Annotated in this window: 49 protein-coding genes and 4 pseudogenes (2 of these 53 only partly in view); 37 read left to right on the forward strand and 16 right to left on the reverse strand. The window is 69.6% G+C overall.

Annotation, left to right across the window (positions count from 1 at the left end; translation table 11 throughout):
* Positions 1-99: the 3' portion of a hypothetical protein gene (locus tag AB0G20_RS20630; protein WP_361304421.1), read on the forward strand. The gene continues 573 nt to the left of window position 1, outside the view; the window shows 99 of its 672 coding nt (coding positions 574-672); its start codon lies beyond the left edge, outside the window; its stop codon occupies positions 97-99.
* 49 nt (positions 100-148) lie between these two features.
* On the forward strand, positions 149-442 hold the full coding sequence (locus AB0G20_RS20635) for a hypothetical protein (protein WP_361304424.1): 294 nt from the start codon (positions 149-151) through the stop codon (positions 440-442).
* A gap of 79 nt (positions 443-521) precedes the next feature.
* Here the strand turns inward: AB0G20_RS20635 and AB0G20_RS20640 are convergent, their stop codons facing one another.
* A complete protein-coding gene (locus AB0G20_RS20640; protein WP_361304427.1) occupies positions 522-752 on the reverse strand; it encodes a hypothetical protein in 231 nt (76 codons plus the stop codon).
* A gap of 421 nt (positions 753-1,173) precedes the next feature.
* Between AB0G20_RS20640 and AB0G20_RS20645 the strand changes: the two genes are divergently transcribed.
* Positions 1,174-1,800, forward strand: a complete 627-nt coding sequence (locus tag AB0G20_RS20645; RefSeq protein WP_361304430.1) for a hypothetical protein — start codon at positions 1,174-1,176, stop codon at positions 1,798-1,800.
* A gap of 35 nt (positions 1,801-1,835) precedes the next feature.
* Here AB0G20_RS20645 and AB0G20_RS20650 read toward each other — a convergent pair whose 3' ends face one another.
* From AB0G20_RS20650 to AB0G20_RS20660, 3 genes are all read right to left on the reverse strand, one after another.
* Positions 1,836-2,411: a dihydrofolate reductase family protein gene (locus AB0G20_RS20650; protein ID WP_361304433.1), complete on the reverse strand. Its 576-nt coding sequence runs from the start codon at positions 2,409-2,411 to the stop codon at positions 1,836-1,838.
* A 209-nt stretch (positions 2,412-2,620) separates the two neighbouring features.
* Entirely contained in the window at positions 2,621-4,654 is a 2,034-nt protein-coding gene (locus tag AB0G20_RS20655; protein ID WP_361304436.1) for a non-reducing end alpha-L-arabinofuranosidase family hydrolase, read from the reverse strand.
* Positions 4,655-4,706: 52 nt separating this feature from the next.
* The gene (locus AB0G20_RS20660) at positions 4,707-6,332 is read right to left on the reverse strand and encodes a glycoside hydrolase 43 family protein (protein ID WP_361304439.1); all 1,626 of its coding nucleotides are present in this window, start codon (positions 6,330-6,332) and stop codon (positions 4,707-4,709) included.
* Between the two features lie 623 nt (positions 6,333-6,955).
* Here AB0G20_RS20660 and AB0G20_RS20665 point away from each other — a divergent pair.
* The 5 genes and pseudogenes from AB0G20_RS20665 to AB0G20_RS20685 all read left to right on the forward strand — a co-directional run.
* A pseudogene (locus AB0G20_RS20665) lies at positions 6,956-7,400 on the forward strand (TetR family transcriptional regulator).
* A gap of 252 nt (positions 7,401-7,652) precedes the next feature.
* The gene (locus tag AB0G20_RS20670) at positions 7,653-8,375 is read left to right on the forward strand and encodes a FadR/GntR family transcriptional regulator (protein ID WP_361304442.1); all 723 of its coding nucleotides are present in this window, start codon (positions 7,653-7,655) and stop codon (positions 8,373-8,375) included.
* A 191-nt stretch (positions 8,376-8,566) separates the two neighbouring features.
* A pseudogene (locus AB0G20_RS20675) lies at positions 8,567-8,997 on the forward strand (NAD(P)-binding domain-containing protein); the annotation flags it as partial.
* 278 nt (positions 8,998-9,275) lie between these two features.
* Entirely contained in the window at positions 9,276-11,324 is a 2,049-nt protein-coding gene (locus AB0G20_RS20680) for an alpha-L-fucosidase (RefSeq protein ID WP_361304445.1), read from the forward strand.
* 190 nt (positions 11,325-11,514) lie between these two features.
* Positions 11,515-11,691 (forward strand): annotated as a pseudogene (locus AB0G20_RS20685) (membrane transporter); the annotation flags it as partial.
* Between the two features lie 94 nt (positions 11,692-11,785).
* Here the strand turns inward: AB0G20_RS20685 and AB0G20_RS20690 are convergent.
* The 4 genes from AB0G20_RS20690 to AB0G20_RS20705 form a co-directional block, all read right to left on the reverse strand.
* Positions 11,786-12,487 (reverse strand): FCD domain-containing protein, encoded by a 702-nt coding sequence (locus AB0G20_RS20690; RefSeq protein ID WP_361304448.1) that lies wholly within the window; start codon positions 12,485-12,487, stop codon positions 11,786-11,788.
* 86 nt (positions 12,488-12,573) lie between these two features.
* The gene (locus tag AB0G20_RS20695; RefSeq protein WP_361304451.1) at positions 12,574-13,617 is read right to left on the reverse strand and encodes an ABC transporter permease; all 1,044 of its coding nucleotides are present in this window, start codon (positions 13,615-13,617) and stop codon (positions 12,574-12,576) included.
* Positions 13,618-13,619: 2 nt separating this feature from the next.
* Positions 13,620-15,233, reverse strand: coding sequence for a sugar ABC transporter ATP-binding protein (locus AB0G20_RS20700; protein WP_361304454.1), 1,614 nt, complete (start codon positions 15,231-15,233; stop codon positions 13,620-13,622).
* 112 nt (positions 15,234-15,345) lie between these two features.
* Positions 15,346-16,395, reverse strand: a complete 1,050-nt coding sequence (locus tag AB0G20_RS20705) for a sugar ABC transporter substrate-binding protein (RefSeq protein ID WP_361304457.1) — start codon at positions 16,393-16,395, stop codon at positions 15,346-15,348.
* 869 nt (positions 16,396-17,264) lie between these two features.
* Between AB0G20_RS20705 and AB0G20_RS20710 the strand changes: the two genes are divergently transcribed.
* From AB0G20_RS20710 to AB0G20_RS20745, 8 genes are all read left to right on the forward strand, one after another.
* Positions 17,265-18,116, forward strand: a complete 852-nt coding sequence (locus AB0G20_RS20710; protein WP_361304460.1) for a fumarylacetoacetate hydrolase family protein — start codon at positions 17,265-17,267, stop codon at positions 18,114-18,116.
* 14 nt (positions 18,117-18,130) lie between these two features.
* A complete protein-coding gene (locus AB0G20_RS20715) occupies positions 18,131-19,468 on the forward strand; it encodes an L-fuconate dehydratase (RefSeq protein ID WP_361304463.1) in 1,338 nt (445 codons plus the stop codon).
* Positions 19,465-20,223 (forward strand): SDR family oxidoreductase, encoded by a 759-nt coding sequence (locus tag AB0G20_RS20720; RefSeq protein WP_361304466.1) that lies wholly within the window; start codon positions 19,465-19,467, stop codon positions 20,221-20,223. Before AB0G20_RS20715 ends, AB0G20_RS20720 begins: the two co-directional genes overlap by 4 nt.
* Complete coding sequence (locus AB0G20_RS20725) at positions 20,220-21,248, forward strand: aldo/keto reductase (RefSeq protein WP_361304469.1); 1,029 nt, start codon at positions 20,220-20,222, stop codon at positions 21,246-21,248. The genes AB0G20_RS20720 and AB0G20_RS20725 overlap by 4 nt, the downstream gene beginning before the upstream one ends.
* Entirely contained in the window at positions 21,245-21,556 is a 312-nt protein-coding gene (locus AB0G20_RS20730; RefSeq protein WP_361304472.1) for an L-rhamnose mutarotase, read from the forward strand. Before AB0G20_RS20725 ends, AB0G20_RS20730 begins: the two co-directional genes overlap by 4 nt.
* Positions 21,553-22,479, forward strand: a complete 927-nt coding sequence (locus AB0G20_RS20735) for an amidohydrolase family protein (protein ID WP_361304475.1) — start codon at positions 21,553-21,555, stop codon at positions 22,477-22,479. The genes AB0G20_RS20730 and AB0G20_RS20735 overlap by 4 nt, the downstream gene beginning before the upstream one ends.
* A complete protein-coding gene (locus tag AB0G20_RS20740) occupies positions 22,449-22,754 on the forward strand; it encodes an RICIN domain-containing protein (RefSeq protein WP_361304478.1) in 306 nt (101 codons plus the stop codon). Before AB0G20_RS20735 ends, AB0G20_RS20740 begins: the two co-directional genes overlap by 31 nt.
* Positions 22,755-22,952: 198 nt before the next feature.
* Entirely contained in the window at positions 22,953-23,915 is a 963-nt protein-coding gene (locus tag AB0G20_RS20745; RefSeq protein ID WP_361304481.1) for an expansin EXLX1 family cellulose-binding protein, read from the forward strand.
* An 86-nt stretch (positions 23,916-24,001) separates the two neighbouring features.
* On the opposite strand, the gene AB0G20_RS20750 is transcribed toward AB0G20_RS20745, so the two are convergent.
* Together AB0G20_RS20750 and AB0G20_RS20755 are read right to left on the reverse strand one after the other, a co-directional pair.
* Positions 24,002-25,141 carry a cellulose binding domain-containing protein gene (locus tag AB0G20_RS20750; RefSeq protein ID WP_361304484.1) on the reverse strand — a complete coding sequence of 380 codons (1,140 nt, stop codon included), beginning with the start codon at positions 25,139-25,141 and terminating at the stop codon, positions 24,002-24,004.
* Positions 25,142-25,373: 232 nt separating this feature from the next.
* A complete protein-coding gene (locus tag AB0G20_RS20755; RefSeq protein ID WP_361304487.1) occupies positions 25,374-26,396 on the reverse strand; it encodes a LacI family DNA-binding transcriptional regulator in 1,023 nt (340 codons plus the stop codon).
* Between the two features lie 1,200 nt (positions 26,397-27,596).
* Here AB0G20_RS20755 and AB0G20_RS20760 point away from each other — a divergent pair.
* Positions 27,597-27,821, forward strand: a pseudogene (locus AB0G20_RS20760) (hypothetical protein); the annotation flags it as partial.
* 74 nt (positions 27,822-27,895) lie between these two features.
* Here AB0G20_RS20760 and AB0G20_RS20765 read toward each other — a convergent pair.
* From AB0G20_RS20765 to AB0G20_RS20780, 4 genes are all read right to left on the reverse strand, one after another.
* On the reverse strand, positions 27,896-29,848 hold the full coding sequence (locus AB0G20_RS20765) for an RICIN domain-containing protein (RefSeq protein WP_361304490.1): 1,953 nt from the start codon (positions 29,846-29,848) through the stop codon (positions 27,896-27,898).
* Between the two features lie 283 nt (positions 29,849-30,131).
* Entirely contained in the window at positions 30,132-30,467 is a 336-nt protein-coding gene (locus tag AB0G20_RS20770) for a hypothetical protein (protein ID WP_361304493.1), read from the reverse strand.
* A 24-nt stretch (positions 30,468-30,491) separates the two neighbouring features.
* Positions 30,492-30,794 (reverse strand): hypothetical protein, encoded by a 303-nt coding sequence (locus AB0G20_RS20775; protein WP_361304496.1) that lies wholly within the window; start codon positions 30,792-30,794, stop codon positions 30,492-30,494.
* Positions 30,791-31,606 (reverse strand): phytanoyl-CoA dioxygenase family protein, encoded by an 816-nt coding sequence (locus AB0G20_RS20780; RefSeq protein WP_361304499.1) that lies wholly within the window; start codon positions 31,604-31,606, stop codon positions 30,791-30,793. The genes AB0G20_RS20775 and AB0G20_RS20780 overlap by 4 nt, the downstream gene beginning before the upstream one ends.
* Positions 31,607-31,748: 142 nt before the next feature.
* On the opposite strand from AB0G20_RS20780, the gene AB0G20_RS20785 reads away from it, so the two are divergent.
* Positions 31,749-32,603 carry a helix-turn-helix transcriptional regulator gene (locus tag AB0G20_RS20785; RefSeq protein ID WP_361304502.1) on the forward strand — a complete coding sequence of 285 codons (855 nt, stop codon included), beginning with the start codon at positions 31,749-31,751 and terminating at the stop codon, positions 32,601-32,603.
* Between the two features lie 251 nt (positions 32,604-32,854).
* On the opposite strand, the gene AB0G20_RS20790 is transcribed toward AB0G20_RS20785, so the two are convergent.
* Positions 32,855-33,298, reverse strand: coding sequence for an ATP-binding protein (locus AB0G20_RS20790; protein ID WP_361304505.1), 444 nt, complete (start codon positions 33,296-33,298; stop codon positions 32,855-32,857).
* 453 nt (positions 33,299-33,751) lie between these two features.
* Here AB0G20_RS20790 and AB0G20_RS20795 point away from each other — a divergent pair, with 453 nt between their 5' ends.
* From AB0G20_RS20795 to AB0G20_RS20835, 9 genes are all read left to right on the forward strand, one after another.
* Positions 33,752-34,447 carry a GAF and ANTAR domain-containing protein gene (locus tag AB0G20_RS20795; RefSeq protein ID WP_361305038.1) on the forward strand — a complete coding sequence of 232 codons (696 nt, stop codon included), beginning with the start codon at positions 33,752-33,754 and terminating at the stop codon, positions 34,445-34,447.
* Positions 34,448-34,709: 262 nt separating this feature from the next.
* On the forward strand, positions 34,710-35,246 hold the full coding sequence (locus AB0G20_RS20800; RefSeq protein ID WP_361304508.1) for a BCCT family transporter: 537 nt from the start codon (positions 34,710-34,712) through the stop codon (positions 35,244-35,246).
* A gap of 266 nt (positions 35,247-35,512) precedes the next feature.
* Positions 35,513-36,598 carry an S-(hydroxymethyl)mycothiol dehydrogenase gene (locus AB0G20_RS20805; RefSeq protein WP_361304511.1) on the forward strand — a complete coding sequence of 362 codons (1,086 nt, stop codon included), beginning with the start codon at positions 35,513-35,515 and terminating at the stop codon, positions 36,596-36,598.
* Positions 36,598-37,233: an MBL fold metallo-hydrolase gene (locus AB0G20_RS20810; RefSeq protein ID WP_361304514.1), complete on the forward strand. Its 636-nt coding sequence runs from the start codon at positions 36,598-36,600 to the stop codon at positions 37,231-37,233. Before AB0G20_RS20805 ends, AB0G20_RS20810 begins: the two co-directional genes overlap by 1 nt.
* Before the next feature lie 378 nt (positions 37,234-37,611).
* Entirely contained in the window at positions 37,612-38,673 is a 1,062-nt protein-coding gene (locus AB0G20_RS20815) for a chorismate-binding protein (protein WP_361304517.1), read from the forward strand.
* A gap of 202 nt (positions 38,674-38,875) precedes the next feature.
* Entirely contained in the window at positions 38,876-39,706 is an 831-nt protein-coding gene (gene folP / locus AB0G20_RS20820) for a dihydropteroate synthase (protein WP_361304520.1), read from the forward strand.
* A gap of 169 nt (positions 39,707-39,875) precedes the next feature.
* The gene (locus AB0G20_RS20825) at positions 39,876-40,238 is read left to right on the forward strand and encodes a bifunctional 3-phenylpropionate/cinnamic acid dioxygenase ferredoxin subunit (RefSeq protein WP_037673830.1); all 363 of its coding nucleotides are present in this window, start codon (positions 39,876-39,878) and stop codon (positions 40,236-40,238) included.
* Positions 40,235-41,398, forward strand: coding sequence for an FAD-dependent oxidoreductase (locus AB0G20_RS20830; RefSeq protein ID WP_361304523.1), 1,164 nt, complete (start codon positions 40,235-40,237; stop codon positions 41,396-41,398). The genes AB0G20_RS20825 and AB0G20_RS20830 overlap by 4 nt, the downstream gene beginning before the upstream one ends.
* 134 nt (positions 41,399-41,532) lie before the next feature.
* Complete coding sequence (locus AB0G20_RS20835; RefSeq protein WP_361304526.1) at positions 41,533-42,663, forward strand: aromatic ring-hydroxylating dioxygenase subunit alpha; 1,131 nt, start codon at positions 41,533-41,535, stop codon at positions 42,661-42,663.
* A gap of 64 nt (positions 42,664-42,727) precedes the next feature.
* Here the strand turns inward: AB0G20_RS20835 and AB0G20_RS20840 are convergent, their stop codons facing one another.
* On the reverse strand, positions 42,728-43,474 hold the full coding sequence (locus AB0G20_RS20840) for an IclR family transcriptional regulator (protein WP_361305040.1): 747 nt from the start codon (positions 43,472-43,474) through the stop codon (positions 42,728-42,730).
* 209 nt (positions 43,475-43,683) lie between these two features.
* Here AB0G20_RS20840 and betA point away from each other — a divergent pair, with 209 nt between their 5' ends.
* The 10 genes from betA to AB0G20_RS20890 all read left to right on the forward strand — a co-directional run.
* Positions 43,684-45,342, forward strand: coding sequence for a choline dehydrogenase (gene betA / locus AB0G20_RS20845; RefSeq protein WP_361304529.1), 1,659 nt, complete (start codon positions 43,684-43,686; stop codon positions 45,340-45,342).
* A gap of 197 nt (positions 45,343-45,539) precedes the next feature.
* Positions 45,540-47,009 (forward strand): aldehyde dehydrogenase family protein, encoded by a 1,470-nt coding sequence (locus AB0G20_RS20850; RefSeq protein ID WP_361304532.1) that lies wholly within the window; start codon positions 45,540-45,542, stop codon positions 47,007-47,009.
* Positions 47,010-47,029: 20 nt separating this feature from the next.
* A complete protein-coding gene (locus tag AB0G20_RS20855) occupies positions 47,030-48,118 on the forward strand; it encodes a glycine betaine/L-proline ABC transporter ATP-binding protein (RefSeq protein ID WP_361304535.1) in 1,089 nt (362 codons plus the stop codon).
* Entirely contained in the window at positions 48,118-50,118 is a 2,001-nt protein-coding gene (locus AB0G20_RS20860; protein ID WP_361304538.1) for an ABC transporter permease subunit, read from the forward strand. The genes AB0G20_RS20855 and AB0G20_RS20860 overlap by 1 nt, the downstream gene beginning before the upstream one ends.
* A gap of 14 nt (positions 50,119-50,132) precedes the next feature.
* Positions 50,133-51,095, forward strand: a complete 963-nt coding sequence (locus AB0G20_RS20865) for an ABC transporter substrate-binding protein (protein WP_361304541.1) — start codon at positions 50,133-50,135, stop codon at positions 51,093-51,095.
* Positions 51,096-51,323: 228 nt separating this feature from the next.
* Positions 51,324-53,762 (forward strand): FAD-dependent oxidoreductase, encoded by a 2,439-nt coding sequence (locus AB0G20_RS20870; RefSeq protein WP_361304544.1) that lies wholly within the window; start codon positions 51,324-51,326, stop codon positions 53,760-53,762.
* A gap of 92 nt (positions 53,763-53,854) precedes the next feature.
* A complete protein-coding gene (locus AB0G20_RS20875) occupies positions 53,855-54,715 on the forward strand; it encodes a bifunctional methylenetetrahydrofolate dehydrogenase/methenyltetrahydrofolate cyclohydrolase (protein ID WP_361304547.1) in 861 nt (286 codons plus the stop codon).
* Positions 54,712-55,995 carry a serine hydroxymethyltransferase gene (gene glyA, locus AB0G20_RS20880; protein WP_361304550.1) on the forward strand — a complete coding sequence of 428 codons (1,284 nt, stop codon included), beginning with the start codon at positions 54,712-54,714 and terminating at the stop codon, positions 55,993-55,995. The genes AB0G20_RS20875 and glyA overlap by 4 nt, the downstream gene beginning before the upstream one ends.
* Complete coding sequence (locus tag AB0G20_RS20885; RefSeq protein WP_361304553.1) at positions 55,992-57,224, forward strand: sarcosine oxidase subunit beta family protein; 1,233 nt, start codon at positions 55,992-55,994, stop codon at positions 57,222-57,224. Before glyA ends, AB0G20_RS20885 begins: the two co-directional genes overlap by 4 nt.
* Positions 57,225-57,252: 28 nt before the next feature.
* Positions 57,253-57,671: the start of a sarcosine oxidase subunit alpha family protein gene (locus AB0G20_RS20890; protein ID WP_361304556.1), read on the forward strand. It continues 2,866 nt past the right edge of the window; the window shows 419 of its 3,285 coding nt (coding positions 1-419); its start codon is at positions 57,253-57,255; its stop codon lies off the right edge, out of view.

Raw genomic sequence — 57,671 nt, forward strand, 5'->3', positions numbered from 1 at the left:
GAGTACGACGCCTCCGCGGAGCTGCTGAGCTGGCTCCTGACGGATGTCCACGACCGCGCCGACGACGCCCGTCTCGATGACCCGTACCTCCTCGAATGATCTGGAGCCTCTCCTGATAGAGGACGCGGATCGGGGTACCTGCGTCGGCATGGCTTCCGAAACCGATCACGCTGAATCCGTACGAGCCCTGCGGCAGCTGCGCCGGATGCGCACCTTCTACGCCGGGGGTGTCGTCTTGTGGGCCGCTTCGGCCACATCGGCGGGCTGGGACGACCCTGGAAGCCGGCAGATGTGGGTATCGGGGGTGCTCCTGGTGGTCTTCGCCGCTCTGCTGGCCATGACGTCCCTGTGGCTGAGGCGCCACCGGGCCGACCATGCGGACGAGCCCGTGCACCATGCCGCTCCGCGCAGGACGGCCTTGCGCCGCCACGCCAACGCCTGAGTGCGGGAACTCGGCCTTCGGCCCGTTCCGACGGGAGCAACCGCCTACTGGAGCGGAACGATCGGGACGAGGATCTCGCCTAGGGCGTGTGATCGTCGCCCGTCGGCCGGGTCGACTGCGACCGGTCGTGCTCTTCCGGCCTCGGCTGGAAGTCGCCCGGCCGGTCGCGGCGGAGTTCCTCGTACCGCTGCGCGTAGGCGTCGACTGCCTGGTGAACCGTGCAGCCCCATGTCTCGCGGATCGTGGCGATCGCGGCGATGCTCCTGTGCGCCAGGATGTCGTGGTCCACACTCGCGGGCAGTCGGTCCATGCGGGTGAGGCTATAGGGCGGACGTGAACACTCCGCCGTTCGAGGACGGTTCGGCCCGTTGCGCGTGTGAACCCCTGGCGTCGGGAGAGGCGGGATTACGTCCGTGTCCCAGGAGGTGGGACATGCGTAGACGAACGAGGCGCCTACTCGCCCACCACTGGACACACCGGTACGACGGCGGATCCCGGCAGATCGTCCATCCCTCCGCCCCCGCCTCCGCCGACCCGTACGCGCAGGGCCACCCCAGGGCCTTCGCTGGCCCCCTCCGACCCACCGGCAGGTCCGGACTCGCCGCCGGTTCCTGAGGTCACATGACGGAGCCGCAGGGCAAGCCCGGCGCCGGCACCGTGCCTCCTCGGCTTCGGCTTCGCCCAGCTGGTGCTGCAGAGTCTCCATCTGCTGCGGTTACGAGGTCCTGGTCGTGGTGGTCGTAGCGCTGCTCGCCGTCGAGGCGTCAACGAACCCCGGGCGCCTGCGCCTACCCCGCTCGCTGAGGCGTGGCCTGCGTGCGGGATGGCAACTGCTGGCGCAGTGGCACCTTGCAGTCGTCGCCGCCGGACTGGTGCTGCTGGTGATGTGGCCGTACATCCAGCCCTATGCGTGGACGGCTCCCCTCACGATCGCCATGGGGCTTCTCCTCGGGCAGAGCCGCGCTGCTCAAGGCGGCCACCCGCGGCAGCGTGGCGGCAGATCCGTGATGATCCTCGCGGCCGCGGCCTTCCTGTTCTGGACGCTCACCCAGGCCGCCTGGCAATGGGGCGATCCTGACGCGCGGACACATGCACGCGAGGTCGTGAGCTGGACAGGCGTCGTCGTCTACAGCACCGAGCGCCTCACCTTTCCCACCCAGTCGGTAGCGGAGGAAGACTTCAATACTGGATGGCGCCACCGCTACCGATACACCGGCCTGCGACTGCTCCTGGAACGCGGCGGCCGCTACCTCGTCGTGCCGATGAACTGGGACGCGGGCAAGGACCCCATCTACGTCGTGCTGGAAGACGCGAACACGTGGATCGGCCTCACTCCTGGCGAGCAGGCCCCTGTGTGAGTCGCGGATCTCCCTCCCCGACGGTCACGTAGAGGTCAGTGGAGGGTGGGCCGGTAGATGAGCTCTTGGATGTGACCGTCGAGCGTCCGGCTCTCGACGAGCTCCAGGTCGAAGTCGGCCGCGTCCTGGAAAATCGGGTCCAGTCCGGTCTGACCGGTGATGACAGGGAAGAGTGTCACCTGCAGGCGGTCGACCAGACCGGCGGCCATCAGCGCCCTGTTCATCGACAGGCTGCCGTGCGAGCGCAACGGCACATCGGACTCCTCCTTGAGCCGGGCGACGACGTCGACGGCGTCACCGCTCACGACGGTTGCGTTCGGCCAGTCGAGGGGGTCTTCCAGCGTCGTCGACACCACCGTCGTGGGCAGGCTCCTCATCCGCGTCACCCATGGGTCGCGCACGTCGGATTCCTCAGTGCTCGAGGCCAGCATCCGTGCGAAGGCCCGATACGTGTTGGCCCCGAAGACCATCCGCTGCTCCCCGCCGTGCTGGGCGAGGCGGTGGTCGAGCAACTCGGGTCCTTGCTTGCCCCAGTAGCCGGTCCAGTCGGCGCCGGCGGCGCCGTAGCCGTCGAGGCTGGAAAAGACGTCGAAGGTGTAGGTGGCGGTCATGTCGTTCTCCTCGCGTGGCGCCCAGATCGTCGCACCTATATAGACCCAGCACGATTCCGAATCTCATCGCCGGGCCCGCCAGACGCGGCCTTCAACCGCCCGATCGGCGGAGGAAGCCAAGCCGGAGGAGGACAGCCTGCTGACGTCTGGATGCTCAGCCACGCGAGAAGTGGGGCAGGCCCCCGGTGTGCGCCGGGGGCCTGTGTCGGTCAGCAGGTCGAGTTGGTCTGGGTGAGGAGGCCGAGCCGCCAGGGGAGGAGGTTGTAGTCGCCGCCCGAGTTGGGGTTCATGCCCTGGTAGAGGTACTGGAGTCGGCAGGCGGGGATGGTCAGTGTCTGGTCGTAACCGGCACGGATCATCTCGCCGTGGCTGATGTCCCTGGTCCAGGCTCCCGACGGGAAGGTCACGTTGTTCGACCTGGCGAAGGGGTTGCTCTCGGATGCGGCCAGCGGGGTCCAGGAACCGGCCAGGCTGCTCGTCGTCCAGGAGCGGAAGTAGCGTCGGCCGTCCGATCCGATGGCCTCGACGAGGAGCAGATACTGGTTGGAGCCCTGCACCTTGTACACGTTGCTCGCCTCGAACAGGGCGTATTTGGAGTCCCGGGCCGCGATGACGGTGTTGGTGAAGCCGTTCGGGAACTGGCCGACGGTCGTCTGGGAGCGGTACAGGTGCCCGTTGTCGTCGGAGGAGAACAGGTAACAGTTGGCGCTGTCGCAGATCACCCACATGTCGACCCAATGGCCGTTGCCGATGTTCTGCCTGATGATGTCGGGCATCGACGAGTAGAAGTTGCGCGGTGCGCTCCACCCGTTCGGATTGCTGATGTCGGGGTTGGTGGAGTAGGAGGCGTTGCCCGTCTGGTACACGAGGTACCACAGGCGTTGCGGTGCGTAGTAGAAGACCTGCGGCGCTGCCCGGTAGCCGCTTCCGATGGCACTGCGGTCCAGGTAGTGGTGTGTGGCCGAGCCGGCCTGCGACCAGTCACTGAAGTTCAGATACACCAGGTTGTATCCGGAGGAGCTCGCCGTACTGGCGAACACGTGGTACTTGCCGTTGTACTGGACCACCGTCGGATCCTTGATGCCGGCGATGTTGTGAGTGGCGTCCGACTTCGGTGAGATCAGCGTTCCGCTGGAGCTCCATGAGAACCGGGAGGGCAGCGCGGCGGCGGACCCGGGCGAACGGGATCCGCCCGGCTGGGCGTCGGCCCGCTTGGTCGCCGCTGTGCCGCCCATCGTGGTGAGCACCGACTGGTAGGCCGGCTTCTTGTTGCCGTTGCGGTCGAACAGCAGGGGGTTCTCCCCGCTGCGCCAGGAGTCGCTGTCGCGGATGCCCCAGACGGTGATGCCGGTGCAGCGCGCCACGTTCATGCAGGCGCGGACCGTGTTCGCGTACGCGGTCGTCGGTGCCTGCGCGATGTCCAGCTCGGTGATCTGTACGTCCACGCCGAGGGCGGCGAAGCTCGACAGCGTCGTCTGGAAACTGGCGGGTGGACCGCCGGCGCCGAAGTGGGCCTGGAGGCCGACGCAGTCGATGGGCACGCCGCGCGCCTTGAAGTCGCGCACCATGCGGTAGACGCCCTGGGTCTTCGCGGCGTTCCAGTCCTCGATGTTGTAGTCGTTGTAGCAGAGCTTGGCCGCCGGGTCGGCCGACCGCGCGGTGCGGAAGGCCTGCTCGATGAACCCGTTGCCCAGCAGGTTCTGGAACACCGAGGGGCGGTGCTGTCCGCTGCCGCCGTCGGCGAAGGCCTCGTTCACCACGTCCCAGGAGTGGATCCGGCCTTTGTAACGGCTCGCCACCGTGGTGATGTGGTTGTTCATCACGCTGCGCAGCGTGTTGGCGTCCGTGATGGAGCTGACCCAGCTGGGCAGTTGGGAGTGCCACACCAGGGTGTGGCCGCGCACGCGCTGACCGCGGGCGGTCGCCCGGTTCACGATCTGGTCGGCGGAGCCGAAGGTGAACGAACCGCGGGACCGCTCGGTGGCGTCCCACTTCATCTCGTTCTCGGGTGTCACCGAGTTGAACTCGCGGTCCAGGATGCCGGTGTACGTACCGTCACCGAGCTTTCCGGCGGCCACAGCGGCACCGAAATACCGTCCGGACTGGGCGGCTTGGGCGCCGAGGGTGGAGGCCTTGACCGCGTCGGGCGCGGCGGTCGCGGCCGTCGGCACCACCAGGCCGGCCACGGCCAGCAGGGCCAACACCGAGGCTCGGCGACGGCCGAGCCGTTTCAGTGGGTTCATGGTTCTCCTCGTGATGGGTGGGGGGTTGGGTTGGTGCGCTCGGTGGGTTCGGTCAGGGCGTGGAGAGCTCGAACCGCTGGACGCGTACCGCGCCGCCGAGTGCCCGGGTGGCGTGGTTGAAGAGGGCGAACCTGTAGCCCATGAAGAACCGCCAGTCGTTGCCCATGGAGAAGGAGGGCCCGAGGCGGACGAAGTTGATGCCGTCGGTGCTGTACGAGAAGGTTCCGGGGCGTGCCGCGCCGGGGCGGATGTCCGCGGCCGCACGAAGCCGGATGCGGCTGCCCGTCACGGTCACGCCGGCGACCTCGGTGCCGGTGCCGGTGGTGTTCCAGTTGCCGTCCATGGTCAGCCCGTTGACCATCACCACTCGCGTCACGCCACCGTCGCGTTTTACACCGATCCAGGCGGAGGAGTCACGCAGCAGCGCGAGTCCGGCCCGGTCACCGTCCTGCATCGCCGAGAAGTCGAGGTCGATCGTGGCGGTGGAGGTGGGACCCTGGATGCGGTGGGTGAGCGTGTTGCGGGCCCAGTAGAGGTCGTTGGTGACGGTCGCGGTCCGCAGGGTCAGTCCGTTGCCGACCGACCACTTGGTGTTGTCCGGGTTGTGGTTCCACTCCCATCGTGGCTTGAGGGTCGTGCCGTCGAAGGTGTCGACGCCGATCATGGGGGTGACCTGGCGGGGTGGAGTGGGCACGGCCGGGCTGGGATACGAGGCGCCCCATGCGCCGTTCACGAGTTGCACGACGGGCCAGCCGTCCGAGGTCCAGGTGATCGGCGCCAGGGCAGGCACCCGGCCGCCGGGGTACGCGTCCACGAAGGCCAGGTAGTACCAGGCGCCGTTCTGCGTCTGCACCAGCCCGCCCTGGTGCGGGACTCCGCCGCCGGGGATCGGGCCGCGCAGGTCGAGCAGGACCTGCCGCATGGTGTACGGACCGAAGGGGCCGCTCGACGACTTCAGGATGTACTGGCCGTTGGCCGGGCGGGTCAGGAAGATGTAGTACTGCCCGTTGATCTTGTAGAAGCGGGCCCCCTCCAGCGTGCCGACACTCGAGGGGGTGCTGAACACCTGCTGTGTGCGGACCTGGGTGCGGCCGTCGCGCGAGAGCTGGGCCACGTTGATGGTGGTGTTTCCGTACGCCACGTACAGGGTGTCGTCACTGTCGACGAGCAGCCCGGCGTCGTAGTACGGCGTGCTGATCGTGGTGAGTCTGCTCCAGGGCCCCTCGACCGCGGTGGCGGTGTAGATGTACGTCCTGGCGAAGTCGATCTGGCCGAGCCAGTAGAAGGTCCCGTTGCTCGGGCGGTGCGCCAGCGACGAGGCCCAGATGCCCCGGACGTAGCCACGGCCACCGTTCAGGTCGTACTTGGCGCCGAAGTCGAGGGTCGGCACCGAGTGGCCGGCTGTCTCCCAGTTCACCAGGTCGTACGAGCGCAGGACGGGCGCGCCCGGCGAGTAGTGCATCGTGGAGGCCGAGGCGTAGTAGGTGCCGCCGACGCGGATCACGTCGATGTCCGCGAAGTCCTGCCAGATGACCGGGTTGGTGTACGCTGCGGCGGCCGCGTGCCCCGGTTCCCGGGCGAAGGGGGAGGCTGCGGCGCTCCCCGACGCTCCCACCAGAGGGAGAGAAGCACTCGTCACCAGTCCGGCGGCTGCGGCCAGCGCTCTACGGCGCCCCATGCCTTGATGAGGGCATGACATATCCATGTCGGTCTCCTTGTGTGGCCGAGCCGTTGTCGGGGGGCGCTGTGACTCGGCGGGTCTCACGGCTGAGGAGGGGGCGCGTGCTGACGTGCTGTGCGTGGGGGCGTGCTTCACCTCGCGATGGCGCAGCGGCCGGGCGCGCCCACCCTGTTCGGGATGTCGGACATCTGTCGACGCATCGAGCAATCTGAAGAATAGAAGGCTGGAGAGGCCCGTCAATACCTCTCGCATGATTCGCTATTCACGTCGAAATGTTTCGCTCCGCCGGGGCGCTCCGAGTGGTCGGGCGCCGATCGCGTGTCAGGGATGTCAGGTGCTTGTTCCATACCTTCCGCGGTGATGGAGCACTGCGGTCCGGTCCTCGGTGACCCTCCCGAGGGTCGTGTCGATGCAGGGTGCGGCGCGTTTCCCGGATCGCGCCACCTCGTCCGCGGCTCAAATGTGGCAGGCGTGCACGGGATCCGTCGACAGGTCCGTGGCGCCGTCCTGTGGTGTCGTGGTCCCGCAGCCGAAGAGTCGAAAGATGCTGCCAGTTACCCTTTGCGTCGCGCTTTGGTCGCCCAACTTGATCGGTGGACTGAGTCGATGAACTCGGGTTCATGGCTCACGTTTCCGCGGCTGAGCGCCGCCCCCAGCTCATCAAAGCGGCCATCGACCTCATGGCCCGGGAGGGTGTCGCGGCCGGAAGTACCCGGGCCATCGCGGCCGAGCTCGGCGTGGCACAGGCCACCGTTCACTACACCTTCGGCACGAAGGAGGGGCTGTACCGCGCCGTCATGGAAAGGCTCACCGCAGACCTGATCTACCAAGCTGGCGGCGAGGATCGTGGCCGAGGCGGCCGAGCGAACGGGACAGGCGCTCGCCCAGCCCGCGGAGACCATCGCTCGCTACTTCCTCGCCGGATTCGACGGCCTCGTGATGCAGCACCTGTCCCTGCCCGACGAAGAGGCCGAGCAGATCTGCCTGGGAGCCCTCGTCTCCGCGGTGCTGGCGCTCGCCGACGGCCGGCTGAAGCCCACCACGGTTCCCGCCGTGGCGAGCTGACCGCGAGACGGCCCCCGCACAACGCAGGCCCGCCCGGCACCCAGGTGGCGGCCGGGCGGCTCCACCGCAACTGCGATCTGGCCATCCGACTATCATCGACATCACCCCTGGGTAGGCGGTATCCCGAGCAGGTGACAAGGAACGTAGAACTCCATCGCGGCACGTCCCCGAAGGTCTCTGGGATGATCTTCGCACCCAGGACCCGGTCAGGTCGGACGTGCCCGCGAGAACGGTCACGGAAGGGAGTTCGCGTTGTCTCTGACGGACAAGGCCATCGAGCAGATCCGTGAGCTGATCCGCACCGGCGCCCTTCCTCCCGGCTCGAAGCTCCCTCCGGAGGCGGACCTGGCCGCACAACTGGGCCTCTCCCGGAACCTGGCCCGTGAAGCGGTCAAGGCACTGGCCGTGGCGCGAGTCCTGGAGGTCCGGCGGGGCGACGGCACCTATGTGACCAGCCTGCAGCCGGGCCTTCTGCTGGAGGGGCTCGGCGGGGCGGTGGAGCTGATGCAGGGCGACTCGGCCGCCCTGCTGGACCTCATGGAGACCCGGCGGCTCCTCGAACCGGTCGCGACGGCCCTTGCCGCCACTCGGATCTCCGACGCTCAACTCGCCGAAGTGAAGCGGCACTTGGATGCCATGCGCGAAGCTCGTGACGACGTCGAACGGCTCAACGCTCATGACGCCGCCTTCCACCGGGCCGTCATCTCGGCCACGGGCAACGAAACGCTCCTCACCCTCCTGGAAGGGATCTCCGGCCGCACCCTGCGCGCCCGCATCTGGCGCGGCCTGGTCGACGACAAGGCCGCGGGCCGCACGCTCGCCGAGCACGAGGCGATCTTCAACGCGCTGTCCACCCGTGACTCCGCCCTCAGCCAGGCCGCAGCCCTGCTTCACGTGAGCAACACCGAGCACTGGCTGAGGGAGTACCTGGGCTCGGGCGAGGCCCCGCTCTTCGGGGCGATCGCGCGCACGTGAAGGGGCGGGTGCCGCCCTACTCACGCCTCAGCCCCGATGGCGCGAACCTGCGTTCCCGGTCGCGCGGACGGAGGCCGCCGTCGCGCGGCCGCTGATGTCCGGTCCGTGGCCGCGCGGGTCAGTTCTCGCCGGACGGCGGGTGAATACGTTTCCTCCGAGCCCGTGAAGCGGGATGAACGAGGAGGCAGGCCGTGCAGGAAAGCCAGTTTGATACGTGCGTGATCGGGGCGGGACCCGCCGGGCCGGCGGTCGCCAGGGCCCTCGCGGAGCGGAATCTGCCGTACACCCACCTGGAGCGCCACACCGGGGCCGTCCGATGTACGAGTCGGCCCACTTCATTTCCAGCAGGACGCTCTCGGGGTTCGGGGGTTTCCCGATGCCCGACCACTTCGCGGATTACCCGCCGCACCGGCAGATCCTGTCGTATCTCACGTCCTTCGCCGACACCTACGGGCTCACCGACCGCATCGAGTTCGGCGTCGAGGTCGACAGCGTCGAGAAGAACGCCAACGGCACCTGGACGGTCACCCGGGCCGACGGGCGGGAGAGCGTGCACGGGCAGGTCGTCGTGTGTACGGGCTCGCAGTGGCATCCCAACATCCCCCAACTGCCGGGGCAGTTCCTGAGCCAGTCCTCGGCGCATGGCTACGGGTTCAGTGCGTTCACGCCCTTCCGGCGGATCGACCCGTTCATAGATCCGATGTGTAGGGCAACCTCGTCGGCGCAGTCGCCCCTCAGGCTCTCGTCATCTTCGAGAATTATCCAAAGAATCGCCTCTGTTGGGGATTTCCATCCCACCCCTAGACGTGACCGCCACCTCGCCCATATACATACATCCGATGTCTCTTTCGCTCGTAACTCCCTGACCTCCCCCCCTCCTTGCCACATGGAGCCGCACCCATGCCCTCAGCTCCCCTCAGCAGACGCTCTCTGATGAAGGCCGCCGCCCTTGCCGGAGGAGTGGCGGCCTTCGGGCTGCCGCAGGCCTTGTGGCCCTCCACCGCCGAGGCGTACACCGTCCCCTCGAAGCTGGACTGGTGGTACCAGGCCCGGTTCGGGATGTTCATCCACTACGGGTCGTACTCCCAGCTCGGCCAGGGCGAGTGGGCGTTCACCACTCAGCAGTGGAGCAAGGCGAACTACCAGACCCAGGTCACCCAGAACTTCAACCCGAGCCAGTTCAACGCCGCCCAGATCGCCGAGTTGGCCAAGAATGCCGGCATGAAGTACCTCGTGATCACCGCCAAGCACCACGAGGGCTACGCGATGTGGGACTCCGACGTCGCGGGCTTCACCGACACCACCGGCACCAAGCTGTACAACCTGCGCGACTTCAACGGCATCCAGAGCGACCCGCTGATGAGCCTCAAGACCGCGTGCGAGAGCCGCGGGATCAAGTTCGGCCTGTACTACTCGATCCTCGACTGGAGCCACCCTTCCCAGACCGATCGCCACGACAACGGCCTCACGACGATGTCGTCGCAGGCCGCCCGCACGGGCTACATCGCCGACATGAAGGCGCAGCTTCAGGAACTGCTGGACCGCTACGACCCGGCGGTGCTGTGGTTCGACGGCGACTGGTTCGGCGAGCCCTCCAGCCCCACCCTCGAGAACTGGTGGCTGAAATCGGACGGCGTCGACCTCTACAACTGGCTGATCGCCCGCAAGCCCGGCCTCATCGTCAACGAGCGGGTCAAGCGGGGTCACCGTCTCGGTGACTACACGGTCGCGGAGTTCGGGATACCCGACGAGCCGCTGGGCCGGCCGTGGGAGCGGTGCGTCACCATGAACGACGCCTGGGGTTACAACGCGTCGAAGGAGAACTCCTACCGATCCGTCAAGGACATCGTCCAGGAGCTCGTCACGGTCGTCTCCCGGGACGGCAACCTCCTGTTGAACATCGGCCCCAAGGGCGATGGCTCGGTCACAGCGGGATCCCAGACCGTCCTGAACGGCCTGGCCTCATGGATGTCGACGCACAGCGACAGCATTCACGGCACCAGCGGCAGCCCGTTCGCCGGCGAACCCGCATGGGGGAAGGTCACCAAGAAGAGCGGCAAGCTCTTCGCCCATGTCTTCACCTGGCCCCCGAACGGCCAGCTGCGGATCCCGAGGGTCGACAACACGATCAGCCGTGTCTATCTGCTGAACAACCCCTCGGTCTCGCTCTCGTACACCGTCACCGACCAGATCAATGTCTCCGTGCCCGCCACCGCGCCGAACGTCACCCTCCCCGTGGTGTGCGTCGAGGTCCAGGGCATGCCCACGAGGGTCTCACCGTCGGTGTTCCAGAACGTCGACTACCAAGGCACCCGCGGCGTTCTGCGGCTGGGCAGCTACACCTCCTCCCAGCTGTCCGCCGCCGGTCTGGGTCCCGCGATGGCCTCCTCCATCCTGGTGCCCGACGGCTACCGGGTGACGGGCTACTCCGGCGACAACTTCACCGGCACCGCCTGGACGTTCACCTCGAACGCCGCCGACCTTCGGGTGACCGGCAACAATGACGCCATCGCCTCGCTGAGGGTGACGTTCAACCCGGCCACGTACTTCCGCCTGGGCAACGTCACCAGCGGCCTGGTGCTGGACAGCGGCGGCAGTTCCTCCAGCGGCTCGAACCTGAAGCAGTGGGAGCCGATAGACCACCCCAATGTCCAGTGGCAGGCGATCGACCTCGGAAACGGCTACTACCGGATCGTCAACCGTGGCAACGGCATGGCCGCCGACGGCTGGGGCGCCACCGACAACGGCGACCCGGTCCGGCAGGCCCCCTGGAACGGCGGCACCAACCAGCAGTGGCAGATCACCGACCGCGGTCAGGGCCGGTACTCGATCCGCAACCGCAGCACGGGGCTGGCCCTCGACGGCGGCGGCATGGTCTCCGAAGGGGCCGTGGCCAAGCAGTGGACGTGGCAGGACAGCACCAACCTGCTGTGGACGTTCGGGGCTTGACCAGAGGTCTGTGCCCGACGTCGAGGACGCGGACGGACGGCGGGACCGCCTGTCGACCGTGGCGGCCCGCACCTGCCGACGGCGAGCGCGGCCCTCTCGGTCGCGCTCGTCCGCCCCGACGGCATCGTCGCCCGGGCCGCCGCCCGGGCGACGGTCGGTTCCGCACACCGGCAGGGCACGCCGGTCCGTGATCGACGCCTTCGCCGTCCGCCTGACCCTCGTACCGGCAGTCCTCGCCCTCGCCGGACGACACGCCTGGTGGCTGCCCGCCTGGCTGGGCCGTGTCCTGCCCGACCTCGACGTCGAGGGCACGTCTCTCCAGAAGGCCCCCGCGGTGCAGCCCAAGGAGCCTGAGCGAGTCTCCTGACCGGATGGCCCGTGACCGAAACGGCCCGCCGCCACCCGGTCGGGGCATGGGAGGGGGAGACCGGATGGCGGCGGGGGCGGAGGGGAGCGCGAGGTCAGTCGTCGATCGCTCGCAGCGGGTCATCGCTCAGACTCGTGGCCAGCCACTGCTCCACGGCCGTGATGTGGACGGTCGCCGCAGCGGCGGCCAGCAGGGCGTCGCGGGACTGAAGCGCGCTGAGGATCTGCTCGTGGTCCTCGTGGGCGCTGTTCAGGGAGTCCCTGGTCTGGCTGCCGCGGACGATGCGGACACGCTGGGTGCGGGTGGAGAGCACTTGCAGCAGCATCGACAGCACGGGGTTGCCGACCGCTTCGACGATCCTGAGGTGGAAGGCGATGTCGTGGGCGACGAACTCCTCCACGGTGGCGACGGTCCGGGACCGCTTGAGGATGTTGCGCAGTTCCCGGAGGTCCTCCGGTTTGAGCAGCGCGGCCGCCAGCCCCGTCGCCTGCGGTTCGAGCAGGCGTCGCACCTGGAGCAACTGCAGAGCCGTGTGGCCCTGGGAGACGTCGGCGGCGAAGGAGAGGCTCTCCAGCAGGAGATGGGGCTCCAGGCTGGAGACGTACGTGCCGTCGCCCTGACGGGTGATCAGGATGCGCATGGCGGTCAGCGCCCGGACGGCCTCGCGCAGGGAATTCCGGGACAGGCCGAGCTGTCCGGCGAGGATCTCCTCCTTGGGCAGCCGGGAGCCGGGCTCGAGTTCGCCGGCGACGATCATCGCCTTGATCTTGTCGATCGCCTCGTCCGTCAGTGCCACGAGGGTGCCTCTCTGAGTGGGGGACGCGCCGGCCGGCGACTCCGCCCGGCCCTGCGCGGGCCGGCGGAGCCGCTTGCGGCACGGGGCTATTCCTGCTTCTCGCCGGAGGCGAACCGGGAGATGATCAAAGCGACGATGATGATGGCCCCGTTGAGGAACTGGTTCCACAGCGCGGGCACTCCCGCCAGGGTCATGACGTTCACGACCAGTTGCAGGGTGAGGACGCCGGTGAGGGCGCCGAACACCGAGCCCTTGCCGCCGTTGAGGCTGACCCCGCCGATGACGGTCGCGGCGAAGACCTGGAAGATCCAGCCGCTGCCCTGGGTGGCGGAGATGGAGCCGTAGTGGCCGCTGTAGAGAATGCCGGCGAACGCGGCGAGGACGCTGCCGATGATGAGGACGATCCACACGATGCGGTCGACGCGGATGCCCGCGGTACGGGCCGCCTCCGCGTTGCCGCCGATCGCGTACAGCGCCCGGCCGTGACGGAGCCAGGCCAGTGCACTGCCGCCGAGGGCGAAGAGCACGGCGCACACCCAGATGGCGGCGGGTACGCCCAGCCAGGAGGCCTTGCCCAAGTAGGTGAAGGAGGAGGGCAGCTCGACGATCGACTGGCCCTCGGAGAGGGCGATCTGGAGGCCTCGGAGCATGGTCAGGGCGCCGAGGGTGACGATGAAGCCGTTGAGGCGCAGCTTGAGGATGAGGAAGCCGTTGACGGCACCGATCACCACGCCGACCAGCAGGCAGAGGGGTATGGCCGTCCACTCGGGAAAGAGACCGAGCCCGTTGAACCGGCCGCCGCTGCTCGGCAGGACGAGCCACACGGCGATGACGGGAGCCACACCGATGGTGGACTCGAGCGACAGGTCCATCCGTCCGGCGACCAGGATGAAGGTCGTGGCGAGCACCAACAGGCTCAGCTCGGTGGACTGCTGGGCCACACCGATCAGGTTGTCGGCGGTCAGGAAGGCCGGCGAGACGATGAACCCGATCAGGCCGAGGAAGAGGATCGCCGGGACCAGGGACAGTTCACGGAAGCGCCCGAAGTCGACCCGGCGGCGCGTGGCGTCCGCGGCGGCCGGCTCAGCCTTGCTCACTGCGGGGTCGGTGAGATCTGTGGTGGCGGACATGACTACCTTCCGTGCTCGTCTGCGCCGTTTGCGGCGGGTACGGCGGATGCGGCGGACGCGGTGGCGGGGGCCGTGTCGCCACCGACGCCCTCGATGGCGGCGACGAGGACCTCGTCCTTCCAGCCGCGTTCGAACTCGGCGACCAGGCGCCCGTGGAACATGACGACGACCCGGTCACAGACCTTCAGGTCGTCCAGTTCGTCGGAGACGATCAGCGCGGCCTTGCCGCCGTCCGCGACCTGCCGGATGCGTCCGAGGAGGAACTCCTTGGACTTGACGTCCACCCCGTTGGTGGGGCGGATGGCCACCAGGACGTGTGGATCGGTGGCCAGGGCGCGGGCGACGACGACCTTCTGCTGGTTGCCGCCCGAGAGGGCGGAGACCGGTGTTGCGGCGCCCGGGGTCTTGATGTCGAGGTCCCGGATCATGCGCCCGGCGAACGCCTTGGTGCGGGCCGGCAGTACCGTGCCGAACGGACCGAGCTGATTGGTGACGGTGAGCGTCGCGTTCTCCGCCACGCTGCGGTTGTTCACCAGCCCCTGGAGGTGGCGGTCCTCGGGGACCAGACCGACGCCGACGGTGAGCGCGGACGGCACACTGCCGGTGCGCACCCTCCTGCCACCGACCGTGATCCTGCCGTCCTTGGCACGGTGCAGACCGGCGATCGCCTCACCCACCTGGACATTGCCGCTCGCGGTGGCGCCGGCGAGCCCGACGACCTCGCCGGAACGGACCGACAGGGAGATGTCCTCGCAGACGCCGGGCAGCGTCAGGCCGTCGACCGTCAGCAGTTCCGGGGCATCGGCTCGTGCGAGCGGAGACCGGCCGGCGGTGGCGGCGACCGTGGAGGCCGACTCGCCCGTCATGGCCTCCACCAGTGCCTGGTGGCCGAGTTCGGCGACGGGCGCGGTCAGGATGTGGGCCGCGTCGCGGTAGACCGTGACCGTGGTGCAAAGGTCGTACACCTCTTGCAGGTGGTGCGAGATGAAGAGGAAGGCGACGCCCTGACGCTGGAGGTCGCGGAGCTTGTCGAACAGCCGGTCGATGCCGCGGGCGTCGAGTTTGGCGGTCGGCTCGTCGAGGATGATGAAGCGCGCGCCGAACGACAGGGCCCGTGCGATCTCGACGAACTGCCGCTGCTCGACGGTGAGGTCCTTGGCCCGCGCGGTCGCGTCGACGGCCACGCCGTACTCACCGAGCAACTCCTCGGCACGCCGGCGCAGTTGCTTCCAGCGGATGGGCTGCACCGCGCCGGCGCTCTGCCGGTTCAGGAAGAGGTTCTCGGCGACGGTCAGGTCACCGATGGTGGTGGAGTGCTGATAGACGCAGGCCACGCGTGAGCGCCAGGCGTCGATGTCGCCGAGGGCGGGCGCCGGTTCGCCGGAGAAGCGCAGGGTGCCGGTGTCGGGTGGCAGGAGGCCGGTGAGGATGGACACGAGCGTCGACTTGCCGGCGCCGTTGCGGCCGACCAGGGCGTGCGCCTCGCCGGGGGCGACGGTGATGCGGGCGTCGCGCAGCGCGACGGTCGCGCCGAATCGTTTGCTGATGCCGGTCGCCTCGGCCACGGGGGCCGGGGTGCCGGGGCCGGTCGCCGGGGCGGTCGCGGTGTCCGCCATGGTGGATACCGTCCTTCGTGTACGGAGGCTGGAGCCGAGGGGCGGGGGCTACCCGCGTCGGCGGGGGCGTCAGGGGGGCGCCCCAGACGCGGCGGGCGGGAGGTGCGGGTCGTCAGCCGACGTTGTTGCCCCACAGGGTCTCGTCGTCCACGTTCTCCTTGGTCACCAGCGGCGCCGAAAGCTGGTCCTCGAGGCCGTTGGGCAGCTTGATGATGGTGGAGTCGTGGTCGGTCTTGCCCGGCTTGAAGGTCTTGCCCTCGGCCGCGGCCTTGGCGTAGTACAACGCGTACTTGGCGTACAGGTCCGCGGGCTGGGAGACGGTGGCGTCGATCTGACCCTTGCGGATGGCCTCGAACTCCTGGGGGATGCCGTCGTTGGAGACGATCGAGATGTGCCCCTTCTGGCCGGCGGGCTTCAGCAGGCCCTTCTGCTCGAGGAGGGCCAGGGTCGGCTGGAGGAAGACACCGCCGGCCTGCATGTAGATGCCGTTCAGGTCGGGGTGCTGGGCCAGCAGGCTCTGCAGCTTGGCGGAGGCCACGTCGCCCTTCCACTCGGTGGGCAGCTCGAAGACCTTGATCTTCGGGAACTTCTCCTTCATGCAGGCGGCGAACGCCTCGGAGCGGTCCCGGCCGTTGATGGAGTCCAGGGAGCCCTGGAACTCGGCGACCTTGCCCTTGCCGCCCAGCTGCTTCCCGAGGAACTCGCAGGCCTTGGTGCCGTACGCCCGGTTGTCGGCGCGCACGACCATGTAGACGTCGCCCTTGTCCGGCCGGGTGTCGACGCTGACCACGGGGATCTTCTTCGACGCGAGGGCGTCGAGGGTGGAGGCGATCGCCCCGGTGTCCTGGGGAGCCATGACCACGGCCTTGGCCCCGGTGTTCTGGAACACCTGCACGTTGGCGACCAGCTTGGTGACGTCGTTCTGCGAGTTGCTGATCGGCAGCGCCTTGATGCCTTCGGACTTGACGTCCTTCTTCAGGTACTCGGCGTAGGAGTTCCAGAAGTCGGAGTCGGAGCGCGGCAGGTCGATGCCGATGGCGGGCTTGCCGCCGCCCGAGGCGGCCGAGTCCGTGCCTTCGCGGTTGCACGCGGTGGCGAGGGCCAGTACCGCGAGGACGGCGGTGGTTGCTGCTGCGGTGGAGCGGGTGCGAGCGAGGTTCATGGCCGTGTTCTCTCCTTAGCCAGGGGCACTGGGCCGCAGGGCAACGGTGGGGAGGGCGTACCTGCCTGCGGGGGAGGGGCGAGGTCGCCGGACGGGCAGTTGCCGATCCGGCGCCAAAACGCGCGGATCATGCCCTGAGGGGTGGGTGTGAGGGTGAGCCGGGGACCGAGCATGCGGAGGTGGGGCAACCGCAGGGTGGTGAGCCGAAGGGGCGCACTGGATGGTGCAAACCATTCCTCCGATGTATCTCGGACGTCGAGGACGTTACGACGGCGTTGCCGACGTTGACAAGGGTTCGCCGCCAGAGATTTGCAGGACATCAGGCCGTGGGACGCCCAGGCGCCGCCCCGACCTCACGATTCCGCGCCGGCGCCCTCTGTGACCTGCAAAGTTCCAGTCCTCGTGCGTGACGGGCGACGTGCTGCGCCTGCTCACGATTCGACAACGGAGCCGCCTGGGCCGACTGAGGGAGGGGCGGAAGGGGCGGGAGGGGCGCCCGGCGGAGCCGCGCCTCCCTCGGGCAGCCGGCGGAACGCCTGTCGGCATCGCTCTCACCAGTGGAGGAGGCGTCTGCGGATCCCATCGGATTCATCGGAGGGCGGCTCGCGTGTCGGTCCCGCTCCCTTACGCGGCCATGGTCAACCTGGCTGTGTGAGTCCTTGAGCGGCAACGCCGAAACAAATACATCCGAGGAATCCATTGTCAGGTGCGGCCTCCCCATTTAAGGTCACTGTGCCGCCATACATCCGATGACTACAGATGTGGGTGAGTGAAGCCCGCCGGCAGGCCCGGCCCGGCGCACTGCAGGCGGCTCAGCCCTACGGCCGCCCATGGCCCACATGAACACCCGCATGACGAGGGAGCCCCCAGTGAAACTGCTACGAGTCGGCGCCCCCGGTGAGGAGCGACCCGCAGTCCGCACCGACGACGGCCGGTTGCTGGACCTGTCCTCCGTGACCCGGGACATCGACGGCGACTTCCTCGCCTCCGGGGGAGTGGACCGGGCCCGCGCGGCCGTCGTGGCGGGCGGGCTGCCCGAGCTCGACACCGAGGGCCTGCGGACCGGCGCCCCTCTCGCCCGGCCCGGCAAAATCATCTGCGTCGGGCTGAACTACCGCGACCACGCCGCCGAGACCGGCGCCGCGATCCCGCCACGCCCGGTGGTCTTCATGAAGGACCCGGGCACGGTCGTCGGCCCCTACGACGAGGTGCTGATCCCCCGGAACTCGGTCAAGACCGACTGGGAGGTCGAGCTGGCCGTCGTCATCGGACGGCGGGCCCGCTACCTCGACGGCCCCGATGCGGCGCGGGCCGTGATCGCGGGCTATGCGATCAGCCATGACGTCTCGGAGCGCGAGTTCCAGCTGGAGTACTCGTCGCAGTGGGACCTGGGCAAGTCCTGCGAGACCTTCAACCCGCTCGGCCCCTGGCTCGTCACCGCCGACGAGGTCGCCGACCCGCAGGACCTCGGCCTGCACCTGAGCGTCAACGGAGTGAAGCGGCAGGACGGCCACACCGGCGACATGATCTTCTCGGTCGACCACATCGTGTCGTACCTGAGCCAGTACATGGTCCTGGAGCCGGGTGACGTGATCAACACCGGTACGCCCGCGGGCGTGGCTCTCGGTCTTCCCGGCAAGCCCTTCCTGCGCCCCGGCGACACCGTCGAGCTCTCTGTCGACGGCCTCGGCAGCCAGCGCCAGACCTTCGCCCAAGCGTGAAAGGCAGGACCACCTTGACTACCACCGCCGCGCGGATCACCGCCGTCGACACCTACGACGTCCGCTTCCCCACCTCGCGGGAACTGGACGGCTCCGACGCGATGAACCCGGACCCCGACTACTCCGCCGCCTATGTCGTGCTGCGCACGGACGCCGCCGACGGGCACGAGGGCCACGGCTTCACCTTCACCATCGGACGCGGCAACGATGTCCAGGTCGCCGCGATCGGCGCCCTGCGGCCCCACCTCGTGGGCCGCTCCGTGGAGGAGCTGTGCGCCGACCCGGGCTCCGTCAGCCGCGACCTGATCGGGGACAGCCAACTGCGCTGGCTGGGGCCCGAGAAGGGCGTGATGCACATGGCCATCGGCGCGGTCGTCAACGCCGTGTGGGACCTGGCCGCCAAACGCGCCGGGGAGCCGCTGTGGAGACTGCTCTCCCACGCCGACCCCGAGTGGCTGGTCTCCCAGGTCGACTTCCGTTACATCGCCGACGTCCTCACCCCCGAGGACGCCCTCCGACTGCTGCGCGAGGGCCGCACCGGGCTCGCGGAGCGCGAGGCCGACCTGCTGGAACGCGGCTACCCCGGCTACACCACCTCTCCGGGCTGGCTCGGTTACTCCGACGAGAAGCTCACCCGGCTGGCCAAGCAGGCCGTCGCCGACGGCTTCACCCAGATCAAGCTCAAGGTCGGCGCCGACCTCGCCGACGACGTCCGTCGCATGCGCACCGCCCGCGCCGCCGTCGGCGAGGGGATCCGCATCGCCATCGACGCCAACCAGCGCTGGAACGTCGGTGAGGCGATCGAGTGGACCAATGCGCTCGCCGAGTTCGACCCGTACTGGATCGAGGAGCCCACCAGCCCCGACGACGTCCTCGGCCACGCCGCCGTCCGCCGGGGCGTCGCGCCCGTGAAGGTCGCCACCGGCGAACACGTGCAGAACCGCGTCGTCTTCAAGCAGCTCCTCCAGGCCGACGCCATCGACGTGCTCCAGATCGACGCGGCCCGGGTCGGAGGGGTCAACGAGAACCTCGCGATCCTGCTGCTCGCCGCGAAGTTCGGGGTGCCGGTGTGCCCGCACGCCGGCGGAGTGGGCCTGTGCGAGCTGGTGCAGCACCTGTCGATGTTCGACTACCTCGCGCTGTCCGGCACGACCGAGAATCGCGTCATCGAGTTCGTCGACCACCTCCACGAACACTTCGCCGCACCCGTGGTGATGCGCGACGGCCACTACACCGCGCCGCTGACCCCCGGCTTCTCCGCCACCATGCACCCCGAGTCCCTCACTGAATACCGTTACCCGGACGGCACCTTCTGGGCCGCCGACCTCTCCGGACGGGAGGAGGAGGCATGACCGGTCTGTCAGGCCTCAGGGCCATCGTCACCGGGGGCGCGTCCGGCATCGGGCTGGCCACCGCCCGCGCACTGGCGGCGCAGGGCGCGGCGGTCGCCGTGCTCGACCTCGATCCGGACGGCGTCGGCGAACCGCTGCTCGGTCTCCGGGCCGACGTCAGCGACGACGTCTCCGTACGCGCCGCCGTGGAGCAGGCCGCCGAGCGTCTCGGCGGCCTGGACATCGTCGTGAACAACGCCGGCATCGGCGCGGTGGGCACCGTCGAGGACAACCCGGACGAGCAGTGGCACCGGGTGCTGGACGTCAATGTCCTCGGCATGGTGCGCACCACGCGCGCCGCCCTGCCCCACCTGCGCCGCTCCGCGCACGCGGCCGTGGTCAACACCTGCTCGATAGCCGCCACCGCGGGACTTCCGCAGCGCGCCCTCTACTGCGCCAGCAAGGGTGCGGTCCTGTCGCTGACTCTCGCCATGGCCGCCGACCACGTCCGCGAGGGCATCCGCGTCAACTGCGTCAACCCCGGCACCGCCGACACTCCTTGGGTCTCCCGGCTGCTGGACGCGGCCGACGACCCCGAGGCGGAACGCGCGGCCCTCAACGCCCGCCAGCCCCTGGGGCGCTTGATCACCGCCGACGAGGTGGCGGCGGCCATCGTCTACCTCGCCAGTCCGGCCGCGGCGTCCGTCACCGGCACCGCGCTCGCGGTGGACGGCGGCATGCAGGGACTGCGGCTGCGCCCGGTGGAGCGGTCGTGAGGACCATCCCGCTGGGCGGCAGCACGGTACGGGTCTCGGAACTGGCACTGGGCTGCGCCGCCCTCGGCAACCTCCTGCACCCGGTCACCGACGAGGACGCCAACGCCACGGTGGAGGCGGCCTGGGACGCCGGTGTCCGCACCTTCGACACCGCGCCCCACTACGGTCTCGGCCTGTCGGAACGGCGGCTCGGCGCCGCGCTGCGCGACCGCCCCCGCGACACCTACACCCTCTCCACCAAGGTGGGCCGGCTTCTCGTGCCCCACCCGGAGGGCGGCGCCGAAGACGACCTGGCCCACGGCTTCGCCGTCCCGGCCGCCCATCGCAGGGTCTGGGACTTCAGCGCCGACGGCGTCCTGCGCTCGCTGGAGGCGAGTCTGGAACGCCTCGGCCTCGACCGCGTCGACGTGGCCCTGCTGCACGACCCCGACGACCACGCCGAGCAGGCGTTGCGTGAGGCGTACCCGGCGCTGGAGCGGCTGCGCGCCGAAGGCGTGATCGGAGCGATCGGCGTCGGGATGAACCAGTCCGCCCTGCCCGCCCGCTTCCTGCGCGAGACCGACATCGACGTGGTTCTGCTGGCCGGTCGCTACACGCTCCTGGAACAGGACTCGCTCACCGAACTGCTCCCGGAGGCGACCGCCCGCGGCCGGAGCGTGGTCATCGGCGGAGTGTTCAACTCCGGGCTGCTGACGGCCCCCCGGCCCGGCGCCACCTACGACTACGCACCCGCGCCGCAGCCGGTCCTCGACCGGGCGCTGCGGCTCCTGGAGGTCTGCGAACGCCACGGCGTGCCGCTGCGGGCCGCCGCGCTGCGCTTCCCGTTCGGCCATCCCGCGGTCACGAGCGTCCTGACGGGCGCGCGCTCCCCCCAGGAGGTGCGCGACACGGTGGAGCAGCTGCGGCGCCCGATTCCGGACGCCCTGTGGGAGGAGCTGCGCACCGAAGGACTGCTGGACCCGGACACCCCCGTCCCCGCAGCCACGCCGATCGGGCAAGCCATGCCGTCGAAGGAGTCGTCATGAGGGTCGCCCTGCACACCAAGGTCCGCGCCGACCGCATCGAGGAGTACGAGGCCGCGCACCGGGAGGTGCCCGAGGAACTCACCGCCGCGATCCGCGCCGCGGGGGTGAGCGAATGGACGATCTGGCGCAGCGGCACGGACCTGTTCCATGTGCTGGAGGTCGAGGACTACCAGGCGATGATCGCCGAACTCGACAAGCTGCCCGTCAACATCGCCTGGCAGGCCCGGATGGCCGACCTGCTCGACGTGGTCCACGACTACTCCGCGCAGGGCGCGGACGCCTCACTGCCAGTGGTGTGGCAACTGTGACCGGACCGGAGACCGTGCCCGGCATCGTGGACGCCCACCACCATGTGTGGGACCTGTCCGTCCGCGACCAGGACTGGATCAGCGGAGCCGAACTCGCCCCGCTGCGACGCGACTTCACCCTCGCCGACCTGGCACCTCAGGCCCGCGCGGCCGGGGTCACCGCCACCGTGCTGGTGCAGACGGTCACCGTGCCGGAGGAGACGCCGGAGTTCCTGGCCCTGGCCGCCGACAGCGACCTGGTCGCCGGAGTCGTCGGCTGGACCGACCTGACCACCCCCGACGTCGCCGAGACCCTCGCAGGGCTGCGCGCGGGCCCCGGAGGGGAGTACCTGGTGGGCATCCGCCACCAGGTGCAGAGCGAGCCCGACCCGCGCTGGCTCGAACGCCCCGACGTCCTGCAGGGCCTCTCCGCGGTCGCCGAGGCGGGACTCGTCTACGACCTGGTGGTGAAGCCTCACCAACTCGCGGCGGCCGTCGCGGCCGCGGAGCGCCTGCCGGGCCTCACCTTCGTCCTCGACCACATCGGCAAGCCGCCCATCGCGTCCGGCGAACTCGACCCCTGGGCACAGCAGATCAGGCGCCTCGCCGCCCTTCCCAACACCGTCTGCAAACTCTCCGGCATGGTCACCGAAGCCGACTGGGGCTCCTGGAGCGTCGCGGCCCTCACGCCGTACGCCGACACCGTGCTCGACGCCTTCGGACCCGCGCGGCTGATGTTCGGCTCCGACTGGCCGGTCTGCCGGCTCGCCGCCACGTACGCCGAGGTGCTCGCCGCCGCACGCGAGCTGACGGCCGGGCTCGGGCCGGCCGAGCGCCACGACGTCTTCACCGGCACGGCCGCACGGACCTACGACCTGTCCGTCAGACGGCCGGCCCCGCCCAGATTCCCGCGGTGTACAACACGATCAACCGCGTGTACCTGATGAACAACCCCGGCACCAACCTCAACTACAGGGTCAGCGGCGCCCAGATCAACGTCAGCGTGCCGAGCACAGCGCCCAACGCGAACGACTCCGTGGTCTGCGTGGAGGTCACCGGTATGCCGGCCGTCCTGGCGGGCGGTGTCTACCGGCTGGTCTGCGCCGAGAGCGGCAAGGCCCTCGACAACGGCAACACCGGCGACGAGGGCGGCCAGATCATCCAGTGGACCCCCAACGGCGGTCCCCAGCAGCAGTGGAACATGACCAAGGTCGGCTGATCCCCCCGAAGAGTGACCTGCGCACTTGTGCCTGCGGCCGCGCCCGGGCGTCGGGGCCGGGGCACAGGGACCGCGCCCGGTATTTCGTCCGGCTGCTCATGCCAGGCACCCGAACCGACCGAAAGTCGGCGGCAACCTTTTCGCCCCCCGCGGCCACTGAGGAGTGCAACACCGACACGCTCTTCCGAACGGATGAACATGCAAGAGACACGCCAGGCCGCGCGGCAGCGCAGGCAGAGACGTCGGCTGATGGTGGGCTCCGCTGCGGGGCTGGTCGTCACAGGTCTTATCGTCTGCCTGGTCATGACGATGCAACCTGACCGCAAGGAGGATGCCGGGCCGGCCCCGGCCACGGCCGTCGCCAACTCCCAGGGGGCTCTCCCGTCGGCGTCGCCGGAGCAGAAGTCGTCGACACCCTCCCCGTCCGCCACCTCCGCGACGCCGTCGGCCGGCGCCGGCAAGACCCCGAAGGCTTCCGCGGGCAAGTCGACTCCGCGCCCGTCGGCCTCCACGCGAGAGGCTCAGGCTCCGGCCACGTCATTCCTGACCGGACGCATCCGCCCCAAGAGCACGTACCAGGGGGTCGCCACCGTGTACAAGGCCGGCGTCGGGGACGGCGCCTGCTCCTACGGACCGAGCGGCGACATGATGATCGCGGCGATGAACACCACCGACTACGAGACCTCCAAGGCCTGCGGGGCGTACGTACTCGTCCGCGCGGCGAACGGCGCCTCCGTCACGGTCCGGATCACCAACGAATGTCCGCTGCCCTGCGCGCCGGGCCAACTCGACCTCAGCGAACAGGCCTTCGCCAAACTGGCTCCCGTCTCGACCGGCCGGATCTCGATCAGCTGGAGCCTGTTGAGCCCCGACACGGCGGGCACGATCTCGATCCGTTACAAGGACGGGTCCAGCCCCTACTGGTGCGGCATCCAGGCCATCGGCCACCGCAACCCGCTCGCTCGGCTGGAAGTCCGCGCCGGCGGCGGCTGGCGCCCGCTGACCCGCACCGACTACAACTACTTCCTCTCTCCCGACGGCAGCGGGTGCGGCGGTGCGATCAGGATCACCGACATCTACGGCGAACGACTGACCATCAACGGGATCGCCCTGCGGCCGGACGCCGTGCAGCCGGCGGGGGTCCAGTTCGCCCGGCACTGACCTGGCTGCCGGGCGGCTGTGCGGCCTCCGGGGACCCGCCTGTCGGCGTGGAGGGGCCAGGAGGGTCCCCGGAGGACGAACGTGGGTCACGCGATGCTGCAGGCGGTGCCGTTCAGGCTGAAGCCGGAGGGCTTGGCGAAGGCGCCGCTCGATGTGCCCTGGAACCCGAAGGTCGCCTGGCCACCGGCCGCCAACTCACCGTTGTGGGCCACGTTGCTCGCGGTGACAGCTCCCGACGAGCCGGACAGGTTCGCGTTCCAGGCACTGGTGATCTGCTGCCCGGACGGGAGGGTGAACGCGAGCTTCCAGCCGCTGACGCGAGAGGAGCCGGTGTTGGTGATGGTGACGTCGGCGGTGAAGCCGCCCTGCCAGGCGTTCGCCCCGTACGACACCTTGCAGGCAGTGGAACCTCCGGGGTTTCCCGGGCCGCCCGGGTCACCGGAAGAGCCCGTGTTGACCGTGGAGGAGAACGAGTTCACGCCGAGGCCCGTACCGTTCTGCCAGGGTTCGAACCCCGCCTGAACGCTCGTCATGTACCAGTTGTTCTGCGCGAGTCCCCGGGACACGGTCTGCCGGACGAAGTCCATGACGTCGAAGGACCAACTGGTGATCGCCGACGGTGCGACGAACGACAGCACGTCGTTCGAGCCGTTGCTGCCGGACCACAGCTGCCACTCGCGCCCGGCCACGGTGACGGTGCCTACCGGGGAGCCGATGGGCTGGATGGATCCGACCTTGTTGAACCAGATCATGATCTCGGTCCGGTTCACGCCGTCGGTGCGGGGCGTGGGGTCGAGCCAGATGTCGTACGAGGCGTTGTACGCCGCGCCGTTCACGTAGGTGTAGGAGATGCTCGAGGGGGCGGAGGAGATGGTGCTGAGCTGAGCGGGAAGCTTGGTGCCGGGCGAGCAGTTGGTGTAGTGGCACCCGTTGTAGACGGACGGGTAGGACTTCGGAGCGCCGTTCGTGGGGACGGAGCCGTCGGCCTGGGTGATCCTGAACCCCGAGTCGCTGACGGCGATGCACTGGGTCGCGCTGGTGCCCCAGCGGTTGTTCTGCACCACGTAGCGGCCCTGGATGGTCGTGGAACCGAAGGGTTGGCAGATCGTGGTGTCGGCCTGCGCCACCGAGGACGCGGTCAGCAGCGCGGCGAGTGAGACGAGCGAGGTGAGCAGCGCGCCGAGCAGGCCACGCGCGCTGTGGGCATGGTGCGGTGAAGGACGCATGCGGATCCTCTTCGGGGAGGGGTGGGGGTAACGGAAGTGCTCCCGGGAGCTTGTGAATGGGAGCGCTCCCAACTCTGGGGATCGGCACGGACTGTAGGGATGCTTCAGGTCCCTGACAAGACTGCTGGCATGAACCTGTCGAAACTGATTCCGGAGACGCAGGTCAGGCGAGGGCGTCGACACACGTCGCGCCCCGACTCCGGGGCGGTCCGGGGGAGTTGGCCGGCGAACGTCAGGTCGAGTCGCGGACCACCAGCTCGGTACGGAGGATGACGTGACGCCAGGCCACGGCACCCTCCTCCATCTCCTCCAGGAGGAGCCGGACCATGGCACGCCCGATCTCCTCGATCGGCTGACGAACCGTGGTCAGCCGCGGCTCGGTCCGCTGAGCCAGCGGAAAATCGTCGAAGCCGATCACGGCGACATCCTCCGGCACCCGGCGCCCGGCCGCGCGCAGCGCCTCCAACGCCCCTGCGGCAGTGGTGTCCGACGCGGCGACCACGCCGTCGATGTCCGGATGGCGTTCGATGAGCTCGGCCATGGCGCGGCGTCCGCTCTCCGCCGTGAAGTCGCTCTCGGCGACACGGGTCTGCTCGCCTTCCAGGCCCGCCGACGCCAGAGCCTCATGGTAGCCGCGCAGTCGGCACTGGGCGGCGTACAGGTCGAGCGGCCCGGTGATGGTGGCGATGACTCTGCGGCCCCGTTGCAGAAGATGGGAGACGGCGCTGCGGGCTCCGCCGATGTTGTCCGCGTCGACGTAGCTGACGTACTCGTCGCCCGAGCGGCGCCCCAGCAGCACGGTCGGCATCCGGGCCTCGGCGAGCATGTCCGGCAGCGGATCACCGGCGTGCACGGACATCAGCAGGACACCGTCGACCCGGCCGCCGCGGGCGTACTCGAGGAAGCGCCGGCGCTCGGCGTCGGAGCGGACCAGGGTCAGCAGCAGCTGTATTCCGGTGTCCGTCAGCGCGTCGCCGAGCGAGCTGACGATCTCGGAGAAGAAGGGCTCCGCGAACTGCCGCCAGTCCGGCTCCGTCATGACCAGGGCCACGGCGTCGGCCCGCCGCCCGGCCAGCGAACGGGCCGCGAGGTTGGGCACGTAGCCCAGTTCATCGATGGCTCGTTGCACGGCTCGACGCGTCGACTCCTTCACGCCCGCCGCGTTGTTGATGACGCGGGAGACCGTGCCTCGACCCACCTGTGCGTGGGCGGCCACCTCCTCCAGCGTCGGTGTCCCCGGGCGTCGCCTGCCCATGACCACCTCCCCCACGAGATCACCGATCTTACCGGCCGGAGGCAATCGAGCACATGACTTCGGCAACGGCACCGGGGCAGGCGGTCACCCCGCATCGCAGGGTTGGGAGCGCTCCCGGCCCTGGTGGGGAGGTATGGAGGTGCATCGCCGGCGGTCGAGGGTGGAACTCGCTGTTCAGGTCTCAGGTGATCGCGTTTGCGTGAGGAAACACCGTGCCCCTCATCGGGTGGCGGGGGAGCGTCGAAAGAGGGCCCGGAGGCCTGCGTCGGGGACCGCACGCCGCGGCGATCCGTGCTCGTGCGTGACGTGGGTCCTGCCGGAGTCACGTGCGGGGACCGGGCGGCCCCTGTGCGGGTGGGGCCGCCCGGCCGGGTGACCCCGTCGCCTGGTGACGGGGTCGCGTACGCGGATCGCCGGCGGGGGCTACTCGAGGAGTTCCGCGTACGAGCCCATGGCCAGGGCGATGTCCGCCTGGGCCCAGAAACCGGTGGTAGGTGAAGACGGGCGCGGCGCCGCCCTTGAGGTAGGCCTCGATCTTGGACCAGGCCGGGTTCCTCCTTGCGTCATGCGATTCGCGGAGAGGTACTCAAGCCTGAATCCAGTGGGAGCGCTCCCATCGTGGGGATGAAGACGGGTGCGGTCAAGATGTTGCGGCGTTCAAAGTTCGAACTGGGCTGGTGGGACCGAAAGTTCCGCAAGGGCCCTATGAAACCTCGTCGGTTGGCGCCAACTTCCTCTCCACCAGTGGGAGCGGTTCCATCACTCGACGCGTCCGTAGCGGCGCGCCAAGCTGTAAGGACTCGCTCATGCGACACCCCCCCGCATTCAGTACTTTTAGTCAGCCACGGTCCGGTCGCGCTCGTCCCGGGCGCGGTCCTGCCGGTGTTCTCGGCCCGGGGAGCCACGGCCGCCGGCACGGTGGGACACACCCGACCGGGCGTCGCCGCCGACGCCTCACGACGGAGGCCTTTGAAGTGCCGGCCTGACGGCGGCGCCTCCCGCACGACCTCGTCCAAAGGCGCCGGCACGCGGGATCGCGGCGACGCCGCGACGAAGGGGGCGCCTCCCTTCGTCGGCCGGTGCGTGAAGCGGTTCGACGACCGAAAGCCGCCCTGTCCGTGCCGGACCGCTCCTGCGGCCCGTCCCTGAACTCGGCCTGCGACGGCACAGCCGCCGCGTAGAGAGCCGGGCAGCGCGAGCATGCGCGCGCCCGCCATCCGCAAGGCCCCCCACGAGAGAAGGAAACCCGCACTCGCGAGTCACACCAGGACATCGCTGCTCGCCGCCATGGCGCTGGTCGCCGGGACGACGGGTACGGCGTTCCTCGTCGGCCAGGCCGGCGCAGCCACTTCGGCCGTGCCCGGCACCGTGGACTACAAGGTGCAGAGCCAGTGGGACACCGGCTTCACCGCCGCCGTGACCATTCCCCGCGCCCACAGGGACCGTCACCGCCGCCTCCTCACCACGGGCCGAAGAGGCGGCGGAGGGCAGGAACAGGATCAGACGGGGACGATCTGCCACTGCTGCTCGGCTCGGCCCGCGTAAGGCTGCTGCTCGACGGCGGCTGCGTTGGCGGTGCTGGCCTCGTCGACGGCGAGGGCGAGCCCGCTGTAGCGGTTGATGAGGAGGTAGTGCCCGTCACCGGTGGGGGTGATGGCCCAGTGCTGCTGGGGGGCGCCGGCGTCCCCCCAGATGCCGGCGGTGCCGCCGTCCGCGCGGGACAGGCCCTGGATCTCCAGGAGCTTGCCGCTGCCCACTCCCTTGATCTTGTAGTAGCCGTCGCCGGTCTTGACGAGGGTCCACTTCTGGTTGGTCTGGTTGAGCCAGGGCCACTGCTGGACCGGGGTGTTGTCGGTGGTGCGCCTGCCCACCACGTCGGCGACCTGGCCGCTGTTCCGGTTGACCAGGCGGTAGACGGTGCCGTCACCGGGCAGTGTGGTGGACACCAGAGCCGGCTTGAGTGACCGGCCGCCGATCCTGAGGCCGCTGATGTTGGCGTAGTCGCCAGTGGCCGCGTCGACCTGGATCCGTACGAAGCCCACGTTCCGGTTGGGCCACTCGACCAGCTTCATCTTCTTGTTGCCGGCCCAGGTGCCGGTGGCGACCTGGGTGAAGCTGACCCCGTCGGTGCTGGTCAGGATGGTGCAGGAGGTGATGTCGCCGTCGGTGGAGTTGTTGCGGTTCCACTGCTTGGGCAGGTACTCCAGGGTGGAGACGTTGCTCCACACGCCGCCCAGGTCGATGGTGATGGACTGCGGCAGCGGCGCCGGCAGCCCCCAGGTCGACCAGCAGGTCTCGTAGCGGACGTCGCTGAGTCCGTCGATGGCGTGGAGGGGGCCCTCGCCGGTGTGGAAGCCGGTGGCGTACGCGTTGACCGGTGTGACGGGGTACTCGGCGCGCAGCGGCTGGGTGGGCAGCGGCGACCGGGAGGTGTCGGGGCTCCACGCCGCGCCGACCTCGGCCAGCCGGTTGACGACGTTGGTGTCCAGCAGGCCGTTGCGGTTGGGCGGGCAGTTGAGGATGAACGAGGTGTACTTCGGCTCCAGGTCGGCCAGGTGCGAGAGGATCGCCGCCTTGCTCATGAGGCCCTCGGTCGGGGTGGAGGGGTGCCAGAACCAGCCGTTGCTGATGGTCTGCCCCTGCATACCGGCGTAGGTGTTACCTGCGGGCGCCGTGACGCCCAGCGGTTCCTCGAAGAAGATCGCGTCGCTGAGGAAGGGCTCTGACAGTCCGCCGATGTCGAGCATGACACAGTCCGGCTGCAGCTCCTTCACCAGCGAACGGATCGCCTGGTAGGAGACGGCCTGCTGTCCCATCTGCCATGCGTAACCGTCGGTCATGAACATGTCGATGGTGCCGTAGCTGGTGAGCAGCTCGCGGATCTGACCGAGTATGAAGGTCATGTGCTTCGGCTGGATGGCGTCGGTGATCTGGAGCCCGGACACCTTGTGCCGGCTCTCCCACGCCTCCACGCCGAAGGTGCGGTCCCAGATCGAGTAGTAGAACCCGACCTTCAGCCCTTTCGCGCGGAAGGCGTCGCAGTACGCCTGGACGACGTCGTGCTTGTAGGAGCTGTTCGCGACGTTCTGGGTGCCGTAGGCGCTGGGCCACAGGGCGAAGCCGTCGTGGTGCTTGGTGGTCAGGATGCCGTAGCTCATCTTCGCGGCGGCCGCCGCGTCGGCCCACTGCGCGCAGTTGACACTCGGCGGGGCGAAGAGGGTGGGGCTCTGGTTGGGTTCGGCCCACTCCTGATTGGTGAAGGTGCCCAGGCTGAAGTGGTTGAACATGCCGAACCGCATGTCGACCATCTTGCTCAGGTTGGTCTGTGCGTCCGCGGCCGACGCCTGTGGCAGAAGGCCGGAGAAACCGGGGACGAGCGGCAACGCGGTCGCGGCGGTCGCCGCCCCCGCAGCGCCCAGAAACGTACGGCGAGACATTCCTGATGAAGACATGCTCCACTCCTTTGTGGATCGATGACATCGGTCGCGGCGACGACGTCCTGGGGCAGTCGACGCCCACCTGATCGTCGGTGCGTGCGCCATGGGAGAGACGACCGTCCGGGCGTCCGAGGGCAGTAACATCGGATGTATTAAGGGGCATCAGTCAATGGTCTGTCTAGGGTTCCGTTAGAACTCGTGAGATCAAAATGGGTTTGCAGCTGAAAGATCGCTCAAGCTCCGGGATGGCGAGGGACAATACATAGGATGTGTCGAACGCCTGCGACTGGCCAGCCGCTTACCCCAGGGCGCGCAGCGCGGCGAGGGAGCCGGTGAGACGGCCACGGCAGAATGCGAGGTGGTCGGAGTCGAAACCCCTGGGGCCGCACTCGGTGACGAGCAGCACGCTCAAGTAGAGGTCGTACAGGGCGAGCCGGTGACAGAAGGCCGGGCCGAAGTCCAGGGTGCCGCCGGCCTCGGTGTAGCCGGCGACGAGGTCGCTGCCCGGTCCGGCGTCCCCGCCGAACCCCGGCCAGACCAGCTCGGCGGCCGGATCACCCCAGAACGCCCGCTCGTGGTCGATGAGCCCTGTGACGCGGACACCCCTGCTGCGGCGCTTGGTCAGGCTCTGCATGGCACCTCTGCTCCTGGAGAGGGCCTACGGAAGCCCTGCGGTCATGTCGACGATCCGCTCGAAGAAGAACTCGTGCTTGAGGAAGGAGACGTCGTACTCGTGGCCCGGATACGGCGGGATCAACTGGGCTGCCTGTATCAGACGCCAGCCGTCCCGCAGCGCCGCCACCCCCGACTCGTACGGCGGTTCGTCGCTGTCGCCCGTGGTGGGTGAGGTGCGGCCGGTGCCGTCGTACAGCGACCAGCCGACGACGTGGGAGTCCAAGGCGGAGTTGGCCAGGTACAGCACCAGCACCTGCTGCCGCGACACCGACGGTTCGCTCGTCATACCGCGGCCTCCTGCGGGCGGTTGGAGACCCTGGTCACCCAGTAGTCGATGTCGAAGGAGTCGTCGCCGGTCAGTGCCCGCCAGAGCAGGATGCGGTTGTACCGCTCCAGACGTCCCGTGGCCGGCTCGTACCAGGGGAACGTCACGTCCAGTTCCCGGGTCACCTGCGGATCGTCCAGGTCCGAGGTGTCCCACAAACGCCGCTGACGAACCGTCGGGTTGAACCGGATCTTGAACATGTAGCGGACGGTGTCGCTGTCGTTGCGCCTGCCGGCGTGCCAGAGCCCGTGGTGCAGAAACACCACCGTGCCCGCCGGACAGACCAGCCGGTTCTGGCCGCGCAGGTTCTGGTAGCGGCCGGTGTCGGACTCGTTGATGCGGCGCAGATGGCTTCCCGGCACGCTGAGGGTGCCGCCCATCTCCAGCGTCACCGCCTGCGGGTAGTACATCAACTGCACGTCGAAGGCGTCCGGCCGGACGTCGATGACGGCGTCCCCGTGCAGCGGCTGCGCGTCTCCGCCTCGGGGCTCGCGCACGTGGACGAAGTGGTGGTCCACCGTGGGCTCCGGGCCGACCAGGCTGTGCAGGGCCCCCGCCACCCGCGGAAGGTCCAGCAGTCTGCGGACGAACGAATCAGCCCCGTACGCCTCGGACAGCGGCGTCCCGTACGGCACGGGCGGCACCCCGGCCGCCAGCACCGCCAGGCCCTCGGCGTTCAACTCCGCCGGGACCACCGCGTCCAGGCGCAGCGACCCGTGCGCCACGAAGCGCGCCATCTGGACCGAGCCGAGCAGTTCCTGCCTCTTCTCCATGACCGTCACGCTAGGCACCGTCCGCCGCTCGCCGCGTGGGTCATGTTCACCCTCCACTGGTCCATTCTCACCACGAAGGCGGGCAGGGCCGGGGGAGCGGTCCCGGTGCGCGGCTACGGGTGTGGTGGTAGAACACGTGCTCATGCACACGGCCCTCGTTCATCTCGACGAGCCTCCCGCTCTCGCTGCCGTCGGCATCGGCGTGCACGGCCCCGCCGGCCAGGTGGACGAGTTTCTGCTGCCGGACCTGTGGCAGTTCCATCTCTACGGCTATGAGGCCGACCTGACGGTCGACGGCACCCCGCACCTGATCCGCCCCGGCAGGGTCAGCCTCGTCCCGCCCGGCGCGGAGGTCCGCTACCGCTACCGGGGCCGCTCCGAGCACCTCTACGTCCACCTGCGCCTGAGCTCGTCCGGCACGGCGCGAAGCGTGCCGGTGATCCAGGACGCCGGGCCGGAACTGCCGCTGCTCACAGCGCAGTTGCGGCAGGCTCTCGCTGTCTGGCCGAACACGGCGGCGCGGGCCGCGGCCGAGGTGTGGGCGGCGCTGTGGAGGGTCGCCCATCTCGCCCCGCCGACGACGCGGGACACTCAGGTCGCCCATCCCGCTGTCGCGGCGGCGGTGGCACTGATCGAGACCCGGCTGGCCGAGCCGCTGACGGTGTCCGAGATCGCGAAGGCGGCGGGCGTCTCGCACAACCATCTGACCCGGCTGTTCCGCGCAGCCCTCGGGGAGACGGTGGTCGGGTACATCCGAGCCCGGCGGATGGAGCGGGCGCGCCACTTCCTGCGGGCCACCACGCTGACCATCCCCGCTGTCGCGGCCTCCGTCGGCATTCCCGACCTGCAGGCGTTCAACAAGGCCTGCCGCCGCGAACTGGGGGCCGCCCCGCGCAGCATTCGAGCCGCCCAGACCACTGCGGACAACGCCCGGCCCGCGGCAGCGCAGGGGTTCGGCGACGCGTCCGGCCCAAGGGCGACAGGTACCGGAGACTGAAAGCGCTTCCCGCAAGAAAGTTTCGATACCACGGTCGCGCGCAGCATCCCGGTCGTCGCCCCGATCATCCGGAGGGCCGCGCATGTCCACCCGCTATTTCGAGAGCTCGCGCCCGGCCGCGGCAGGCTCACGCCCCAGCACCGGGCGGTGGTACCTCCCGACTGGGCCAGAGGGCTGAGAGGACGGCAAGGGGCCAGAGCCGGGCGCGGTCGCGGGCCACGGCAGGTCGACGAGCTGGAGCGCGAGGCGCCCTACCGGGCGGGGCCGCGCAGGGCGAGTTCGGCGATGACCTGCTTGCCGTCACGGGTCGGCCGGGTGTCGAAGCGGGTGCACAGGCGGGCGACCAGGTGCAATCCGTGTCCGCCGACGCGGTGCCTGTCGGGTGCGAGCAGTACGGGCCGGTCCGGTGAGTTGTCACGGACCGTGATGCGCAAGCGGCCGTCCTCTGTCACTTCCATCAGGAGCCCACCGGGTCCAGGGGCGTGGCGCAGTGCGTTGGTGACCAATTCGCTGACGACGATCTGCGCATCCTGGCTGACGGTGTGACTCGGATGATGACCCGCCTGGGCGAGCAGGATGCGTGCTGCGTGCCGGGTCTGGGAGATGGACATGCCTTCGGTGCCCCAGACGATGCAGTAGCGCAAGGGTGCTGCCTGGTGCTCATCCGGCGCCTGCTTCCTAAGCGGGATGATCATGATCTTTCCTGTAACAGTGGAAGGAATTCCGGTTACTGATCGTTTCTGTTTCGCGGCTTTCGCTTACCCGTTGTGGCCGCCCTTATGGGGGTGCCGTGGTGGCGGCGGGCGCCGCCTGGTCGGCGGCCTGCCAGGCGACTTCGAAGTCCCCGGCGTCCTCAGTCCACTTCACCTCGCACGATCAGCCGGAACACCTGGTCGTCGTGTATGACGGCCACCTTTGTGTCAGGGGCCGAATACATCCGGCCATCCTCACACGGAACTGAAACCAACCGCCGTGAAGGGCGTCACGCACCCCACGCAGCAGAGCCCTTGGACCGCGGCCCGGCATGAACGCGGACGCGTATCGACGGCTGTGCGGGTATCAGCACAGCGAGAGAGCAGGTCGTGAATTCATGCTGTGGGAGGTGAGGGGCAGTGAACCGGCTCGACTGCAATCAGCGCACACTCGACATGATCGACTGGCTGTTGGAGACCGACTCGCTGCGGGGGTTTCTTCAGTACTTGGTCGACGACGCGGTCAGTGCCTCGGGTGCGGACGGCTGCGGTGTGACGCTGCAGAGGAAGGGGCGGCCGCTGACCGTGGTCAGCACCGGGGGAGTGGCGGACACGCTGGACGAGAAGCAGTACGGCCAGGACGACGGACCCTGCCTGCAAGCCCTGCGTACCGGTCAGGTCGTCCATGTGCCCGAGATGCTGGAGGAAGCCCGGTGGGGACCTTATCCGCGCTTCGCGGCGGACCTGGGCGTCCGCTCTTCGATGTCCCTGCCGATTCCCGCACGCAGCCACACCGCCGGAGCGCTGAACTTCTACGCCACCGCCCCGGACGCCTTCACCGACGACGACCGGCACTCCCTGACACTGTCCGCGGCCCAGGTGGGCGGCGGGATCGCACTGGCGCAGCGGCTGGCCGACGCCGAGGACTTCGCCCGCGATCTCCAGAACGCCCTCGCCTCACGCCGGGTCATCGACCAGGCCATCGGCAGCGTCATGCAACAACAGCAGTGCACCGAGGAAGAGGCTTTCGGTCTGCTGCGCCGGCTGTCGCAGCAGACCAACCTCAAACTCCATGACGTCTGCACACGGCTGTTGACCGACATCGCCGGCCGTCCCCCCACCCCACCTCCGCCGCTGCGCCCTCGCCCTTGACGGCGCGTCGCGGACAGCGTGCCGATTTCGCTGTACACGACATGGAAGCGGTGGGAGCTTGGACATGCGTGGGGCTCAGTCGTGCCGGCATGCCGCAACGACTGTCGCCTCGCGAGGGGGTCGCTTGGGAAACAGGCGACAGCCGTCCGCTCTCGCGTGCACGACAGCTGTGCACTCGCCCGCCCGGCTTCCCGGGCCGGCGGGTGCATCCCCGTCGGCGAGGACCTGTTCATCGTCGGTGTGATCATCGCGCCCCAGCCTGGTGAGTGTCGTGTGGTTCGCGATCCTCGGCGGGACCGCCCTGAACCAGGAGATGCACGGCGGTCACCTGGCCGCGGCGGTCGCCAAGGGCGAGGAAGCGGGCCTGTTCGCCACGCTGCAGAGCCTTCCCTGGTTCCCGGTCACCTCGGTCCTGGTGATCGTCCTGGTCGGCCTGTTCTTCGTGAGCGGCGCGGACGCGGCATCCGTCGTGCTCGGCATGCTCTCCTGCCGGGGCACCATGACCCCCGGTCGCCTCGTCGTGATCCTCTGGGGCGCGCTGACCGGTCTGGTCGCAGCCGTGCTGTTGCTGGCCGGAGGCCTGGAGGCGGTCAAGCAGGTGGCCATCATTGCCGCCTTCCCGTTCCTCTTCGTGATGATCGGCATGTGCGTCTCACTCGTGAAGGCGCTGCGCGCCGAGCCGATCCCGGCCTCGCCGGCGGAACAGGAAGCGGAACAGGAAAGCGCCGCCGGCGAGCCCGGGCCGGACGCCGGTGTACGGCCCGCCGAGGTCATGGCGGACTCGCAGCCCGCGAGCTGAGCTGCCCGGCCGGGCGGACCGGAGGAGCACGGCTCGGCCGGAGCCGGACGCGCGTGAGGATCGCACCCCGGAGTGTCCGAGGGTGCGGTCCCTCCTGCGCGCCTCGGGCGAGCCACGTCCTTCCGGCGGATCCGGCCGAGTCGACACGGTTGGTGCCGACCTCTTGACCCTCGACGTGCTCCTCCACGATGCTCGGTTGCGTATAGCGGTGCGTGTATCGAATGAGGCAACGCATTCGCGAGGGTATCCCGCTTGAGGAGCAGCTCATGGCTCACGAGGTTCGTGCCGTCGTCGCCCGGAAGAAGGGCGCACCGGTCTCCGTCGAAACGATCGTCGTCCCGGATCCGGGTCCGGGTGAGGCGTTGGTCAAGGTCGAGGCCTGCGGCGTCTGTCATACCGATCTCCACTACCGCGAGGGCGGGATCAACGACGACTTCCCCTTCCTTCTGGGGCACGAGGCGGCAGGTCGCGTCGAAGCGGTCGGAGAGGGAGTCACCGGCGTCGAGCCCGGCGACTTCGTCATCCTCAACTGGCGTGCGGTGTGCGGCCAGTGCCGGGCTTGCAGCAAGGGCAAGCCCTGGTACTGCTTCGCCACGCACAACGCCACACAACCGATGACGCTGCTCGACGGCACCCCGCTCTCGCCGGCACTCGGCATCGGCGCATTCGCGGAGAAGACGCTCGTCGCCGCCGGGCAGTGCACCAAGGTGGACCCGGCGGCCCCCGCGGCAGCAGCCGGTCTGCTCGGGTGCGGCGTCATGGCCGGCTTCGGTGCGGCCGTGAACACCGGCGCCGTCGGCCGGGGCGACTCCGTCGCGGTCATCGGCTGCGGCGGCGTCGGCATGGCCGCCGTCGCGGGCGCGAGGCTGGCCGGAGCGAGCAAGGTCATCGCCGTCGACATCGACCAGCGCAAGCTGGACCGGGCCATGGCCATGGGGGCCACCCACACGGTCGACGGGGCCAAGGGCGACGTCGTCGAAGCGGTGCGCGAGCTGACGGGCGGCTTCGGCGCGGACGTCGTCGTCGAGGCGGTCGGCCGCCCCGAGACCTACCGGCAGGCCTTCTACGCCCGCGACCTGGCCGGCACCGTCGTGCTGGTCGGCGTGCCCACCCCGGAGATGAAGGTGGAGCTGCCCCTGCTCGACGTCTTCGGACGGGGCGGCTCGCTGAAGTCCAGCTGGTACGGCGACTGCCTGCCCTCGCGCGACTTCCCGGCCCTCATCGACCTGTATCTGGGAGGCCGTTTCGACCTGGACGCCTTCGTCTCCGAGACCATCGGCCTCGGTGACGTGGAGGAGGCGTTCGAGAAGATGCACCACGGTGACGTGCTGCGCTCGGTGGTGGTGCTGTGATGGCCGGCGCACCGCGCATCGAACACCTCGTCACCAGCGGGACCTTCAGCCTCGACGGCGGGACCTGGGACGTCGACAACAATGTCTGGATCATCGGTGACGACGACGAGGTGGTCGTCATCGACGCGGCGCACGATTCCGACGCGGTCCTGGCGGCCGTCGGTGACCGCCGCCTGTCGGCCGTCGTGTGCACCCACGCCCACGACGACCATGTGCGCGCCGCACCGGACGTCGCCCTGGCCACCGGCGCGCCCGTCCTCCTGCACCCCGACGACCAGGTGCTGTGGAAGATGGTGCACCCGAACCGGCGGCCCGACAGGCCGCTCGCCGACGGTGACGAACTCAGGGTGGCGGGCATCGGCCTGCGTGTCCTCCACACACCCGGACACGCTCCGGGTGCCGTGTGCCTGTACGCCCCCGAACTGGGCGCGCTGTTCAGCGGTGACACGCTGTTCGCCGGAGGACCCGGCGCGACCGGGCGCTCGTACAGCGACTTCGGCACGATCATCGGCTCCATCGGTGACCGGCTGCTGACCCTCCCGGGCGAGACGGTCGTCCACACCGGACACGGCGGGACGACGACCGTCGAGGCGGAGGCACCGCATCTGGAGGAGTGGGCCGCCCGCGGCTGGTGACAGGGCGCCGTCAGACCGGCCGGGGCGCGAGCGAACGCCCGCGAGTCTCTTCGGGTGAACCCGCCAACTCGGGTGAGACCCGCGACGAGAGCCCGCCCCGGCCTGCATGCCCCCGAGCCCGTCGGCACGCTCGCGTACCTGGCCGGCATCCCCGCGACCCCGGCCGCGGTGGCCGTTCCCTCGGTCGCCGTGGGCCTGCCCCCAGCCGTGGTGGCCCTGCCCCGACTGCCGGACCTGCCCCGGCTGTCGTGGCCCTGCCCCGGCCGTCGCGGTCGTGCTCCCGGCCGTTGCGGCCCCTGCCCCTCCCGGCCGTCGTTGTCAGGAACGTCCGTCATGACCGCGCACCATCCACCCCGTCGGCCCCCTGGACGAACCGCCGTGCACGCTCCCGCCCCGATGGCCCGCTTCGGCGGCCTCGTCGCCACTGATCTGCGCGACGTGACCAGCGATCCCGCCGCCTTGGATTCCTCCGGCTTCTGGGCGGTCGTCGCGGACTTCGAAGGCCGCCTGGTCTGCGCGCGGTTCGGCAGGCTGCGCCCCGCGCGGGTGCCCGCTCCGCGGACCGGCGCCTGGCTGGGCCCGGCCGCCGAAGACTGGACCTCGTCACTGGACCGCACCGCCTACACCGCGGGCGTGCGCCGCATCCGCGAACACATAGCGGCGGGCGACGTCTACCAGGCCAACCTCTGCCGCGTGATCTCCGCACCCCTGCCCGACCCGGCCGCCGCCGACATCGACGCGCTGACCGCACTGCTCGCCCGTGGCAACCCGGCACCCTATGCCGGTACGGTCCGGCTTCCCGCGCACAGCGTCGAAGTGGCCACCGCCTCGCCCGAACTCTTCCTGCGACGTACCGGCCGGACCGTGGAGTCCGGGCCGATCAAAGGCACGGGCCGTACGCCGGACGATCTGCTGGAGAAGGACCACGCCGAGAACGTGATGATCGTGGACCTGGTCCGCAACGACCTGGGGCGGGTCTGTGCCACCGGATCCGTGACCGTTCCGGCCCTGTGCGCCGTCGAGCGGCACCCGGGCCTGGTGCATCTCGTCTCCACCGTGCGGGGCGAACTGGCGCAGGGCGCGGGCTGGCCCGAGCTGATGGCCGGGACCTTCCCCCCGGGTTCCGTGACCGGAGCGCCCAAATTCGGCGCGCTGCGCATCATCGAGGCCCTGGAAACCGCGCCCCGCGGCCCCTACTGCGGTGCCGTCGGCTGGGTCGACGCCGACCGGGGGACCGGTGAACTGGCCGTGGGCATCCGCACCTTCTGGATCGACCGTGCCACCCCGGCGGGGCCGGTGCTGCGCTTCGGCACGGGTGCCGGCATCACCTGGGGGTCCGACCCCGTGCGGGAGTGGGACGAGACCGAACTGAAGGCCTCTCGGCTGCTCACCCTGGCGTCGAGGCCGCATGGCGAGGGCAAGGCCTTCCACCTCTCTTGACAGTGCCGCGCGGCCGTCCTCACACTCGTTGCTCATATCACGCGTTGTTCCTCTATATGCAACGAGGTCCTGGTCCCATGATGATTCCCGGACACCCCCTCGCCGACCCGCCCCGAGTCGCGTGAGCACCGCCTCCCGGCCCGGCCGGGTCGCTTCGGCGCTCCCTCCGCGAGGTCTCCCCCGTCCCGGCCGGACCCTGGTGATGGGCATCGTGAACGTCACGCCCGACTCGTTCTCCGACGGCGGGCGGTGGTTCGACCCGCAACGGGCCGTCGCGCACGGCCTCGCGCTGCTCGACGAGGGCGCGGACATCTTGGACGTGGGTGGCGAGTCGACCCGGCCCGGCGCCGCGCGCCCCGCCGTCGAGGAGGAGCTGCGGCGCGTGCTGCCGGTCGTCCGTCAACTCGCCGCCGCGGGCGCGACGGTCAGCGTCGACACCATGCGGGCCGAGGTCGCCGCCCGTGCCATGGACGTCGGCGCCGCTCTGGTCAACGACGTCTCCGGCGGACTCGCCGACCCGGGGATGCTCCCGCTGATGGCACGGGCCGGTAGGCCCTACGTGCTCATGCACTGGCGCGGGCACTCCACGGGGATGCAGGCGAACGCCGTGTACGACGACGTCGTCATCGACGTGGTCGACGAGTTGCGGGCGAGAGTCGACGCGGCCCTGCGCGCCGGGGTCCCGGCGGACTGTCTCATCGTCGACCCGGGTCTCGGGTTCGCCAAGCACGCCGAGCACAACTGGCGGCTGCTCGGCCGCCTCCGGGAGGTCGCCGCGCTCGGCCGGCCGGTCCTGGTGGGTGCGGCGCGGAAGTCCTTTCTGGGGCACCTGCTGGCGGACCCGGAGACGGGACGGCCCCGGCCGGCACACCTGCGGGACGCGGCCACCTCGGCGGTGTCGGTCCTGGCCGCCGCTCAGGGGGCCTGGTGCGTGCGCGTCCATGACGTCGCCTCGACGGCCGACGCGGTGCGCGTGACCGCTCGGTGGGGCCTCGAATCCGCGGCGACGCCGCTGCCGATGCCCCGGTCCTGAGAGGCGCTCCGCCCTGACCTGCGTTTCTCATGACGCAGGACGTTGCGCATCAGGCAACGAAAAATAGTGACGCCGACCGGCCCGCGAACTCCTTGACAAGGATTCGCGGGCGCCCTCAAACTGGCGTTGCGTTCACCGCAATCCGTTTCGCTATACGCACCGAGGTGTCATGATGATTGCCGCGTGCCGTCTCGTGGATCTGCCCCGAGGCGAGGCCCACAGGCTCGACATCGACCCGCCGGTCTCGGTGTTCCACACCGATGACGGCGAACTCTTCGCCATCGACGACACATGCACCCACCAGGACGCCTCGCTCGCCGACGGCTGGCTGGAGGGCTGCGAGGTCGAATGCCCGCTGCACGCCTCGAAGTTCAACCTCAAGACCGGAGCTGTCGACGCCCCGCCGGCCAAGCTCCCGGTGCGCACGCACGAGGTCTTCGTCGAGGACGGCATGATCTACGTCCGGCTGTCCACGGCAGCCCCGAACCTGCCTCCCTGCATCGCCGCCCGGCTCGCCGGGGGCGTCGCGTGAGGACGGTGGCCGTGGTGGGCGCGTCGCTGGCCGGTCTGTCAGCGGCGCGCTCCTTGCGAAAGCAGGGGTACGACGGACGGCTGGTCCTCATAGGCGACGAGCTCCACCGTCCGTACGACAGGCCGCCCCTGTCCAAGGAGTTCCTGGCCGGCGGCATCGGCGAGGCCGATCTCGCGCTGGAGCCGGACGGCGAGGACCTGCAAGCGGAGTGGCTGCTCGGAGCCCGCGCCGCCGGACTCGACGCCACGCCCCGCGCGGTGCGGCTCACCGACGGCCGGGAGGTGCGGGCCGACGGCATCGTCATCGCCACCGGCGCCGCCGCCCGGGCCCTGCCCGGCATGGACGGACTCGCCGGTGTGCACACTCTGCGCACCCTGGACGACGCCCGCGCCCTGCGGGACGAACTGTCCCGGGGCGGACGCCTGGTCGTGATCGGCGGCGGCTTCATCGGTGCCGAGGTCGCCTCCACCGCCCGCGCCCTGGGCCTGGACGTGACCATCGTCGAGGCGGCGCCCACACCACTGGCCGGACCGCTCGGCCCGGCCATGGGGCGCATCGTCTCCGCCCTCCACGCGGACCACGGCGTACGCCTGCTGTGCGGCGTGGGCGTCAAGGGGCTGAGCGGCGAGAACCGCGTCGACGCGGTCCTGATGGAGGACGGCCGGAGCATCCCCGCCGACATCGTGGTCGTGGGTGTCGGGGCCCGTCCCTGCGTCGACTGGCTGGCAGGCTCCGGCGTCGAACTCGACGACGGTGTCAAGTGCGGTGCGGACGGCCGTACCAGTCTGGCCGGGGTGGTCGCGGTCGGCGACTGCGCCTCCTGGTACGACCCGCGCGCAGGCGCCCACCGTCGCGTCGAGCACTGGACCGGCGCCCGGGAGCGCCCGGACGCGGCCGTCGCCGCCCTGCTGTCCTGGGGCGAGTCCGAACCAGGACAGCCCCGGCCGCCGTACTTCTGGTCCGACCAGTACGGCGTGAAGATCCAGTTCGTCGGTAACGCGGCCCGCGCCGACAGCGTGACGATCGAGGAAGGCACCGCGGACGATCGCAACGTCCTGGCCGTCTACCGACGTGCCGGACACCCGGTCGCCGTCCTCGGGATGAACCAGCCGAAGCTGTTCATGCGCTGGCGCAAGCACCTCGCGGCCACGACGCCCTGACAGGGTCGCAGACCTCCCTCTCACAGCCTCCGCTGCGCACAAAGCGCCGCTGCTCCTTCCCCCGACGACGTCCGGTGTCGCTCGTCCCGGCTCGTGCATGCCCCGATCCCCGACGTTTCCCCGAGGAGTGCACTGTGACCTCGACCGGCCTGCCGGAAAGCCTCATCACCACCCTCCCCGGCTCCTCCTACACGGATCCCGGGATCTTCGCCCAGGAGCAGGAACACATCTTCGAGGCGATGTGGTTCTGCGCCGTGCGCTCCTCCGACCTCGCCGGGCCCGGTGCCTTCCGGACCGTCGAGGTGGGCCGCGAGAGCATCCTGATCACCCGCGCACGGGACAACTCCATACGCGCCTTCCTCAACGTCTGCCGGCACCGCGGAGCCAAGCTCTGCACGGCGGAGAGCGGCGAGGTCAAACGCGCCTTCCAATGCCCCTATCACGCCTGGACGTACGACCTGACGGGCAAACTGGTCGCGGCACCCAACCTCACCAAGATGCCCGACATCAGCCGCACCGAGTACGGCCTGGCGACCGTGGCCACGCGGGAATGGCTCGGCTACGTGTGGGTGTGCCTCGCAGAGAACCCGCCCCCCTTCGACGAGGTCATGGGGGACGTGGTCGCGCGCCTGGGCGACACGGAGTCGATCGAGCACTACGACATCGACAACCTCGAAGTCGGTGAACGCATCGTCTACGACGTGAAGGCGAACTGGAAACTCATCGTCGAGAACTTCATGGAGTGCTATCACTGCGCGACGATCCACCCCGAACTGACCGAGGTGCTTCCCGAGTTCGCCGACGGGTACGCCGCCCAGTACTACGTGGGACACGGCGCGGAGTTCGGCTCCGAGGTCAAGGGCTTCACCGTCGACGGCTCCGAGGGCCTCGACCGCATTCCAGGCATCACCGAGGACCAGGATCGCCGTTACTACGCGATCACCGTCCGGCCGCAGGTCTTCATCAACCTCGTGCCCGACCACGTGATCTTCCACCGGATGTACCCGGTCGCCGTGGATCGCACCATCGTCGAGTGCGACTGGCTCTACCTCAAGCACGTCGTGGAGAGCGGCAAGGACGTCAGCCGGTCGGTGGAGCTCTTCGACCGAGTCAACCGGCAGGACTTCGACGCCTGCGAGCGCTGTCAGCCCGCGATGAGCTCCCGGCTGTACGCCAAGGGCGGGGTCCTCGTGCCCAGCGAGCATCACATCGGCGAGTTCCACGCCTTCGTCCAGGAGCGGCTGGGCGCGGGGCGGCCACAGTAGCGGCGGTCCACGGGCGGGCCGGCACCCGGCGTGTGGGGCGCCCGTCGAAGGCGGCGCGGCGGGGTCAGCCCAGATAGCCCATGCGATGGCTGATCTCGTCCGCGCCCTTGACCAGCACCGGAGCGAGGTCGTGCATACGGTCCTCGGTGAGCCGGTACGCCGGTCCGGAGGCGCTGATCGCCGCGATGACCTCTCCGTCCCTGTTGCGGACCGGGGCGGCCATGGCGTGCAGCCCGATCTCGAACTCCTCCAGGGTCCAGGAGTAGCCGCGCTCGAGCGCCTCGGCGAGGTTCTTCTCGAGCTTGGTCTTCGCCGTCAGGGTGCGGGGGGTCACCTTCTTCAGACCGGCCGCCGACAGCAGCGCGGCACGCTCCTTCGCCGGCATGTGGGCCAGCAGGATCTTGCCGCTGGAGGTGGCGTGCAGCGGCGTCAGCTGGCCGACCCAGTTGAACGCCGTGACAGCACCGGGACCGCGCACCTGGTACAGGTTGATCGCGTACTGCTCCTGCATCACGGCGAGGTTCACGGTCTCGCCGATCTCCTCGGCGAGACGCTCGCAGACCGGGCGGCTCTGCTGCGTGATGTCGATGCGGCCGGTGACCGCGCCGGCGAGGCGGACGAGGCCGAAACCCAGGCGGTACTTGCCGCGCTCGCCTGCCTGCTCCACCAAACCGCGCACCTCCAGGGCGCCGAGCAGCCGGAACGCGGTGGACTTGTGGACATCGATCTCGGCGGCCACCTCGCTGACCCCGGCCTCGCCGCGCCGGGCCAGAATCTCCAGCACGGTGATGGCGCGGTCGACGGACTGCACCCCACCGGTCGGCGCGGTCGTCGTTTCGGTATCTGGATGGTAGTTGCTCACAACGCAACTATACGGGCGTTAAACATAGGCGACAGCGGTGCAGGTCACGGGCCTGGTGCCAACCTTGTGCAAGTTGCGTTGTTCGCAACCTGGTGCGCATAGCGATACGGGTATTAGCATGCCGCGCATTCTCAACGGCGCGAGCGAGACGAGGCCTCATGGCTCACTTGCAGTACGACTTCGTCATCGTCGGTGGTGGATCGGCCGGCAGTGCACTGGCCAACCGGCTCTCCGCGGACCCCGGCAACCGGGTGCTGGTCCTGGAGGCGGGCAGACCCGACTACCCCTGGGACGTCTTCATCCACATGCCCGCGGCACTGACCTACCCGATCGGCAGCCGGTTCTACGACTGGAAGTACGAGTCCGAACCGGAGCCCCACATGGGCGGCCGGCGCGTCTACCACGCGCGAGGCAAGGTGCTGGGCGGTTCCAGCAGCATCAACGGCATGATCTTCCAGCGCGGCAACCCCATGGACTACGAGCGCTGGGCGGCCGACCCCGGCATGAAGGCCTGGGACTACGCGCACTGCCTGCCGTACTTCCGGCGGATGGAGACCTGTCTCGCCGCCGACCCGGACGACGAGTTCCGCGGCCACGACGGACCTCTCGTCCTGGAACGCGGCCCTGGGGCCAACCCGCTCTTCACGGCCTTCCTGAAGGCCACCGAGGAGGCGGGCCACGCCCCCACCGACGACGTGAACGGCTACCGGCAGGAAGGTTTCGCCAGGTTCGACCGCAATGTCCACCGCGGCCGCCGCCTGTCGGCCTCCAAGGCCTACCTCAAGCCCGTGCGAAAGCGCCCCAACCTCACGATCAGGACGCGCACCCTGGTCACCCGCATCCTCTTCGAAGGCAAGCGGGCCGTCGGCGTCGAGTACCGGCGTGGCCGCGGCAGACCCCAGCGGGTGTACGCCCGCGAAATCATCCTCTGCGGAGGCGCGATCAACTCCCCGCAACTGCTCCAGCTCTCGGGCGTCGGCAACGCCGAGGAACTGCGCGCGCTCGGCATCGACGTCGTACACGATCTGCCGGGTGTCGGCGAGAACCTCCAGGACCACCTGGAGGTGTACATCCAGTACGCCTGCAAGCAACCCGTCTCCATGCAGCCGTACCTCGCGAAGTGGCGCGCCCCCTTCATCGGCCTGCAGTGGCTCTTCCGCACCGGCCCCGCCGCGACCAACCACTTCGAGGCGGGCGGCTTCGTCCGCGGCAACGAGGACGTGCCCTACCCCAACCTGATGTTCCACTTCCTGCCCATCGCGGTCCGCTACGACGGCTCCGTGCCCGCCGGCGGACACGGATACCAGGTGCACGTCGGGCCCATGTACTCCGATGCCATCGGCTCGGTGAAGATCAAGAGCAAGGACCCGGCAGAGCACCCCGCGCTGCGCTTCAACTACCTGTCCACCGAGCAGGACCGCCGCGAGTGGGTCGAGGCCGTCAGGGTCGCCCGCGAGCTGCTCAACCAGCCCGCCATGGCCCCGTACAACGCCGGGGAGGTCTCGCCGGGACCCTCCGTCGAGACCGACGAGGAGATCCTCGACTGGGTCGCCAAGGACGGCGAGACCGCGCTGCATCCGTCCTGCACCTGCAAGATGGGCACCGACGAGATGGCCGTCGTGGACCCGGCCAGCATGCGGGTGCACGGGGTGGAGGGGCTGCGTGTCGTCGACGCGTCGGTGATGCCCTACATCACCAACGGCAACATCTACGCGCCCGTCATGATGATCGCGGAAAAGGCGGCCGACCTCATCCTCGGCAAGGACCCGCTGCCGCCGTCCACCGCCGCGTATTACCGGCACCGCTCCCTGCCGTAACCAGCAGTTTTCAGACAGCCGACGGGCCCGGAGGCGATGCGTTCCGGGCCGGTCGGCGTAGCCTCTCCGCAGCTGTCTCCTTGGCGAAACCGTCATCGGTCACCCCCTTGACGTGGGGTGCAGCCTTCTACAGAGTGTTCCACCACAAGCAATACGGTGCGCGATGCGCAACGCGATTCGCTCGAAGGGCCCTCGACGTGGCAGACCTGTACGTGGATGGAAAATGGCGGGATCCCGTGGCCGGCGGCCACCGGGACATCCGCTGCCCCGCCGACGGCACGCTCTCCGTGACCGTCTCCGAAGGTACACGCCCCGACGCGGAGGCGGCCATCGCCGCGGCCCGCGGGGCCTTCGACGAAGGGCCCTGGCCGCGCACCTCCGAGCGCGAGCGCGGCGCGCTGCTCCTGCGCACCGCCGACCTCCTCGAACGCGACGCGGACGCGTTCGCCCGCGCCGAATCGCTGGACACCGGCAAGCGGCTGGTGGAGAGCGAGTACGACATCGCCGACGTCGTCTCCTGCTTCCGCTACTACGGAGGGCTCGGCGGCACCGACGCCGGCCGGGTGATCGACACCGGCCGTGACGACGCCGTCAGCCGCGTCGTGTACGAGCCGATCGGAGTATGCGGGCTGATCACCCCGTGGAACTACCCGCTGCTGCAGGCTAGTTGGAAGGTCGCGCCCGCTCTTCTCGCGGGCAACACGATCGTCCTCAAGCCCAGTGAGCTCACTCCCTCGACGTCCGTCCTGCTGATGAAGGCACTGGAGGAGGCCGGGCTCCCGGCCGGTGCCGCCAACCTCGTCCTGGGGACCGGGCCCGAGGTGGGCGCTCCCCTCGCCGAGGACCCCGCCGTCGACATGGTCTCCTTCACCGGCGGCCTGGACACCGGCAGACGCATCATGGCCACCGCGGCCGCGACCGTGAAGAAGGTCGCGCTGGAACTCGGCGGCAAGAACCCCAATGTCGTCTTCGCCGACGCCGACTTCGAGACGGCCGTGGACTTCGCGCTCACGGCCGTCTTCCTGCATTCGGGCCAGGTCTGCTCGGCCGGCGCCCGGCTGATCGTCGAGGACGCCCTGCACGACCGGTTCGTCGACGAGGTCGTCCGCCGTGCCCGGCGGATCCGGCTCGGCGGGCCCTTCGATCAGCGGGCCGAGACCGGCCCGCTGATCTCCGCGCAGCACCTGGCGAAGGTCGAGGCGTACGTCGCGGCCGGACTCGCCGAGGGCGCCGTCCTGCGCTGCGGCGGCGAACGCCCCGTCGACCCGGCGCTGGCCGACGGCCACTACTACCCGCCCACCGTGCTCGACGAGTGCGGTCAGGACATGCGGGTGGTGCACGAGGAGTCCTTCGGGCCCGTGCTCACCGTGGAGCGCTTCACCGACGAGGACGACGCCGTGCGCATCGCCAACGACACCGAGTACGGACTCGCCGGCGCCGTCTGGACGCAGGACGCCGGGAAGGCCCAGCGGGTCGCCCGCCGGCTCCGCCACGGAACGGTGTGGATCAACGACTACCACCCCTATGTGCCGCAGGCGGAATGGGGTGGGTTCGGACACTCCGGGGTGGGCCGGGAACTGGGCCCGACCGGCCTGGACGAGTACCGGGAACCCAAACACATCTGGCAGAACATCCAACCCCGGCCGCAGCACTGGTTCCGCGGCTGAACGCCGAAAAGAGGTCGAACATGACCCCAGCAACGACCGAGGTTCCGCAGCAGCGCGGCACGCCCCAGGACTCGGCACCCGACCCCGTCATATCCGTACGCGAGTTGTGGAAGGTGTTCGGGCCGAAGGCGGACCGGGTGCCGGGTTCCGAGGAGCTTCGCGGGCTCACCCGCCGCGAACTGATGGACCGCACCGGCTGCACCGCCGCCGTGCGCGACGTGGACTTCGAGGTCGCGCCCGGCGAGGTGTTCGTCGTCATGGGCCTGTCCGGCTCCGGAAAGTCGACCCTGGTGCGCTGTCTGACCCGGCTCATCGAACCCACCGCGGGCGAGATCCTCTTCGAGGGCGAGAACATCCGCGACGCGGACGCGGGGCGCCTGCGCGAGCTGCGACGCAGCAAGTTCTCCATGGTCTTCCAGCACTTCGGGCTGCTGCCGCACCGCCGGGTCGTCGACAACGTGGCGTTCGGGCTGGAGATCCGCGGCATGAGCCGGGCCGAGCGCACCAAGAGGGCGCTGGAGGTCGTCGAACTCGTCGGCCTCTCCGGGTACGAGAACTCCTACCCGGACCAGCTCTCCGGCGGCATGCAGCAACGCGTGGGTCTCGCCCGCGCACTGGCCGGCGAGCCGGACGTACTCCTCTTCGACGAGCCGTTCTCCGCGCTCGACCCGCTGATCCGCCGTGACATGCAGAACGAGGTCGTCCGGCTGCACCACGAGGTCGGTAAGACGATGGTGTTCATCACCCACGATCTGTCGGAGGCGCTGCGGCTGGGCGACCGCATCCTCATCATGCGCGACGGCAGGATGGTCCAGTGCGGCACCGGCGACGAACTGGTCGGGGCCCCCGCCGACGACTACGTACGCGACTTCGTCAGGGACGTGCCCCGCGGTGACGTACTGACCCTGCGGTGGATCATGCGCCCGGCGGAGCCCGACGACCCGCTGGACGGTCCCGAGCTCGGCCCGGACGTGGTGGTGAAGGAGGCCACCCGGGCGGTGCTCGCGGCCGAGAAGCCGGTCAAGGTCGTGGAGGACGGCAAGCTGCTCGGCATCGTCGGTGACGAGGAGATCCTCGCGGTGGTCGCCGGGCAGGAAGGCGACGCGTGATGACCGTCGCGATCGAGAAGCCGGAGAAGACCGGGACCGCGGAGCCGCCCGCTCCCGCCCGGCGCGTGCGCACGGTCAACCGCGGCGTGGTGGTGGCCGGGATCCTGCTCGTCTGGCTGGTGCTCTTCGCCGTGCTGCGCGGCAAGCAGACCCTGTCCCTGGCCGCGGCCGACCTGACCGATCTGCACCGGTGGTTCAACGACGTCAACGACTCGATCGGAGCCAACCGCAACTCCAACCCGCTCTTCCTCTACTTCTTCAACGAGATCCGCCTGGTCATCGACTCCCTGGTGACCTTCGTGCAGGATCTGATCTCGCAGCCGACGCCGGGCCGCCCGGTTCCGCAAGTCGGCTGGCTCGGTGTCGTCGGCGTCGTCGGCTACGTCTCCTGGGCCGTGGGCAACTGGCGGGTCGCGCTGCTGGCCGTGGCCGGCTTCACCTTCCTCGGCCTGCAAGGGCTCTGGCAGGAGAGCATGGACACCCTGGCGCTGACCCTCTCCGCGGTCTGCGTGGCACTGCTGTTCGCCATCCCCCTGGGCGTGTGGGCCGGGTTGTCGGACCGGGTCAACCGGATCGTGACGCCGTTCCTGGACTTCATGCAGACGATGCCGACCTTCGTCTATCTGGCGCCGCTGACCCTGTTCTTCCTGATCGGCCCCGCCTCCGCCACGATCGCCACCACGATCTACGCGGCACCACCGGCGATCCGCATCACCGCGCACGCCATCCGCTCCGTACCACAGGCCACGGTCGAAGCGGCGAACTCGATGGGCGCGACGCGGCGGCAGGCGCTGCTGAAGGTCCTGCTGCCGATGTCCAAGCGGACCGTGGTGATGGGCATCAACCAGACCATCATGGCCGCCCTGGCCATGGTGACCATCGCGGCCCTGATCAACGCGCCCGGCCTCGGCGCGACCGTCATCCAGGCCCTGCAGTCGCTGGACGTCGGCACGGCCTTCAACGCCGGTCTGGCCATCGTCGTCCTGGCCATCGTGCTGGACCGGGTCACCACCGCGGCGAGCGGCCGGGCGGAGACGGCCCGGGGCTCGGACGGTCCCTTCCTCAAGTGGCGGCGGCAGCTGCTCGTGGCAGGCGCCGTGGTGGCGGCAGTGCTGGTGTATCTGTCGCACACCTATATATGGGCGGCCGAGTTCCCCGGCGAGGGCGGCGTCGGCAGCGGCATCGCCACGACGGCGGCCGATGTGACCACCTGGGCACAGGACAACCTGTCGGGCCTGACCAACGCCTTCCGTGACGCCCTCACCAACGGCCTGCTCAATCCGTTCCAGACCCTGCTGACCGACTCCCCGTGGTGGCTCGTCGGCGCCGCCCTCGTCGCGGTCGGCACGGTGCTCGGCAGCTGGCGCGCCGGGGCCACCACCCTGGTGTGCGTGGGCCTGCTCGTCGCCACCGGTGTCTGGTCGGACGCCATGACGACACTGGCCTCCACCGCGGTGGCGACGGTGCTGGTGATGCTGCTCGGCGTCGTGGTCGGGGTGTGGATGGGACGCAGCGCCCTGGTGGACCGGCTGATCCGGCCCTCCCTGGACGCGGCCCAGGTCATGCCGCCGTTCGTCTATCTCGTGCCGTTCCTCGCGCTGTTCGGCGCGACACGGTTCACGGCCATCGTCGCCGCCGTCGTCTACGCGGCGCCAGTCGCCATCAAGATCATCGCTGACGGGGTGCGGGCGGTGCCCGAGACCACCGTCGAAGCGGCGACATCCACCGGGTGCAACACCTGGCAGATCATCACCAAGGTTCAACTGCCCATGTCGAAGGGCGCCCTGACCCTCGCGACCAACCAGGGCCTGATCTACGTGCTGTCCATGGTCGTCGTGGGCGGCCTGGTGGGCGCAGGTGCCCTGGGCTACGACGTCGTGGCCGGGTTCTCGCAGGGACAGCTGTACGGCAAGGGACTCGCGGCCGGGCTGGCCATCGTCCTGCTCGGAGTCATGTTCGACCGGATCACTCAGGCAGCGGCTCGCCGCGCCGGCGCATAAGGAGCAACCACACCATGGCACGACACTGGAGAGCCGGCGCGGCCGGCCTGGCCGTCCTCGGCCTCACCCTCACGGCCTGCGGCGGCGCGAAGGTCGGCGACGACAGCGCAGGCGGCTCGGGCAGCTCGGGCAAGTGCAGCACCTTCAATCTCGCGATCAACCCGTGGGTGGGCTACGAGGCGAACGCGGCGGTCCTCGCGTACGTCGCCGAGCACGACCTCGGCTGCAAGGTCGAGAAGAAGAACCTGAAGGAGGAGATCGCCTGGCAGGGCTTCGGGACGGGCGAGGTCGACGCCGTCGTCGAGAACTGGGGCCACGACGATCTGAAGAAGAAGTACATCACCCAGCAGAAGACCGCCGTCGACGCGGGCCCGACCGGCAACGAGGGCCTCATCGGCTGGTACGTGCCGCCGTGGCTGGCCAAGGCGCACCCGGACATCCTGGACTGGAAGAACCTGAACAAGTACGCGTCGAAGTTCAAGACCTCGGAGTCGGGCGGCAAGGGACAGCTCCTCGACGGCGACCCCTCGTACGTCACCAACGACGAGGCGCTGGTGGAGAACCTCAAGCTGGACTTCAAGGTGGTGTACGCGGGCAGCGAGACCGCGCTCATCCAGGCGTACCGCAACGCCGAGAAGAACAAGGAATGGGTGATCGGCTACTTCTACGAGCCGCAGTGGTTCCTGTCCGAGGTGCCGTTGAAGAAGGTCAGCCTGCCCGAGTACAAGGAAGGCTGCGACGCCGACGCCGAGAAGGTCGCCTGCGACTACCCGGTGTACAAGCTCGACAAGATCGTCAGCGCCAAGTTCGCCAAGTCCGGCAGCCCGGCCTATGACCTGGTGAAGAACTTCACCTGGACGAACGACGACCAGAACACCGTCGCCAAGTACATCGCGGTGGACAAGATGTCGCCCGACGCGGCGGCGAAGAAGTGGGTCGAGGCCAACCGCGACAAGGTCGACGCCTGGATCAAGTAGGGCGCACGACCGCCCTGGTGAACCCCGCCGGAAAGGCCCGGCAGGCTGTGTCCTCAGCCTGCCGGGCCTCGTCGTTTTCCGGTGATTCCTCCCTGCCGCTCCCGGGGGTTTTTCCGGCGTCGCGGACCCCTTGACACGCCTGTCCACGGCGGGCACATTGAGTTGCGCAACCTGAACCTTGTTGCGCACACAGCAACTGGATCGCTTTTCAACGTCGGAGGTGCGGCGATGGCGGGACCCCGGGTGGTCATCATCGGAGCGGGCGTCGTGGGAGCAGCGCTCGCCGATGAGATCTCCGCGCGAGGCTGGACCGAAGTGACCGTGGTCGACCAGGGCCCGCTGCCCGCCACCGGGGGATCGTCGTCGCACGCCCCGGGCCTGGTCTTCCAGACCAACCCCTCCAAGACCATGACCGAGATGGCCCGTTACACCGTCGAGAAGTTCTGCTCGCTCGACGTGGACGGCCAGCCCTGCTTCCTCCAGGTCGGCGGCCTGGAGGTGGCGACCAGCCCGGAGCGCGTCACGGAACTCCAGCGGCGCCACGGCTGGCTGGCCTCCTGGGGCATCGAGTCCCGGCTGCTGAGCACCGAGGAGTGCGTCGAACAGCACCCGCTCGTCAACCCGGACAAGGTCCTCGCCGGCCTCCTCGTGCCCACGGACGGCCTCGCGAAGGCCGTCCTCGCCGTCGAGGCGCAGATCCGCCGGGCCACCGAGCGCGGCGTGCGCTTCCTCGCCCGTCACGAAGTCCTCGACGTCCAGCGGGCCGACGGCCAGGTGACCGGCGTCCTCACCGACCAGGGCGAGATCCCCGCCGACATCGTCGTGTGCTGCGCCGGCATCTGGGGCCCGAAGATCGCCCGCATGGCCGGCATGAACCTCCCGCTCACGCCGCTCGCCCACCAACTCGCCTGGACGGGCCCGGTACCGGCCCTCGCGGGCCAGACGCAGGAGGCGGTCCGCCCGATCCTGCGCCACCAGGACGCCGACCTCTACTACCGCGACCGCTTCGACGGCCTGGGCATCGGCTACTACGGCCACCGACCGATGCCGATCTCGGCCGACGACATCCTCTCCGTGGACGAGGCCGACGAGATGCCGTCCGTCCTGAAGTTCACCGAGGAGGACTTCGAGGAGGCCTGGAGCGAGACCCAGTCGCTGCTCCCCGCGACGAAGGACGCCAAGGTCGAAGAGGGCATCAACGGCCTGTTCTCCTTCACCACCGACGGCCTGCCGCTGCTCGGGGAATCCCTGGACGTCAAGGGCTTCTGGGTCGCCGAGGCCGTCTGGGTCACCCACTCCGCGGGCGTCGGACGGGCCATGGCCGAATGGCTGGTCGACGGCTACTGCTCCTCGTTCGACCTGCACGAGTGCGACGTCAACCGCTTCGAGCCGCACCAGCTCTCGCCGGAGTACGTACTGGCCCGCGACTGCCAGAACTTCGTCGAGGTCTACGACATCCTGCACCCCCTCCAGCCGTCGGGGGACCCGCGCCCGATCCGCACCAGCCCGTTCCACACCCGCCAGCAGGAGCTGGGCGCCTTCTTCCTGGAGGCGAACGGCTGGGAGCGCCCCCAGTGGTACGAGGCCAACGCGGGCCTGGTCGAAGGCCGTTCCATCGTCACCCCCAACGACTGGGCGGCACGGTACTGGTCGCCCATCGTCGCGGCCGAGGCCCAGACCACCCGCGAGACCGTCGCGATGTACGACATGACGGCCCTCAAGCGGCTCGAGGTCAGCGGGCGCGGCGCCGGCGAGTTCCTGGAGGGGCTGTGCACCGGCAAGGTCGCCAAGTCCGTCGGCTCGGTGACCTACACGCTGCTCCTCGACCACGACGGCGGCATCCGCAGCGATGTCACCGTCGCGCGGCTGGCCCCCGACCTCTTCCAGGTCGGCGCCAACGGCAACCTGGACCTCGACTGGTTCACCCGCCACCTCCCCGCCGACGGCACGGTCCAGGTCCGCGACATCACCCCCGGCACCTGCTGCATCGGCCTGTGGGGGCCGCGCGCCCGCGACGTCCTCCAGCCGCTCACCGACGCCGACTTCTCGGCGACCGGCCTGAAGTACTTCCGGGCCAAGCGCGCCCACATCGGCTCCGTGCCCGTCACCGCGATGCGCCTGTCGTACGTCGGTGAACTCGGCTGGGAGCTGTACACCACCGCCGACCTTGGCGGGAAACTGTGGGACACCCTGTGGCAGGCGGCCGAGCCGCTCGGCGGCATCGCGGCCGGCCGCGGCGCCTTCAACAGCCTGCGCCTGGAGAAGGGCTACCGCTCCTTCGGCACGGACATGACCTACGAGCACGACCCCTACGAGGCCGGCGTCGGATTCGCCGTCAAGCTCGACAAGGACGACTTCATCGGCAAGGCGGCGCTGGAGCGGCGCAAGGCGGACGTACGGCGGAAGCTCACCTGTCTCACGATCGACGACCCGAAGGCGGTCGTGATGGGCAAGGAGCCGGTGTACGACGGCGACTGTGCGGTCGGGTACGTCACGAGTGCCGCGTACGGCTACACGATCGGCAAGGGCATTGCCTATGCGTGGTTGCCGGTGGAGCTGGCCGCTCCGGGGACCGTTGTGCACATCGGGTACTTCGATCAGTCCGTCGAGGCGGTAGTGGCTGAGGAGCCTTTGTTCGATCCGACGATGTCCCGGCTTCGTGGCTGAGTCTTCGTCTGCGGGCGCGTCGTGGATGTCGCGCAGTTCCCCGCGCCCCTGGAGGGCGTTCAAGCTCGGCCTCGTTGGAAGGAACTCACCAGGTGACCGCACAACTGCTCGACGGTAAGGCCACCGCCGCTGCCATTCGCCGCGAACTCTCCGAGCGCGTCGCCAAGCTGACCGCGACCACCGGCCGTGCACCGGGCCTCGGCACCGTCCTGGTCGGCGACGACCCCGGCAGCCACGCCTACGTCGGCGGCAAGCACCGTGACTGCGCCCAGGTGGGCATCGCCTCCATCCGCCGGGAGCTGCCCGCCGACGCCTCGCAGCAGCAGGTCGAGGAGACGATCGACGAACTCAACGCCGACCCTGCCTGCACCGGCTACATCGTCCAGCTGCCGCTGCCGCGCCACCTCGACGCGGGCGCCGTACTGGAGCGCATGGACCCGGCCAAGGACGCCGACGGACTGCACCCCGTCAACCTCGGCCGGCTCGTCCTCGGTGTCGAAGCCCCACTGCCGTGCACCCCGCGCGGCATCGTCGAACTGCTCCGCCGCCACGACGTGCCCCTCGCCGGAGCGCGGGTGTGCGTGATCGGCCGGGGCATCACCGTCGGACGGCCCATCGGACTCCTCCTCACCCGCAGGTCCGAGAACGCCACCGTCACGCTGTGCCACACCGGCACCAAGGGCCTGGCCTGGCACGTACGCGAGGCGGACATCGTCGTCGCGGCCGCCGGCTCGCCCGGACTGATCACCAAGGACATGCTGCGCCCCGGCGCGGCCGTCCTCGATGTCGGTATCACCCGCACCGACCAGGGGCTGGTGGGTGACATCCATCCGGACGCCGCCCAGGTCGCCGGATGGCTGGCCCCGATGCCCGGGGGCGTGGGTCCCATGACCCGGGCCATGCTGCTCGCCAATGTCGTCGAGGCCGCCGAGAGGAACGCGAACACCGTATGAACGCGCTGAACACCCCCCTGGCGGAGCTGGACCCCGAGGTCCACGCCGCGCTCCGCGCCGAACTGCACCGCCAGCAGTCCACCCTGGAGATGATCGCCTCCGAGAACTTCGCGCCCTCCGCCGTGATGGAGGCCCAGGGCTCGGTGGCGACCAACAAGTACGCCGAGGGCTACCCGGGCCGCCGCTACTACGGCGGATGCGAACACGTCGACGTCACCGAGCGGCTGGCCATCGAGCGGATCAAGTCCCTCTTCGGCGCGGGCTTCGCCAACGTGCAGCCGCACTCGGGCGCCCAGGCGAACACCGCCGTCTTCTTCGCCCTGCTCCAGCCCGGCGACACCGTCCTCGGCCTCGACCTCGCGCACGGCGGGCACCTCACGCACGGCATGCGCATCAACTACAGCGGCAAGATGCTCAATGTCGTGCCGTACCACGTGTCCGAGGCGGACAACCTCGTCGACATGGACGAGGTCGAGCGACTCGCCAAGGAACACCGCCCCAAGATGATCATCGCAGGCTGGTCGGCGTACCCGAGGCAGCTGGACTTCGCGGAGTTCCGCAGGATCGCGGACGACGTCGGCGCCCTGCTGATGGTCGACATGGCGCACTTCGCGGGACTGGTGGCGGCGGGCCTGCACCCCAACCCCGTACCGCACGCCCACGTCACCACCACCACGACCCACAAGACACTCGGAGGCCCGCGCGGCGGCGTCATCCTCACCAACGAGGCCGACCTCGCCATGAAGATCAACTCTGCGGTCTTCCCCGGCATGCAGGGCGGCCCCCTGGAGCACGTCATCGCCGCGAAGGCGGTGTCGTTCAAGGTCGCCGCGACGCCCGAGTTCGCCGAACGCCAGGCCCGTACGCTCGCCGGCTCCCGCGTCCTGGCTGAACGCCTCACCCGGCCCGACGCGGCGGCGGCCGGGGTGAAGGTCCTGACCGGAGGCACGGACGTCCACCTGGTCCTGGTCGACCTGCGCGACTCGGAACTCGACGGCCGGCAGGCCGAGGACCTGCTCCACGAGATCGGCATCACCGTCAACCGCAACGCCGTGCCCTTCGACCCGCGCCCGCCCATGGTCACCTCGGGCCTGCGCATCGGCACCCCGGCCCTGGCCACCCGCGGCTTCACCGAGGCGGACTTCGCCGAGGTCGCGGACGTGATCGCCCTCGCCCTCCAGCCGGAGCCGGACGTGCCCGCCCTGCGCGCCCGCACGGAGGCCCTGGCCGCCAAGCACCCGCTCTACCCGCACCTGTCCGAGGACGGAGACGCCCGATGAGCCCCCGCACCCCCGGCGCCGAACTCCCCGAACACCCCGACTGGCTGTGGCGCAACCCCGAGCCGAAGCGCTCGTACGACGTCGTCGTCGTGGGCGGCGGCGGCCACGGCCTGGCCACCGCCCACTACCTGGCGAAGAACCACGGCATCACCAACGTCGCCGTGCTGGAGAAGGGCTGGCTGGCGGGCGGCAACATGGCCCGCAACACCACGATCATCCGCTCCAACTACCTGTGGGACGAGAGCGCCGGCATCTACGAGCACGCGCTCAAGCTGTGGGAGGGGCTGGCGGACGAGCTCGACTACCCGATCCTGTTCTCCCAGCGTGGCGTACTGAACCTCGCCCACAGCCTCCAGGACGTCCGCGACAGCGTGCGCCGCGTCGAGGCCAACCGGCTCAACGGCGTGGACGCCGAGTGGCTCGACGCGGACGGCGTCAAGGAAATCTGCCCGATCGTCAACATCTCCCCGGACGTGCGCTACCCGGTCCTCGGCGCGACCTACCAGCCGCGCGCGGGCATCGCCAAGCACGACCACGTGGCGTGGGGCCTCGCCCGCTCCGCCGACGCCGCCGGGATCGACATCATCCAGAACTGCGAGGTGACCGGCCTCGACGTCGTCGGCAACCGGGTGGTGGGAGTCCGGACCACCCGCGGACCGATCGCGGCCGGCAAGGTCGCGCTCTGCTCGGCGGGCCACACCTCGGTCCTGGCGGCCATGGCGGGCGTCGAACTCCCCGTCCAGAGCCACCCCTTGCAGGCCCTGGTGTCGGAGCTGCTGGAGCCGGTGCACCCGACGGTCGTCATGTCCAACGCGGTCCACGTGTACGTCAGCCAGGCCCACAAGGGCGAGCTGGTGATGGGCGCGGGCATCGACGCGTACAACTCCTACACCCAGCGCGGCGCCTTCCACATCATCGAAGAGCAGATGTCGGCGGCCCTGGAACTCTTCCCGGTCTTCGCCCGCGCCCACGTCCTGCGCACCTGGGGCGGCATCGTCGACGTCAGCCCCGACGCCTCACCGATCATCGGCCTCAGCCCGGTCGACAACCTCTACCTCAACTGCGGCTGGGGAACCGGCGGTTTCAAGGCCACCCCGGGCGTCGGCTGGGTCTACGCCCACACCATCGCCCACGACACACCGCATCCGCTGAACGCCCCCTTCTCGCTCGACCGTTTCACCACCGGCGCGCTCGTCGACGAGCACGGCGCAGCCGCGGTGGCCCACTAGGACCACTGGAAGTTTTGGGAGCCGATCCATGCTGCTGATCCCCTGCCCGTGGTGCGGGCCCCGCGACGAGGCCGAGTTCCACTACGGCGGCCAGGCCCACGTGCCGTACCCGCAGGACCCGTCCTCCCTCACCGACGAGGAGTGGGCCCGCTACCTCTTCTTCCGCGACAACCCGAGGGGCCCCTTCGCCGAGCGCTGGAGCCATGCGGCGGGCTGCCGCCGCTGGTTCAACGCGGTGCGGGACACGTCGACCAACGAGATCCTGACGGTTTACCGGGCGGGGGAGGAGCGCCCGGGAACGGTTGAACGGCGTGCGGGCGCTCTCGAGCCGCGCCCAGCCACTTTCCAGCCGACTCCGGCACCACCAGCCCGTCCGGCGCTTGAGGACGAGGCCGTACAGGCCGAAGGGGGGTCCGGGGGCGCAGCACCCGGCGGGGTCGAAGGGGC

The sequence above is a fragment of the Streptomyces sp. NPDC024017 genome (assembly GCF_040638895.1).
GTDB lineage: Bacteria > Actinomycetota > Actinomycetes > Streptomycetales > Streptomycetaceae > Streptomyces.

Bases quoted from the DNA above. Each gene is read 5' to 3' on its own strand.
- glyA (WP_361304550.1), top strand. From the start codon at position 54,712: ATGAACGCGCTGAACACCCCCCTGGCGGAGCTGGACCCCGAGGTCCAC.
- AB0G20_RS20635 (WP_361304424.1), top strand. From the start codon at position 149: ATGGCTTCCGAAACCGATCACGCTGAATCCGTACGAGCCCTGCGGCAG.
- AB0G20_RS20780 (WP_361304499.1), bottom strand. From the start codon at position 31,606: ATGGAGAAGAGGCAGGAACTGCTCGGCTCGGTCCAGATGGCGCGCTTC.
- AB0G20_RS20680 (WP_361304445.1), top strand. From the start codon at position 9,276: ATGCCCTCAGCTCCCCTCAGCAGACGCTCTCTGATGAAGGCCGCCGCC.
- betA (WP_361304529.1), top strand. From the start codon at position 43,684: ATGGCTCACTTGCAGTACGACTTCGTCATCGTCGGTGGTGGATCGGCC.
- AB0G20_RS20765 (WP_361304490.1), bottom strand. From the start codon at position 29,848: ATGTCTTCATCAGGAATGTCTCGCCGTACGTTTCTGGGCGCTGCGGGG.
- AB0G20_RS20805 (WP_361304511.1), top strand. From the start codon at position 35,513: ATGGCTCACGAGGTTCGTGCCGTCGTCGCCCGGAAGAAGGGCGCACCG.
- AB0G20_RS20695 (WP_361304451.1), bottom strand. From the start codon at position 13,617: ATGTCCGCCACCACAGATCTCACCGACCCCGCAGTGAGCAAGGCTGAG.
- AB0G20_RS20885 (WP_361304553.1), top strand. From the start codon at position 55,992: ATGAGCCCCCGCACCCCCGGCGCCGAACTCCCCGAACACCCCGACTGG.
- AB0G20_RS20640 (WP_361304427.1), bottom strand. From the start codon at position 752: ATGGACCGACTGCCCGCGAGTGTGGACCACGACATCCTGGCGCACAGG.
- AB0G20_RS20855 (WP_361304535.1), top strand. From the start codon at position 47,030: ATGACCCCAGCAACGACCGAGGTTCCGCAGCAGCGCGGCACGCCCCAG.
- AB0G20_RS20720 (WP_361304466.1), top strand. From the start codon at position 19,465: ATGACCGGTCTGTCAGGCCTCAGGGCCATCGTCACCGGGGGCGCGTCC.
- AB0G20_RS20750 (WP_361304484.1), bottom strand. From the start codon at position 25,141: ATGCGTCCTTCACCGCACCATGCCCACAGCGCGCGTGGCCTGCTCGGC.
- AB0G20_RS20755 (WP_361304487.1), bottom strand. From the start codon at position 26,396: ATGGGCAGGCGACGCCCGGGGACACCGACGCTGGAGGAGGTGGCCGCC.
- AB0G20_RS20860 (WP_361304538.1), top strand. From the start codon at position 48,118: ATGACCGTCGCGATCGAGAAGCCGGAGAAGACCGGGACCGCGGAGCCG.
- AB0G20_RS20865 (WP_361304541.1), top strand. From the start codon at position 50,133: ATGGCACGACACTGGAGAGCCGGCGCGGCCGGCCTGGCCGTCCTCGGC.
- AB0G20_RS20650 (WP_361304433.1), bottom strand. From the start codon at position 2,411: ATGACCGCCACCTACACCTTCGACGTCTTTTCCAGCCTCGACGGCTAC.
- AB0G20_RS20870 (WP_361304544.1), top strand. From the start codon at position 51,324: ATGGCGGGACCCCGGGTGGTCATCATCGGAGCGGGCGTCGTGGGAGCA.
- AB0G20_RS20700 (WP_361304454.1), bottom strand. From the start codon at position 15,233: ATGGCGGACACCGCGACCGCCCCGGCGACCGGCCCCGGCACCCCGGCC.
- AB0G20_RS20655 (WP_361304436.1), bottom strand. From the start codon at position 4,654: ATGAACCCACTGAAACGGCTCGGCCGTCGCCGAGCCTCGGTGTTGGCC.
- AB0G20_RS20810 (WP_361304514.1), top strand. From the start codon at position 36,598: ATGGCCGGCGCACCGCGCATCGAACACCTCGTCACCAGCGGGACCTTC.
- AB0G20_RS20775 (WP_361304496.1), bottom strand. From the start codon at position 30,794: ATGACGAGCGAACCGTCGGTGTCGCGGCAGCAGGTGCTGGTGCTGTAC.
- AB0G20_RS20790 (WP_361304505.1), bottom strand. From the start codon at position 33,298: ATGATCATCCCGCTTAGGAAGCAGGCGCCGGATGAGCACCAGGCAGCA.
- AB0G20_RS20730 (WP_361304472.1), top strand. From the start codon at position 21,245: ATGAGGGTCGCCCTGCACACCAAGGTCCGCGCCGACCGCATCGAGGAG.
- AB0G20_RS20770 (WP_361304493.1), bottom strand. From the start codon at position 30,467: ATGCAGAGCCTGACCAAGCGCCGCAGCAGGGGTGTCCGCGTCACAGGG.
- AB0G20_RS20745 (WP_361304481.1), top strand. From the start codon at position 22,953: ATGCAAGAGACACGCCAGGCCGCGCGGCAGCGCAGGCAGAGACGTCGG.
- AB0G20_RS20660 (WP_361304439.1), bottom strand. From the start codon at position 6,332: ATGGGGCGCCGTAGAGCGCTGGCCGCAGCCGCCGGACTGGTGACGAGT.
- AB0G20_RS20785 (WP_361304502.1), top strand. From the start codon at position 31,749: ATGCACACGGCCCTCGTTCATCTCGACGAGCCTCCCGCTCTCGCTGCC.
- AB0G20_RS20795 (WP_361305038.1), top strand. From the start codon at position 33,752: ATGATCGACTGGCTGTTGGAGACCGACTCGCTGCGGGGGTTTCTTCAG.
- AB0G20_RS20825 (WP_037673830.1), top strand. From the start codon at position 39,876: ATGATGATTGCCGCGTGCCGTCTCGTGGATCTGCCCCGAGGCGAGGCC.
- folP (WP_361304520.1), top strand. From the start codon at position 38,876: ATGGGCATCGTGAACGTCACGCCCGACTCGTTCTCCGACGGCGGGCGG.
- AB0G20_RS20705 (WP_361304457.1), bottom strand. From the start codon at position 16,395: ATGAACCTCGCTCGCACCCGCTCCACCGCAGCAGCAACCACCGCCGTC.